This window comes from Massilia sp. LXY-6, from assembly GCF_051233485.1.
GTDB lineage: Bacteria > Pseudomonadota > Gammaproteobacteria > Burkholderiales > Burkholderiaceae_D > Telluria.
The window spans coordinates 55,730-113,400 of sequence record NZ_JBKFGF010000040.1 but is presented as its reverse complement, the minus strand read 5'-3'; the positions used below and the strand labels follow the sequence as shown (position 1 = coordinate 113,400).

Sequence of the window (57,671 nt, the reverse complement as noted above, 5' to 3'; positions counted from 1 at the left end):
GCCAAGGGCCACGACTTCAAGAACCTGACCCTGGTGGGCGTGCTGAATCCGGACACGGCCCTGTTCTCGCAGGATTATCGGGCCAGCGAGCGCCTGTTCGCCCAGTTGATGCAGGTGGCGGGACGGGCTGGGCGCGCCGGACTGGAATCCGAAGTGCTGATCCAGTCGCGCTACTGCCAGCACCCGCTGTACGGCGCGGTGATGCGGCACGACTACGACCGTTTTGCCGGCAGCTTGCTGGAAGAACGCCACCAGGCCGCGCTGCCGCCCTATATGTACCAGGCCCTGTTGCGCGCCGAGGCGCCGGAACTGGCCACTGCCATCGCCTTCCTGGAACAGGCGCGGGACATGGTGCCGACCGCTCAGTTGCAGCCCGATGCGGTCGTCCTCAACGATCCCATTCCCATGACCATGACGCGGGTGCACAATGTCGACCGTGCCCAGCTGCTGGTCGAATCGAATTCACGCCCGGCCCTGCAGGCCTTCCTGACCGTCTGGGTCGATGCCTTGCGCGCGATGAAGTCGCGGGTGCGCTGGTCGCTTGAGGTCGATCCGCTCGATATCTGATACCGAATGACGCTTTACACACCCTCCAACATCCTGTCGTCAGCTGTCCTGGCCTCGCTGCTGGGTTGGTCGGCCGCCGCAGGTGCCGCCACGCCCAATCCGGGCGCCGACGCCGCCAACCTGGTCAAGACCCGCCTTGCCGCCAAAGATTGCGGCGAAGCCGTGACAGAGTTGAAAGCCGGACTGAAGCAGGGATACCGCGAAGTCGTCCTGCTGGCCGCTGCCATGCACGACAGGGGCTTTTGCGTCAAACGCGACTGGAACCGTGCCGCCGATTTTTATGCGCAGGCCTACCAGGCCGGCATGAAGGAAGCAGCCGACTTCCTGGCCGCAGGGTTCGCGGCGCCCGAGAATGGCCCGGACGTGGCGGCCGCCCTGTGGTGGGCCAGCCGCGGCAGGGGCTATGCCGCGAAGGGCTGTACCGTCAGTCCGGCCGCCGCCGACGATCCCGACCGCTTCGTCGCCGAACTCGCGACCTGGCCGCAGTCGCGGCGGGCAGCGTGCAACTATGTTGCCGGCGTGCTGTCTACGATTGTGGCCGAGGTCAAGTATCCTGCGACGGCCCAGAATTATTTGATCGAAGGCGATATTCATCTGCGCTTCCTGCCCGGCGTGCCGCGCATCGACTTGCGGATGGAAAATGTTTCCGAACTTGATCCGCTGGAGCGGAGACCAAACGGCCTGATGCGCGACCGCTCCCTCAAGAAGCTGAGCGCCGACTTCGAGAAAATGATCGATGACATCTCGAAGCGCGCCTTGCAGCGCTATCCGCAGCCGGAAGGCATTCCCGCGGATACCGTGGTCGAGCTCAGTTACCGCTTTCGCTTCGACGCCTGACCGGAGCGAGCTATGCCGGCACCCCGCACCGTCTCCCTCGGCATGCTGCCGGTCTGCGGCCTCGCCGCGCTGCTGTGCCTGCCGTCTCTCGCCGGCGCTGCGGCCACGCCTGGTCTCGAGGCCGTCGCCGCGGTGACGCGCCGGATCGAAGCGAAGGACTGCGCTGGCGCCGTCGACGAATTGAAGGCCGGGCTGAAGCAGAGCCATGCGGAAGTCTCGTTGCTGGCGGGCACCATGTACGAACATGCCGTGTGCGTGCCGCGCGACTGGAACCGTGCCGTGCTGTTCTACGTCCAGGCTTACCAGAGCGGTTTGAAGGAGGCGGCCGACCGCCTGGCCGCCGGCTACGCGGCACCGGAGAACGGTGCGGACGTGGCCGCTGCCCTGTGGTGGGCGGGCAAGGGCCGGATCGAGGCATCGCCGGGCCGGCAAGCCCTGGCGCCGTGCGCCGTCAGTCCCGCGGCGGCCGGCGACATGGACCGTTTCGTCGCCGAGCTGCAGACCTGGCCGCAGTGGCGGCTCGCCATGTGCAATTACGTGGCCGGCGTGATGGCGAGCTTGTCGGCCGAGATCAGGTATCCGGCGCTGGCACAGGCGTATGGCGTGGGCGGAGAAGTCACGCTGCGCTTTATGCCGGCGGTGCCGAAGATCGAACTGAAGAAGGGCGATGCCCGCGAGTACCAGTTGCTCGGGGTCGTCAATGGCGACATCATGCGCGACCGCGAGACGCCGATGGTGACGGGCGGCTTCGAGAAAGCCATCGGCACGGTAGCCGACCGGGCCCTGCGCCGCTATCCGAAGCCCGGCGGCATCCCGGACGAGGCCGTCTTCTTCGTCCGCTATGTCTTCGAACTCAGGTAAGGTCCTGAGCATTTCCCGAAAATAGCGTATCGTCATGTCCGCGAACTACCGGAGATGAAGATGCAGAAACTGAAGGTTGATGTCGCGGTGATCGGCGCCGGCACGGCGGGGCTGGTCGCCTACCGTTCCGCCAGGGCGCAGGGCGCGCGTACCGTCATGATCGAGGGCGGCCCCTACGGCACCACCTGCGCGCGCGTGGGCTGCATGCCCAGCAAGCTCCTGATTGCCGCCGCCGAGGCCGCACACTTCATCGATGCCGCGCCCGGCTTCGGCATCCATGCCACGGGCAAACGCGTCGACGGCGTGGCCGTGATGGAACGCGTGCGGCGCGAGCGCGACCGCTTCGTCGGTTTCGTGCTGGAGGGCGTGGACAACATCCCCGATGACGACAAGCTGCGCGGCTATGCGCGCTTCACCGGTCCGCATACGCTGATGGTCGACGACCATACTGAGGTCGAGGCCGCGCGCATCGTGATCGCCACCGGCTCGACCCCGACCCGCCTGCCCAAGCTGGAGAAGGTCGGCCCCGGCATCGTCAACAGCGACGACGTGTTCTATTGGCAGGATCTGCCGCGTTCGGTGGCCGTGATCGGTACCGGCGTGATCGGACTGGAGCTGGGCCAGGCCCTGACCCGCCTGGGCGTGCGCGTGAGCGTGTTCGCGCGCGGCGGCAGCGTCGCCCAGTTGACCGATCCGGTGGTGCTGCGCAATGCCGGGCGCGTGCTGGCCGAGGAGATCGACCTGCACTTCCAGTCCGAGATCGTGAGTGCGGTGCAGGACGGCATGGATGTCGCATTGACCATCCGCCAGGACGGCGCGGAGCGCGTGCTGCGCTTCCAGTACGTATTGCAGGCGACCGGGCGCACGCCGAACGTGGCCGGCATCGGCATCGAGCACCTGGGCCTGGAACTGGGCGCGAACGGGGTGCCGCTGTTCGACAGCCGCACCATGCAGTGCGGTAGCAGCCACGTATTCATCGCCGGCGACGCCAACAACGAGCGCCCGGTGCTGCCGGAGGCGGCCGACCACGGCAAGATCGCCGGCGATAATGCCGGCCGCTACCCGGACATCCGTCCGGGCCTGCGCCGTGCCTCGCTCACGATTGCCTTCACCGAGCCGAACATCGTGACCCTGGGCGCCGGCTACAAGCAGTTGTGCGCGCCGGGCAAGCCGAAATTCGCGATCGGCCAGGTCTCGTTCGAGAACCAGGGCCGCAGCCGCGTCATGCTGCAGAATAAGGGGATGCTGAGGGTGTATGGGGAATACGGCAGCGGCCGCTTCCTGGGCGCCGAGATGATCGCCCCGCGCGGCGAGCACATCGGCCACCTGCTGGCCTGGGCCGTGCAGTCACGCCTGACGGTCGAGCAGATGCTGGAGATGCCGTTCTACCACCCGGTGGTCGAGGAGGGCGTGCGCACCGCGCTGCGCGACCTGGCGGCCAAGCTCGCGAAGGGCGCCAGCGACCTCGATCCGGACGAGGTCGAGCCCGGCACCTAAGGTGGACACCCCGTGCCCACGCGTGACGTCAATTCAGATAACTTGCATCCAGCTTCCCTTCCGAAGCCAGCTGCCGCAGGATCTTGATCGTATCGATATCGGCCTCCTGGTAGGCCGATTTCTTGAAATCCTCGTACATCTTGCCCATCTCGTCGCTCGCCGAGGCATTGCCGTCGTCGTACAGGAAGCGCACCCACAGCACGCCCTCGGTCGGCGCCTCGATCGTCATGGTCATGCGCGAGGCCGCGATTTCTCCCTGGGCCGGGACTTCGTAGCGCACTTCCTGCAGCGGGGTCAGGTGCACGACGTCGTCGATCACCAGCTTGCCGTAGCGCAGGCGGCGCGCGAAGCTGCCGCTCTCGCGGTCGCCGAGCGTGCATTCGTCCAGGTGCGGCATGAACATCTTCGGGTCTTCGGCGCGCAGCACCAGGCCGCGCCACAGCTGCTCGCGGGTCATGGTGTCCGCCAGCGGGTTGAGCGGGTCGTTAATCTCGATCAGGTGTTCAAATTTCATGTTCTGTTCTCTCGCTTGGCCAGCACTAAAGCGGGTATATGGTGGCGGATGGCGTGCTGACAAGCCACAACACAAGGTGTTTTCCTGAAATGATTTTAGCGTGCGCGGCCGGGCGCCGTTAAAATGCTGAGCTCAATGTTGAGCTCACCCCAGTAGCTGTCCTGCAAGAAAAAATCCCATGTCGACCCCGAATTTCGGACTCAACGGTCCGCAGAGCGAAGCCGTGCTCTACCTCGACGGTCCTTGCCTGGTGCTGGCCGGCGCCGGCTCAGGCAAGACCCGCGTGATCACCCAGAAGATCGCCTACATGATCGAGCACCGCGGCTACGATCCGCGTACGATCGCCGCACTGACCTTCACGAACAAGGCCGCGCTCGAGATGCAGGAGCGGATCGGCAAGCTGCTCAAGCAGCCGAAACAGGCCAAGCAGTTGACGGTGTCGACCTTCCACTCGCTGGGCGTGAAGATCCTGCGCCAGGAGGCGGCCGGGGTCGGGCTGAAGGACAAGTTCTCGATCATGGACAGCGACGACTGCTACACCGTGGTCTCGGATCTTGCCGTCACCACCGACAAGCACGAGATCCGCCGCATCCAGAACGCGATCTCGCTGTGGAAGAACGGCCTGGTCGATCCCGAGGACGCGATCCGCGACGCGCGCGACGAGGAGGAAGCCCAGGCCGGCCGCATCTACCGCAGCTATGTGGCGACCCTGCAGGCCTACCAGGCGGTCGACTTCGACGACTTGATCCGCCTGCCGGTGGAGCTGTTCCGCAACAACGAGCCGATCCGCGACCGCTGGCAGCGCCGCCTGCGCTACCTGCTGATGGACGAGTACCAGGACACCAACACCTGCCAGTACGAGCTGGTGAAGCTGCTGGTGACGGGCCTCGGCAAGAAGCCGATGTTCACGGCGGTGGGCGACGACGACCAGGCGATCTATGCCTGGCGCGGCGCCTCGGTCGAAAACCTGAAAACCCTGCAGACCGACTTCCCGGACCTGCGGGTCATCAAGCTCGAGCAGAACTACCGCTCGACCACCCGCATCCTGCAGGCCGCCAACGCGGTCATCGGCAACAACCCGAAGCTGTTCGAGAAGGCGCTGTGGTCCGAGCACGGCCTGGGCGAGCCGATCAAGGTGCTGGGCATGCCGAACGAAGAAACCGAGGCCGACCAGATCGCGATGATGATCTCGTCCGAGCGCTTCCAGCGCAAGAACAAGTGGGCCGACTTCGCGGTCCTGTACCGCGGCAACCACCAGGCCCGCATCATCGAGCAGGCGCTGCGCAAGGAGCGCATCCCGTACACGATCTCGGGCGGCCAGAGCTTTTTCGACAAGGCCGAGATCAAGGACGTCATCGCCTACCTGCGCCTGATCGCCAACCAGGACGACGACCCGGCCTTCATCCGCGCCATCACGACGCCCAAGCGCGGCGTCGGCATGGCGACCATCGAGGCGCTGGGCGAATTCTCGAAGCAGTGGAACTGCTCGCTGTTCGAGGCTTCGTTCAAGGGCGGCCTCGAAGCCAGGCTGCAGGACCGCCAGCTGATCCCGCTGCGCGAATTCTGCCACTGGATCAACGAACTGGAAGACCGCGCCACCCGTCCGGGCCCGTCCGGCAGCGGTGACAATGCCGCCGAGCTGCTCGACGACATGATGAAAGAGATCAACTACGAGCACTACCTGTACGAGAACTTCGACGACAAGGCCGCCCAGGGCAAGTGGCAGAACGTGCTCGAGTTCACCAACTGGCTGAAGGAGCGCGGCCGGGGCGGGCGCGACCGCGACGGCGAGGAAAAGAACCTGCTCGAACTGACCCAGATGGTGGCCCTGATGTCCATGCTCGAAGGCCAGGACGAGGAGCAAGACGCGGTACGCATGTCGACCCTGCATGCATCGAAGGGCCTGGAATATCCGCACGTCTACCTGGTCGGCGTCGAGGAGGGCATCCTGCCGCACAAGGGCGATCCGGATGATCCGGTCGAGCGCATCGCCGCCCGCATCCAGGAAGAACGGCGCCTGATGTACGTCGGCATTACGCGCGCCCAGCGCACCCTGCACGTCACCTGGTGCAAAAAGCGCAAGCGTGCGGGCGAGCTGATGCACTGCGATCCGTCCCGCTTTATCAAGGAAATGGCGCTCGATGTCGGCGATGCGCCACCAAAAGAAGATGAAGTGCTGAGTCCGAAAGCGCGCCTGGCCAACCTCAAAGCCTTGCTGGCGACCCCAAAAGTCTGACAGGCAATGCCTGGACTTGCCGGAGATTGATGATGAATTAACGGGAGTAGTCTACCGTTGGGTGTTCAATATCATGCATTGCGCATAAGTCTTAATGATGTGACAAGGGTGCGCACGATTGAAATTGGCATTTGACTTCAACTGTTGAGCAGGAAATACTTTCCTGAAGTGACTGTGTCACATTCAACTTTTGAAATTAGTAAATATGGCGACCGTATCCGACCTCACTACTATTCCTTGGGCTAGGCAGCTACTGCATATCAATGCCTTGCTGGATACTGGACCGGACTGGAACTACCTTACCTCTTCTACCCCCAATACGATTTACTACACGTTTTCTGTTGCGTCGGGGAATGAGGATTCAACGTCGGCGCAGAAAAACTTTACCGGTACCCAGCAGGCATTTACTAATGACCAACAAGCATCGGTAGATAAGTTGCTGGAGGCTGGAGGCTACCTCAACCAGGTAACCGGTATTAACTTTGTTAAAACCACCAACGGCAATGACGCGCAGATCCATTTCTGCAATGTTAACCTTATTGGCAGCCTCACAACTGGCCTGTGCAGCTGGCAAAGTTCCTATCAATACGAGTATGGGACGAACAATGTGGTCAGTTACGACGCCGACGCTTACGTGTATCTGGATAACGTCGAGTTCGGCGCAGAAAATGCGGATCTGACTCCAGGGAAAGCTGGATTTGAGACCTTGCTGCACGAGATGGGCCACGCGCTTGGCCTGAAGCATTCGTTCTACGACCCAACATCAGACAATCCGAATCCGATCTACCTGCCCGAATCGCAGGACAACACCAGCAATACCCTGATGTCGTACAAACACTCTGGCGGCCCGCACGCGACCTACAGCCCGTACGACATCGCCGCCCTCAACTGGCTTTATGGTCAGGATGGTCTTGGTGGGAAGCTCGGTATCAATTCTCAGGGCGGGGGCCGGTATATCACGGGCACCGCCGCAAATGACACACTCGAAGGCTATGGAGGCAATGACATGATTGATGGCGGACCTGGTGCCGATACCGTCGTATTTCACGGCGCGCGCAGCAACTACACGTTGGCGACACTGCCGAACGGCGACCTGCAAGTAGCGAGCATCGATGGCATCGACGGAGTCGACACCTTGCGCTCAATCGAGATCCTGAAGTTCTCGGACATGAGCGTGAGCCGTGCCGACGTGGTCGATACCGTGGCGCCGGACAAGCCGACCCTGGTGGTGACCAAGAACGTGAACGGCTACACGACCGGCAACACGCCGCTCGTGACTGGCCGGACCGAAGCGGGCGCCATCGTCAAGATCTTCACCAGCAATAACCAGCAGGTCGGGACGGCCACGGCCGACGCCAACGGCCTCTGGACCACGAAGCTCGCTGCATTCGCGGACGGCCTGAAATACCAGGTCTACGCCACCGCGACTGATGCTGCGGGCAATGTATCGCAGGCCAGCGACTCCGCAAGCTTCGATGTCGATGCCACGCCGCCGGTCAAGCCGACCTACAGCATGGCCTATGTTGCAGGCGACAACCAGGCGACGCTCAACGGCACCGGCGAAGCCGGCACTACCATCGAACTGGTGCGCGCCAACGACCTCCAGACCATTGCCCGCACGACGGTCGGCAGCGACGGCAAGTGGCAAGTGCAAACCTCGCCGCTGCCGAACGGCGACTATTCGGTCAAGGTGATCTCGATCGATTTGGCCGACAACGCCACCAATGCCGATACGCGCGCGATCTGGTCTGTCAACAGCGCGGCGAACCTCACCGGCACCAGCGGCAATGACGTGCTCAAGCCCGGCGCCGGCAACAATGCCGTCGACGGCGGAGCCGGCATCGATACCGCCGTCTACGCGGGCTCGCGCAGCAACTTCACGATTGCCCAGGAAGCCTGGGGATTCGGCGTGACCGACAAGACCGCTCCCAATGGCAGCAACCATGACGCCCTGATCAATGTCGAGCGCGTGCAGTTCGACGACGCCTGGGTGGCGCTGGACATCGACGGCATCGCCGGCCAGATCTTCCGCCTCTATACGGCCGTCCTGGGGCGTCCGGCCGAGGCGGCCGGCATGGGTTACTGGATGTGGCGCATGGAAGGCGGCACCGCCCTGACCACGGTGGCGCGCGAATTCATGAACCAGCCCGAGTTCGATACCCTGTACGGCACCAGCCCCACCGACACGACCTTCGTCACGAAGCTGTACAACAACGTGCTGCACCGCAATCCGGACGCCGCGGGTTTCGATTACTGGCTGGGTTCCCTGAGCCACAACAGCAACCCGGACAAGGCCGCGGTGCGCACCCAGATGCTGATCGACTTCAGCGACAGCCTGGAAAACCAGGCAAACGTGGTCGGCACTTTCCAGCACGGCATCGACTACACGCCTTGGCACCAGGCCTGAGCGGACCATCCGACAAAGCCGGCGCCGACGCGCCGGCCTCGTCCACGACGAGCCGCTGGCATAATGCGGCTCTTTTCATTTCAGGAGCTGCCGTGAGCGACGAAGACCGCATCATCGATATCGAAATCAAGCTGGCCCACCAGGAAAACCTGGTCGAGTCGCTGAACCAGACGATTTACGAGCAGGGCCGCCGCATCGATCAGCTGGAAGCCATGGTCGCCAAGCTGGCCGAGCACATCCGCACCCTGCGCGATGCCGGGCAAGGGCCGGTGAACGAGAAGCCGCCGCATTACTGATCCAGCCGTGTTGCATGAAGCCGCAATTTCATCATTTCTTTAATGAAATTCTAGTTGCCTAAAGAGAGGGAAATCGGTCTATATCGCATGAATTAACAAAATTTAATGTGCAATTAGAAGAAAAATAACCTACGGTAGCTCTACCTCGCGGTATCATTATTTGGATGATGTAAATACAATAGATCCATCATTTTCGATAGATGTATTGGTCCACGCGAGGTCAATGTGAAAGTATCTGTTCGGCATACCGAGCTACTACCCGAACCGGGCTCCTGGACGTCGCCGGGGCTATCGCCGGCGCCGCGTCGCGCCGAGACAGCACAGCAGTTCGAATTCGTCACCGTCACCGGCGACCACGAACGCTCGGATGTGCAAGCGGCATGGCGCCGTCTGCTGGAAGCCCGCCGCAGTCCGGAACAGCTGTACCAGCTGCCGGAATTCTTCCGCTACCTGATGGATACTGCGAAAGCCGGTACGCCGGCGTGCGATCTTTACCTCGTGCGCCGCAGCAGCGATGGGCAGATCGTCGGTATCGTCCCGGGACGCAGGTCGACGCAGACCGTCGGCGTCCGCCTCGGTCCCCTGTCCCTGTTCCAGCGTAAGGTGCTTCTCTACCAGGTGCTCGGCAGCGTACCGCTGCTCGACGACAGCGAGGGCCACCTGTCCGGCTTCGTCTTCAGGAACCTGCTGCAGCGCCACCCCGATTGCCGCGCGCTGCTGATGCAGGCGATGCCGGAAGAACTGGCGGGAACGATCGGCGGCAAAGGACTGTCCTGCCACATCCTGAACGGCTGGCAGAACTGCCATACCATGCCGCTGCCGGAGAATGTCGAGGACTACCTGCAAAAGCTCAGCGCCAAGAAGCGCTATAACCTGTCGCGCCAGGTCCGGCTGCTGGCCAAGGAAGCGGGGGAGGTCAGCCTGGTGCGGGTCGAGGATGCCGGCCAGGTTGCGGCCCTGACGGACGGCATGCGTGCCCTGCTGAGTGCCGAAGATTTGGCCACCCAGCCGTCGCAGATGAAGCTGGAGAGCCTGGCCCGTCATGGCCTGCTGCATTCCTATGTGTTGCAATGCGGCGGCCAGCCGGTGGCCCTGGTGCTGGGTACCCGCACGAACGAGGTGTGGTACGTCCACAAGATCTGCTGCAAGCAGGAATACATGAGCTTCTCGGTCGGCACCAGCATGATCCACCTGGCCCTGCAGGACGCGATCGCGCATTTCGATTTCGACCATGCCGATTTCGGCTATGGCACGCCGAACCAGGAATTCCGCGCCACCCACGTGCTGCAACGGCGCGGCAAACTGTTGCTGTGCCGGCGGCACAGCATGGCCAACCTCCTGTTTCGGCTGCACGGCATCCAGGACCGCATGAACGAAGTCTTGATCAGCCGTATCAAGACAATCCGCAAGCAGCTGAGGCGGCGCAGGCAGACCGTCCGGTAGTTGCATCTCTTGCCGGCCACGCATGGGCGCTGAGCACGAGTTCTACGTTGTCTCGAAGCGCAAGCTGGCGATCCGTTCGCCAGCAAGTTCATCCTGCTGCAGCCTTTCCTGAAGGCGCAGGAGAAAATCAATCTCAGCTGCGGCGACCCGGAAGGACGGGACAATGACCGGCTGTCGAGGGCGAATTGGGCCTGATGCCCGCCGGTGGGGCGGTATGGGTGCTCATCATTGCCGGGGTGGTCATGCCGGGCGATATAGGATCCGCGTGCCTATGCTAGAGTGCATTTCTTGCATCGCCTCTCAATCATCAACCCACGACATCAATCATGAGTAACAACACCCCTGATCCGGAATTCTGGAACCGCGTCAACGCGCTCATCAACCTGGCGAACGACCAGTGCGATACGGCCGATCCAAGCGCAGTCTGCGCGTCGATGATGTACGCCTCGACGCGATTCAATGCCTTCATCGTCGCGCGCAGCACGGGGAACCCGGAGAGCATGAAGCAGGAGAAGGAGCGGGCGCTGGAATATTTCACCGACCAGTTCCGCAAAATGATGGCGGAAAATTTCGATGATTTCGCTGACAACCTCGAGAAATACATCGGGACGGAGCCTAAATAATCGTGCAGCACCGCACAGCGGGGATTTGCGCGCCCTGTTGCCGCTGTGGCCGGTGTTCATGAGCTAGGTGCTAGCTTCATTTACATCGGGATTTATTGGAGCAAGCTCCAGTATGTAAATCACCCAGAGTTTGCCTGTTCAAATGCATTATTTGCTTTGCACTTTTGCAATACTTCCTTATCCTGAACACTTTCCATCAAGTGAAAGCTCAACATGAAAAACGCCAAGCGCTTCTCGCATCGTCCCGCAAGCTTGACCTGCCTGGTTGGCCTGCTTTTCATGGCGACAGCGGCGTTTTCTCATGCGCAGGACTTGCCACAGAATTCGATATCGGCCCAGGCAAGGGCAAAAGCCCAGCCCTTGTCTCCTGCGCAAATCGACGTGTTGGTGGAACGGACCTTGAAAGCCTTCAACGTGCCGGGCATTTCGGTAGCGGTGGTCAAGGATGGCCAAGTCGTCATCGCTAAGGGTTACGGCGTGCGTTCCTTGACCAATGGCCAAAAAATGGACGCACGTACGCTCGTCGGCATTGCGTCGAACTCGAAAGCATTTACCACGGCTGCTTTGGCAATACTGGTTGACGAAGGAAAACTCAAATGGGATGACAGAGTGACCGACTTCATCCCGGAATTCAAACTCTACAACCCGTATGTCACGGAAGAATTCACAGTGCGCGATTTGCTCACGCACCGCAGCGGTCTTGGGCTGGGAGCGGGCGACCTGATGTTTTTCCCGGATGGGAGCGACTTCACGGTGCGAGACGTCATCCACAATTTGCGCTACCTGAAGCAGTCATCCAGCTTCCGCTCCAAATTTGACTACGACAACAATCTCTACATTGTTGCGGGTGAAGTCGTCAAACGTGCCTCGGGCATGTCGTGGGAAGACTTCGTCGAGCAAAAGATGCTGAAGCCCCTCGGAATGACCGACAGCGCCGCTTCGCTGAAACGGGTAAAAAATACGAGCAATGTAGTCACCCCCCATGTGAGTGTGGATGGCCACCTGCAGGCCATCGTCGCCAGACCCAGCGATGTCATCAATGCCGCCGGCGGCATCTACAGCAATGTACAGGACATGGCAAAGTGGGTCAGCATGCTGCTATCGAAGGGAAAATACGGCCCCGCAGGCCAGCAATTGTTCAGTGAAGCAGCGTTAAAAGAAATGTGGGCGCCGCAGACGATCCTACCCATTTCGCCAGGCGCCTACAATTCCCATTTCGGTGCTTATGGCATGGGCTGGTTCCTGAACGACGCAGTGGGTTACAAACAGATTTCGCATACTGGGGGCCTGGTCGGCATGGTGACCCAGGTAACGCTGGTCCCGGAACTTGGTCTTGGCATTGTCGTCCTGACGAATCAGGAGCAGGGTAGCGCATTCAACGCGATCACCAACTCGATCAAGGATGGCTACTTCGGCATCACGTCGATCGATCGGGTCAAGCAAAACATCGACCTCAAGCTGGCCAGGACGACGGACGCGGACAAAGTCACGGCGCCGGTATGGGCCGAGATTGCCGCCAGAAATAGCTCGGGCGAAGCCGCCAAAACCGATCTGCAGGCTTATGTGGGGACCTACCGCGACAATTGGCTGGGCGATGTCGTGATTGCTTTGAAAGACAGGCATCTGACTTTTACTGCGAAACGTTCACCTGGGCTGACGGGCGAAATGTTCCTCTACAGGGGCAATACGTTTGTCGTGAAATGGAACGATCGGACGCTCAATGCGGATGCGTTCGTGAACTTTTCGCTGGATATGAACGGCAAGCCATCCGGGATCACGATGAAAGCGATATCGCCAGCCACCGATTTCAGCTTCGATTTCCACGATCTCGACCTCAAACCCGTGAAGCTGTAAGCTGGTCGTAATCTTCAGCCAGACGATAACGACAGTATGAGGCTTTCAGCGACGGCGATTGGAATAAGCTCCAGTATGCGAATCACCCATCAATTCCACACAGCGCGGGGAAGTCGAGATGCTAAAGAGGATCTTTTCCTTGATCGCACTTTGAGGACGATCCGGAGGGCGTCGCTGGATGGGTTTATCACCTTGATGTGCTCAAGGACTACCGGCATGGAAAAGCGAGGCACTTGGCCGTGATGAGCAACAATACAACGTCAAGGTTTAGCCTGGAAGCCGGAAGGAATACATCGTCTTCGCATCCGAGAATGGCGAAGGTCAGCTTGAGACTGGAAATTACTGCGCTCCATACTCGGAACAAAAAGTCGTGGCATGTCTGCGCAACGAGAAAAATGGTCAACGGAACTGAACCGCATACGAGGTAAGCAATAGATGGGCAAGAATAGGCTGGAAGCCTTCAGCGACGGCGTCATCGCCATCCTCATCACCATCATGGTGCTGGAACTCAAAGTCCCGCACAGCGGGGATTTCCACGCCCTGCTGCCGCTGTGGCCGGTGTTCATGAGCTATGTGCTCAGCTTCATCTACATCGGGATTTATTGGAACAATCACCACCACATGCTGCACGCCGTGAAGGAAGTCAGCGGCGGCGTCCTGTGGGCCAACCTGCATCTGCTGTTCTGGCTGTCCCTGATTCCCTTCGTGACGGCATGGATGGGCGAGAACCATTTCGAGACCGGACCCACCGCCGCGTATGGGTTCGTGCTGTTCATGTGCGCGGCCGCGTATTCGTTGCTGGCGCGCCGGCTGGTCGTCAACCACGAAAAGAATTCGACCCTGGCTGATGCCCTCGGCGATGACCGCAAGGGCAAGATCTCGGTAGTCCTTTATCTGACCGGGGTGGCGCTGTCCTGGTTTGTGGCCTGGCTGGGCTTCCTGGTGTATGCGGGCGTGGCCGTGCTGTGGCTGATTCCGGACCGGCGCATCGAGGAGAAAGTGATCGAGGAAATCGAGGAGGAAGAGGCCGAAGAGGCCCGCAAAAAGGCGTCCTGAATGCCCGCGTCAAGACGATGGATTGCAACACTCCAATATGACGATTGGGCAATAACCCTGCTATGATCTTTCGCGCCCTGCTGCCGGGCCTGCTCCGGAAGCGTCCAATCAGTGTCCGTGAAAGATCGCATGAAACAGCCACACAGCTTTATCGTCGCGGCAAGCATCGCGCTTGCCTACGCTACGACCGCCATCCCCGCCGCCGCCGCTCCCGCCGCTTTTACCGCTCCCGCTCCCGCCGCCGCCCTCGACGCCTCGAATCCCTTCGCCAAGGCCAGCACGCTGCCGTTCCACTATCCGCCCTTCGACAAGATCAAGGACGAGCACTTCAAGCCGGCCTTCGAGGCGGGCATGCGCGAGCACCTGAAGGAAGTCGCGGCGATCGCGAACAACAAGGCCGCGCCGACCTTCGACAATACCATCGTCGCGATGGAGCGTGCGGGCCAGCTGCTGGCGCGCGTGTCGACCACCTTTTCGAATCTGCAGGGCGCGAACACCAACGACAAGCTGGATGCGATCGATCGCGAGATGTCGCCGAAGCTGGCCGCGCACCAGGACGAGATCTACCTGAACGACCAGCTGTGGCAGCGCGTGAAGACCCTGTACGACCATCGCGACGTCTTGCGCCTCGACGCCGAGTCGACGCACCTCTTGGCCCGCTACCACCGCGACTTCGTGCGCGCCGGGGCGAAACTGTCCGCGGCCGACAAGGAGAAGCTGAAGGCGTATAACGGCGAGATCGCCAGCTTGCAGTCGACCTTCGCCCAGAACGTGCTGAAGGAAGCGAATGCGTCGGCCCTGGTGGTCGGCAGCCGCGCCGAGTTGGCCGGCCTCTCTAGCGCCGAGATCGATGCAGCCGCCGCCGAGGCCAGGAAGCGCGGCCTGGACGGCAAGTTCGTGATCGCGCTGGCCAACACCACCGGCCAGCCGCTGCTGGCATCGCTGACCGACCGCGGAACGCGCGAGCGCCTGATGGCGGCATCAACGGCGCGCGGCAGCCGCGGCGGAGAGTTCGACAGCCGCGCCCTGGTACAGCGCCTGACCAGGCTGCGCGCCGAGAAGGCGACCCTGCTGGGTTACCCGAACTACGCTGCCTACTCGCTGGAAGTGGAAACCGCGAAGACGCCGGAAGCCGTCAACAAGCTGCTGGGCGAGCTGGCGCTGCCGGCCGTGAACAACGCGAAGAAGGAAGCAGCCGAGATCCAGAAGGTGATCGATACGGAGAAAGGCGGCTTCCAGGTCGCGGCGCATGACTGGGCCTTCTACACCGACAAGGTGCGCCAGGCCAAGTACGCCTTCGACGAGAGCCAGCTGAAGCCCTACTTCGAACTGAACAACGTGGTGCAGAACGGTGTGTTCTTCGCCGCGAACAAGGAGTTCGGCATCAGCTTCAAGGAGCGCCACGACCTGCCGGTGTACGACCCGGACGTGCGCGTGTTCGACGTGTTCGACGCCAACGGCAAGCAGCTGGCGATCTTCGTCATGGACTACTACGCGCGCCCGAACAAGCAGGGTGGCGCCTGGATGAACGAGTACGTGACGCAGTCCGCGCTGCTGGGCAATCACCCGGTGGTGGCGAATCACCTGAACATCCCGAAGCCGCCCGCCGGCCAGCCGACGCTGCTGACCTACGACGAGGTGCGCACCGCCTTCCACGAGTTCGGCCACGCACTGCACGGCATGTTCTCGAACGTGAAGTACCCTACCTTCGGGGGCGCCAACACGCCGCGCGACTTCGTCGAGTACCCGTCCCAGGTCAACGAGATGTGGGCCACCTGGCCCGAAGTCCTGGCCAACTATGCGAAGCACTACCAGACCGGCGCGCCGATGCCGAAGGAGCTGCTGGACAAGGTGCAGGCGTCGAAGAAGTTCAACATGGGCTACATCACGACGGAATATCTCGCCGCCTCGCTGCTCGACCAGCGCTGGCACCAGCTGACCCCGAGCCAGATCCCGACCGACGTGCCGGGCTTCGAGGCGGCCGCGCTGCGTGACGCCGGCGTCGACTTCGCGCCGGTGCCGCCGCGCTACCGTACGACCTATTTCTCGCACAGCTTCTCGCTCGGTTATTCGGCCGGCTACTACGCCTACCTGTGGAGCGAAAAGCTGGACGCTGATACGGTCGAGTGGTTCAAGGAGAACGGTGGCCTGCTGCGCAAGAACGGCGACCACTTCCGCCAGACCCTGCTGTCGCGCGGCGGATCGCTTGACGCCATGGACCTGTTCCGCAACTTCCGCGGACGCGACGCGAAGATCGAGCCGCTGCTGGAACGCCGTGGCCTGACTGGTAATTGATCACAACAACAATCACATCGGAGAGAGAATGAACCGTTCCCACATCCTGGCCTTCGCCGTCACCGCGGCCGTCGCCACCTTTGCCCAGGCAGCGCCATCCCAGCTGCCGGCCACCAATCCGTTCGCCAAGCCGAGCACCCTGCCGTTCAACTACCCGGCCTTCGACAAGATCAAGAACGAGGACTTCGCGCCGGCGTTCGAGGAAGGCATGCGCCAGCAGTCGGCCGAGATCGACGTCATCGCCAACAACAAGGCTGCGCCGACTTTCGAAAACACCATTGTCGCGATGGAGCGTTCGGGCCAGTTGCTGAACCGCGTCTCGACCGTGTTCTACAACCTGGTCGGCGCCAACACCAACGACACCCTGAACGCGCTGGACAAGGAACTGGCGCCGAAGCTGGCCGCGCACAGCGACAAGATCCGCCTGAACGAAAAACTGTATAAACGGATCCAGACCCTGTACGGCAAACACGACAAGCTGCACCTGGATGCCGAGTCGGCCTATCTGCTGGAGCGCTACCACACCGACTTCGTGCGCGCCGGCGCCAAGCTGTCGGCCGCGGACAAGATCAAGCTGAAGGCCTACAACGCGAAGATCGCCGCCCTGCAGACCCAGTTCAGTCAGAACGTGCTGAAGGAAGCGAATGCCTCGGCCCTGGTGGTCGACAGCCGCGAAGAACTGGCCGGCATGTCGGACAAGGCGATCGACGTCGCCGCCGCGGAAGCGAAGAAGCGCGGCCTGGACGGCAAGTTCGTGATCCCGGTCGTGAACACCACCCAGCAGGCGCCGCTGTCGGTGCTGACCAACCGGGCGACCCGCGAAAAACTGCTGGCGACCTCGCTGGCGCGCGGCAGCCACGGCGGCGAATTCGACAACCGCAATCTGGTGCTGGAACTGGTCAAGGCACGCGCGGAACGTGCCGCGCTGCTGGGCTACCCGAGCCACGCGGCCTACATGCTGGAAGACCAGACCGCGAAGACGACCGGCGCCGTCAACCAGCTGCTGGCCGAATTCGCCAAACCGGCGGTGAACAACGCGAAGAAGGAAGCGGCCGACCTGCAGAAGGTGATCGACGCTGAAGGTGCGAAATTCCAGGCCGCCGCCTACGACTGGAATTACTACAGCGACAAGGTGCGCGCCCAGCGCTACGCCTTCGACGAGAACCAGCTGCGTCCCTACTTCGAGTACAACAACGTGCTGCTGAACGGCGTGTTCTACGCCGCCAACAAGGAATACGGCATCAGCTTCAAGGAGCGCCACGACTTGCCGGTGTACGACCCGGACGTGCGCGTGTTCGACGTGTTCGACACCGACGGCAAGCAGCTGGCGATCTTCCTGCACGACCCCTATGCGCGCGCCAACAAGCGCGGCGGCGCCTGGATGAACGCCTACGTCGGCCAGAACGCGCTGCTGGGCACCCATCCGGTGATCGCTAACCACCTGAACATCCCGAAGCCGGCCGCCGGCGAGCCGACCCTGCTGACCTACGATGAAGTGCGCACCATGTTCCACGAGTTCGGCCATGCGCTGCACGGCATGTTCTCGAACGTGAAGTACCCGCGCTTCTCGGGTACCCGGGTGCCGCGCGACTACGTCGAGTTCCCGTCGCAGGTCAACGAGATGTGGATGGCCTGGCCGGAAGTGCTGGCCAACTACGCCAAGCACTACCAGACCGGCGCGCCGATGCCATCGGCCCTGCTGGACAAGGTGCAGGCGTCCGCCAAGTTCAACGAAGGCTACCGCACCACCGAGTACCTGACCGCCTCGATCCTGGACCAGAGCTGGCACCAGCTGGGCCCGAACCAGATCCCGGCCGACGTGCTGGGCTTCGAAGCCAAGGCCCTGCATGACGCCGGCGTCGACTTCCCGCTGGTCCCGCCGCGCTACCGCACAACCTACTTCTCGCACGTGTTCTCGGGCGGTTACTCGGCCGGCTACTACGGCTACCTGTGGGCCGAGAAGCTGGATGCCGACACCGTCGAGTGGTTCAAGGAAAACGGCGGCCTGCTGCGCAAGAACGGTGACCGCTTCCGACAGATGCTGCTGTCGCGCGGCGGCACCATGGATGCGATGGAGATGTACCGCAACTTCCGCGGACGCGATGCAAAGATCGAACCGCTGCTGGAACGCCGTGGGTTGACCGAACAGTAATCGGCATCGCTGCCTGACTAGCCCGCCTGGCAATCGCCGGGCGGGTTTTTTTTTGCCGCTTTTATGCAACAGGCATCCACCTTAGTTGACGGACTGTACACATTATTGCATTATTGCAAGTTAAATTTTGAACAGCTGAAATCAAGAAGGCGCGTATGGGTTGTGGGAAAGATAAGGTTTATGTACTGCAGGGCCTGTTAATTGCAGGGATACTGGCAGGTTGCGGTGGCGGTGGCGGTGGCGGTGGCGGAGGTGGTGGCGGTGGCGCCAATCCGCCGCCCGTGAGCGTAACGCCCCCGCCGGTCTCGACCACGCCGCCAACGCCAGTACCGGCGCCGCTGGTCGTGAGCGGGATTGCCGCCACAGGTGCGGCCGCCGCCAATTTCGACGTCGCCGTGGTGTGCACGAACGGCAGTGCGGTGACGAAAACGGACAGCAGCGGCGCCTATTCGGTCAGCGGTATCGGCGATGCCCCTTGCCTTGTCACCGCCAGTTCGGCGGCCGGCGTGGTCCCCCATGTCACCCTGCGCGGTATCGCCCTGTCGGCCGGCGCCAATCTCATGCGCGGCAACGTGACGCCGCTCACGGAAGCGATCCTGCAAATCGTCGAAGCACGCGGGCGGCTGGGGAATGCCGATGCCGCACCGCTCGGCGGCGACAATTTCCGCACCCTGCAGGCCGCGCGCCCTGAACTGTCCAATCCGCAAACCTACTTGTCGGCACAGACGGTTCTGGTGCAGTCACTCGGCGCCAACCTTGGCAACACCGGGGTTGCCGTTCCTGCCGGCACGGATTTTCTGACTGCGCCGTTCAAGGCCGCGACCGCCAGCTCGCCCGGCGACAGCGTCGACAAGATCATCGATGGTTTGCGCGCAAGCGGCGTCATCGACGCATCGGGGCCAGTGGCGCCGAACAATACCGTATTGGGGCGTGAAGCCGTGACTGCACTGGCCACGCAAATCACTTACGGGTCGGCAGGGCCGATCCCGCTGCCGGCGCCGACGCCGACGCCAACGCCAACGCCAACGCCAACGCCGACGCCAACGCCAACGCCAACGCCGACGCCGACGCCGACGCCAACGCCGACGCCAACACCGACGCCAACGCCAACACCGATCCCGCCCGTGGCAGCCGAGGTCACGATATCGCTCGACCAGAATCCGGGAACGCCAAGCGCGCCGACTGCCTGGAATGGCGCCGGCATGCGTGCCGCGTTCAGCGACGACATCAATGTGGCGAGCTACGCCGTGATCGCCAATTTCGGCGCCGACGACAGGATCGCGCTGCCGCCGGCCGCGAGAAGCCTGATCGCTGTCGCCAGCCAGGGCGCGAACGTCATCCTGACGATGAACAAGGGTGGCGTCGTCTCGAGCATCGTGCTGGCGAATGTGGTGAGCGCCGGCAGCATCGTCTACGACGTCGCCTCCTTCAATGCGCTGCCGGTCGGCGACATCGGCTTCGATGCCGCCGATGCGGGAGGAACGGCTTCGCTCGACGGGCTGGGCGGGACAGTAGCGGCCCCGGCGTCGATCGACACGGACAGTGGCGCATTCGTCCTCGCCGACGATGCTCTGCTGTCAAGCAATGTACGGATCAGTAATTTTGGCGCCGACGACGTCCTGCAGTGGAAGAACGTCGCCGCCAGCGGCGTTGCGGTCTCCACGAAAGGCCGGGACGTAACGTTCACCGTCAACAAGAACGGTACGGTGTCCAGCGTCACGCTGGTCAATGCCGTCGCGTCGGGAACCCTGGTTTTCGACATCAATTCCTTTAATGCACTCAACCTTGGCCGAGTCCAGTTCCTTTAACGGAGAAACCGCAGCATGACGACAAACTTCATCGGTGTCCTGCTCCCGAACAGCCCGAATTACACGGTCAACACGGGCTTTTCAACCGAACTCTACGACGCTGAGGGCGGGCAGACCATCACCGTCGAGACCGGTGCTTCGCTGGTGCTGATCGGCGCGCTCGGCGCCAACACGATCCGCCTGGCGGGAAGCTCGCAGGACTGGAAAGTGTACCGGGATGGCTCGACGGCCATCGCCGTGCGCACTGACGGCAGCCACGTGGAACTGCCGGCCAACACGACGGCGCAGACCCTGGTCTTCAGCGACGGCTCATTCGACCTGCGCGTGGCCGTCAGCGGTTCGACGGCAACGGTCATGCTCGGCGCCCAGGTGCTGGGGACGGCGCCGGCACCGATTGGCGATGCGCCCCTCGCGGGCAGCGTGGAAAAGAGCGCCTGGACATTGGTGATGACGGGCAGCCGCGGCATCTACTCCAGCGACGGCACGGCCGCGGGAAGCAAATATTTGCTCACGTCGAGCACGTATTTTGGCGGCAGCACCGTGATCGCGAACGGCGATGGCACGGCCGCCGTCGTTCTTGCAGACAAACTCTATGGCACCGATGGCACGGCAGCGGGCACGTCGGTATTGGCCAGCACAAACAGTTTCAACAGTTACTTCAACCCTCCTTACTACCGCTTCGGCAACAAGATCGTGGTTGCGGATGGCGGACAAAGCGGCGTCAATGCCTTCGTGACCGACGGCACCGCCGCGGGCACCCAGATCGTGGCCGACATACCGCGCGACCTGGTCGATACCGGCAACCAGGCGCTCTGGGGCGCGATTACCACCGGGCCGTATGGCAGGGAATTATTCAGGACCACGATCACCGACCGTGGCGCGGAAACCGTCATGGTCAAGGATATCGCGTCCGGCTCGGCAAACGGGGTGCCCTATTCCCCGATCGCTTCGCTACCAGACGGACGGGTCGTATTCGCAGGCAATGACGGGACCAGCGGCACCGAGCCCTGGGTCAGCGACGGCACGGCCGACGGCACCTACCGGCTTGTCGATCTGGCGCCGGGGCTGGCGGAAAGCAATCCCTATTTCATGGCGTCGCTGGGCGGCAAGGTGGTGATCGCCGCGAACAACGTCGTCGTGAATGGCGACAACGGCAGCGCCCGGCTTATTTCCACCGATGGAACGCCAGCGGGGACGAAGATCCTCGACACCAGCTTCCCGCGCTATTCTCAGCCTGAAATCCTAGGCCAGGTGGGCGATCGCCTGTTTTTCAAGGCGATGTCGAGCCAGGCCGGCACATCGACGGTGTCGATCTATTCGACGGATGGCGCCGCGATCCAGAAGGTGGCCGATGTCGGGTCGAATGCAAACATGCTGGCCTGGAACAACGAGAAAGCATTCTTCAAGGTGTCCGACAGCGCCCATGGCGATGAGTTGTGGGTAGCGAACTTTGCAGACGGCAAGTTCAGCCTGGTAAAGGATATCCTGCCCGGCAGCGGCTCGGCGCTTGCCGAAGTGTATTCCGGCAACGTACTCATGGCTGGCGGCAAGCTTGCCTTTACTGCCTATACGTCCGCCGCCACCGTCGGATTCTTCCTGAGCGATGGCACCGAGCAGGGCACCTGGCAGGTCGGCAACCAGCGCCCGTCCCAGATTGTCGTGACCACGAATACCATGGTGTTCGCCGACAGCGAAGGGCTGCACGCAGTCAATCTGACCGGCGCCAAGGCAACCCCCGTCCAACTGCCGGGCCCGCTGGGCACGCAGGCGATACAGTCGGATGCCGATCAGATCTACTACGTCTCCTCGAGCGGCGCCCTGTATTCCTGGAATGGGGTGGACGCACCGCTGGCGCTGGCCAGCAAGGTCAGCCAGTTCAAGGTCGTCGCGGAAAATGCAATCTACTTTACGGCCACGACAGGCAGTGGCTCGGCAAGCGGTCTATGGTTCAGCGACGGCACCGCCGCGGGGACGCATTACGTCAGCGCGCTCCCGCAGGATAGCTTCGACCTCAGCAAGGCCGCGGCCTTGCATACCCAGGGCGTCGCCTTCCCTGTCGAGAACAAAGCGCCGGTGTTTGCCTCGGCGGCCGTGAACGGCGCCACGCTGACGCTCAGCTTCAGCGACGACAGCCCGCTCGACGCGAGCCATCTGCCCGCGGTGGGCGCATTCAAGATCGAGGGGTCGACGGCCACCGTCACGGCTGTCTCGGTCGACGCCAATGCCCATAAGGTGATCCTGACCCTGTCCGAGGCGGTGAAGAGTGCCGACGTACTAAAGCTCAGCTATGCCGACCCAACCGCCGGCAACGACGTCGCGGCGCTGCAGGACATGCATGGCAACGATGCCGCCAGCTTCACCGGCAAGCCGGTACAGAACCTGACCGCCGACAAGGAAGGACCGGTCCTGGTGTCGGCCGCCGTCGACGGTGCCACGCTGACGCTGACCTATAACGATGCGAACCGCCTGGACGCCGCCCACCTCCCCGGCACCGACGCTTTCAAGCTGGAGGGCAGCACGGCAACGATCAGCGGCGTGTCGCTGGACAGCGCCGGCAAGAAACTCATTCTTTCGCTCTCCAAGGCGGTGTCGTCCGGCGACGTCCTGAAGATCAGCTATACCGACCCGACCAGCGGCAACGACGTTGCCGCGATCCAGGATACGCTCGGCAATGATGCGGCCAGCCTGGCCGGCCAGGCCGTGGAGAACAAGACCGCGCCGCCCCAGGCCAAGGCGCCCTGGACGCTGCTGGTCGCGTCGAATGCCGGCCTGTTCGCCAGCGACGGCACGACCGCGGGAACGCAATACGTGGCCGGGCAGGGGGCGAACTGGTATTCCAGGCAGCTGAGCGTGAACGCCGATCACTCGGGGGCGGTATTCGCGGCCGAGTTTTATAACTATGCGAGCGGGAAAACGGAACGTGCGGTGCTGGGCTTCGACGGCAGCGGCAATGCGCCTGCCAGCCTGTCGAGCAGCGTGCCTCTGTACAACACGCCGATCGTGCTCGGCAAATACCTGGTCTTCCCGGACGGCGGCTCGCAGTCCCCGGGACTGGTCACGGACGGCACGGCAGCCGGCACCCATACCGTGCCGACCCTGAAGAGCGGGATCGTGGACACCGCCCACCAGGTCATCTGGAGCAGCACGTATTCCGATCCGTATGGCGCTGAACTGGCGATCACCCGCGTCACCGACAGCGGAGCGGCGACGACCATGGTCAAGGATATCTGGCCGGGCTCGTCGAGCGGATACCTCAGCTTTAACGAGGGTATCCTGCTCGACAGCGGCAAACTGCTGTTCAGTGGCAACGATGGTGTGAGCGGCAATGAACCATGGATCAGCGACGGTACCGAAGCGGGGACGGTCCGGCTGGCGGATCTGCAGGCTGGCGCCTACGGTTCCATGCCGGGTTCGTTTTCCGCGTTCGGGCATCTGGCGGCGTTTTCGGCCGACCTGTCGCTGTCGGCTGGACGTGAACTCGTCGTCACCGATGGCACGACCGCGGGAACGAAGAGCTTCGATATCAACCCCGGCTGGGCCAGTTCCAATCCGCAGATGCTCGGCCACGTCGGCGATACACTCTACTTCAGTGCAAGCGTCACGGTCGACACCACTACCACGCGGGCGCTGTTCTCGACCGACGGAAGCACGGTCACGCGCCTGGTCGACATCAATGCCGGCTCGGCCCTGCTCGGCTCGACCGGCACCAAGACCTTCTTCTCCATCTCCGATGCTCCCCACGGCGCCGAATTGTGGATGGCCGATGCCGCCAAGGGGACCATCGGCCTGGTCAAGGACATCCTTCCCGGCACCGGCTCGGGCTTGTCCGGCGACCTTCATGCGGTCACGGTCGCCGGCAAGCTGGTGTTCCAGGCATATACCTCGGCCTCGAACCAGGCCCTGTTCATCACCGACGGCAGTGCGGACGGCACGATCCAGCTGGGCGGCACGCTGTCGGCAAACAAAACCTTCGGCAATATGCTGGTCTACGCAGACGGCGCGAAAGTCTACGGCCTGGACGCCTCGGCAGCGGCGCCGGCCAAGGTCGAGCTGACGGGCGGCACGTCCGCGCTCGCCAGCCTGCAGGCCGACGCCGACCAGGCCTTCTTCTCGCTGGCCAACGGCGACCTGTACGCAACGAATGGCACCGCGAGCGGTACCATTGCGTTGGCACATGGAGTAAAGGCGTTCAAGGTCGTCGCCGAGAATGCCCTGTACATCGTCGAGCAGGTCACGGGCGGCACCGGCTACGGCTTGAGCTACAGCGACGGCACGGCAGCGGGCACGTATTTCGTTGGCTATGTCGACGCCGAGCTGGCAAACAACCTGGATAATTCGGTTGTCATCAAGACCATCGGCGTGCCTCCGGCGCACTGATTGTCGGATGGGCGCCTTCGCGCGCCCATCCTTCCCCATCGGATATAAACTTTCGCATAACGCCCCACAATGATATTGGCTCTGCAATGAGTGTTCAGGCATTACACGGTATTACCTTAGAATCGGTGCTAACCCGCCTGGTCGAGCACTACGGCTGGGACGGGCTCGGCCGCCGCATCGCGATCAATTGCTTTATCAAAGACCCCAGCATCAAGTCGAGCCTGAAGTTCCTGCGCAAGACGCCCTGGGCCCGGGAACAGGTCGAGAAGCTGTACCTGGAGACCAAGTTCACCACATGAGGGACGACATGTTGAACGACAACGAAGACACCTTGAAAGCGCACCTCAAGACCCTACACCGCCACCTCGAGGAAACGGGGGAGGTCGACGACGAACTGGAGATGCTGCTGCGCCAGCTCGACGGCGACATCAAGCATGTGCTCGAGCGCCGTGCCGACGATCCGGACGCCAACACCTACGGCCTGGCCTCGCGCAGCCAGGAGCTCACGGCCCGCTTCGCGGCGCGCCACCCGACCCTGGAGCCGGCCCTGCGCCAGCTCGGCAACATCCTGTCGAATATGGGGATCTGACGCAACATCCAGCCTCAACGGATGAGCCAAGTCGTTGAAAGTTAAGCCATTTTTGGAAGGGGAGGGAGCTGGCCGAACACTTTTACTGTAAAATATCGGCCAATGAACTCCCCTTCGAATCTTTTCGCGAGCGTCCCCAAGCGCTCCAGCCGTGCTCCCGCCGCCCCCTTCCTGCCCATGTCCCGCGCCGAGATGGAGAAGTTGGGCTGGGATTCGTGCGACATCATCCTGATCACGGGCGACGCCTACATCGACCACCCGAGCTTCGGGATGGCGCTGGTCGGCCGCCTGCTGGAAGCGCAGGGTTATCGGGTCGGCATCATCAGCCAGCCGGACTGGACCTCCGTGGAACCCTTCCGCGCGCTCGGCAAGCCCAACCTGTACTGGGGCATCACGGCCGGCAACATGGACTCGATGGTCAACCGCTACACGGCCGACCGCAAGATCCGCTCGGACGATGCGTACACGCCGAACGCCGAGCCGAACAAGCGCCCCGACCGCGCCGTGACGGTGTACTGCCAGCGCGCCCGCGAAGCCTTCCCGGGCGTGCCGGTCATCGCCGGCAGCATCGAGGCCTCGCTGCGCCGCATCGCGCACTACGATTACTGGTCGGACAAGGTGCGCCGTTCGGTGCTGTTCGAATCGAAGGCCGACCTGCTCATCTTCGGCAATGCCGAGCGCGCGCTGGTCGACGTCACCCGCCGCATCGCGGCCGGCGAGAGCATCAAGAGCATCCGCGACCTGCGCGGCACCGCCTTCCTGGTGCCGCACGGCTGGCTGCCGGACGAGGAGTGGAGCGTGCATAACTCCACCCGCGTGGACGTGCCGGGCCGTGTCGATCCGCACCCGAATCCGTACGCGATGGCGCAGGAAGACACGAAGGCTTGCGCCACCGAGAACGCGCAACCCGAGCCGGTGGTGAAACCGATCGTCATCATGACGCGCGAAGAGCGGCAAGCCGCCGCCCGCGCAAAGGCCCAGAAGACTGTGGTGCGCCTGCCGGGTTTCGAAACCGTCAGCGAAGACCCGGTGATGTACGCGCATGCCTCGCGCGTGTTCCACCTGGAGTCGAATCCGGGCAATGCGCGCGCGCTGGTGCAGCAGCACGGCGATCGTGACGTCTGGCTGAACGCGCCGCCGCTGCCGCTCGCGATGGACGAGATGGACGGCGTCTACGACCTGCCGTACGCGCGCGCGCCGCACCCGAGCTACGGCAAGGCGCACATCCCGGCCTGGGAGATGATCCGCTACTCCGTGAACATCATGCGCGGCTGCTTCGGCGGCTGCACCTTCTGCTCGATCACCGAGCACGAGGGCCGCATCATCCAGAGCCGTTCGGAGCCGTCGATCCTGCGCGAGATCGAACTGATCCGCGACACCACCAAGAACTTCGCCGGCACCATCACCGACCTGGGCGGCCCGACCGCCAACATGTACCGCCTGGCCTGCAAGGACAAGAAGGTCGAGGAAACCTGCCGTAGGCTGTCCTGCGTGTACCCGACCATTTGCTCCAACCTGGGCACCGACCACACCAAGCTGATCTCGCTGTACCGCAAGGCGCGCGCGATCCCCGGCATCAAGAAGATCCTGATCGGCTCCGGCCTGCGCTACGACCTGGCCGTGCGCTCGCCCGAGTACGTGAAGGAGCTGGTGACGCACCACGTCGGGGGCCTGCTGAAGATCGCGCCGGAGCACACGGAAGAGGGCACGCTGTCGAAGATGATGAAGCCGGGTATCGGCAGCTACGACGAGTTCAAGGCCCTGTTCGACAAGTACTCGAAGGAGGCGGGCAAGAAGCAGTACCTGATTCCCTACTTCATCGCGGCCCACCCCGGCTCGACCGACGAGGACATGCTGAACCTGGCCCTATGGCTGAAGAAGAACAACTTCCACCTCGACCAGGTGCAGACCTTCACGCCGACCCCGATGGCGATGGCGACCACCATGTACCACACGGGTAAAAACCCGCTGGCCAAGGTGACCGAGGATTCCGAAGTCGTCGAGACCGCGAAAAGCGGCAAGACGCGCAAGCTGCACAAGGCATTCCTGCGCTACTACGACCCGGAAAACTGGCCGGTGCTGCGCGAAGGCCTGAAGCGCATGGGCCGCGGCGACCTGATCGGCAACGGCGAGCGCCACCTGGTGCCGCCCGCCGGCAGCGAACAGGAAATGACGCCGCGTAGCGAGCGCAAGGCCATGCCGCTGGTGGCCGAGGCCCGCAGCGCAGCGCCGAAGGGCCGCGTGATCGAAGTCGCGACCCGCAAGAACGGACGTGGCAACGGCCGCAGCGAGCCGGCGCCGTTGGTGGCGCCGCCGGGAAAGGCCAAGCCGGGCATCCTGTCGACCATCAAGGCCAAGCCCAAGCAAAAGGCGGCGGGGCGGAAATAGTCCTCTTTCGTCGTTCCCGCGCAGGCGGGAACCCAAGTTCTGCACGCGTTTCGCCTGCTCGTCCAACTTGGATCCCCGCCTGCGCGGGGATGACGGATCAGCGCGTGGTGGCTAGATGGTCAAATCCCCGCTCGCCTGCTTCTCCCGCAACTGCCTGGCATACCGGTGCCGCGCCCGCAGCCGCGGATTGGTCACCAGCCGGCCCAGCGTCTCGCCGATCACCATCACCACGCCCAGCAGCGGCAGTACCAGCATCAGGCCGGCCACGCCCGACAGCGCGCCGCCGATGAAGATCATCAGCACCGTGATCAAGGGGTGGATGCGCAGGCTGCGCCCGAGCGTGATCGGCATGAACACGAAATCGTCCAGCAGGCGCGCCAGGATGAAGACCACGATCGCGCCGTAGGCCACCAGCGGATTGCCGGGAGCGTCGGTGGCGGCCACGATCACCACCATCACGCAGCCGACCACCGAGCCGACGAAGGGCACCCAGGCCAGCAGCGCCGAGATAAAACCCAGCAGCAGCGGCGACGAGACGCCGATCACCCACAGGCCGAAGCCCAGCACGATGGTGTCGAGCACGGTCAGCTTGAGCAGGCCTTCGAAATAGCGGCGCGCGGTCTGGTCGACCTGGTGCAGCAGGAACAGGGTGCGTTCGAAGTAGGCGTTCGGCACCGCGCGTGCCAGGAATTTCTTGAAGCGCAAGCCGTCGCGCAGGAAGAAGAAGGCGAGGAAGGGCGCCAGCAGCAACGAGGGCAGCCAGCCGGCCGCCGTGACCAGGATGGTGGCCAGATAGCGCTGGGCGAAGTTGTCGGTGAAGGCTTTGAAACGCTTGTTGACCAGCGAGCTCAGGTGCATCTCCGCCAGCAGCGGAAACTTTACTTCCAGCAGTGCCATCGTGTTGCGCACGAAGGCCACCCCGCCGTTCGCGTACAGCGCCAGCGTATCGTGCCAGGAAGCGCTGTCGTCTGCCGGCCCGACGCTCCACGACAGCGCGGCCACCACGGCCAGCGCGGCCAGTCCGAAGAACACGGCGCACACCAGCATCGACGAGGCGCTGCGCGAAAAGCCCAGGCGCAGCAGGCGCCGCATCGGCCCGAGCAGCGTGTAGTACATCACGGTACCGAAGATAAAGGGCAGCACCAGCCACAGCATGTGCTCGAGCAGTACCAGCAGCAGGCAGGTGACGCCGACGATCGCGGTCCAGACCACCGGCCCGGCGCGCTCCTCGCGGACCGTGGACCCGCCGATCATAGGGCTTCCAGCTGGGGATGGCCGTTGAGCCGGTCGCGCAGGCGATGGCCGATGTGGCGTGCCAGCGCCAGCGAGATCTTGTAGCCGATGACGGCATCGGTATCCATCAGCGCCAGGAAGTCGTCGCGGAAGAACACCGCCAGCTCGCAGTGGTCGATGGCGCGCGCACGGGCGCTGCGCGGCGAGTTGTCGAGCAGGGCGAGGTCGCCGAAGAAGCTGCCCGGCCCCAGCTCGCTCACCAGCTGGCGGCTGCCCTCGCGCATGCGGCTGATCTCGACCCGGCCCGCCATCACCAGGTAGAGCGCCTGGCCTTCCTCGTTCTCGTCGAACACGATCTCTTCCGGCAGGTAGCGGCGCTCGTGCATCAGGCCATCCACGAACTTGACCTCGAGCGGCTTGAGCGAACCGAACAGCGGCGCGTTCTGCAGCCTGCGCTGGCGCGGGGACAAGGTCTGGGATTTAAGGAAACCAAAGATCACGGAGACTCCAGGAAAGCGGCGGTCAATCGATCGATCACCTACTTGTCAATTATGCACGATGTGTATGCATTTATCAGACAACAAACTAAGTTCTTGAACGAATTGTGCGTACGCTAAATATGAAACCGTGTAATATAATTCTTTCGGGAAACAACTGTTGTAATACTTATATGGACTTCTGCGGTAATCCCTGAGGACCACGAGTGATCGATATTCAGACTTTCATGCTGGCTTTAGGAGTCGGCAATATCGCGTTTGCGCTGCTGATGGCAGGCTATATGCGCGGTGCGGAAAACAGTCCCGCCCTCGGTTACTGGATGTGGGGTCGTCTGGCGATCGGCTTGGCCCAGCTCTGCTGGTGGATCGCGCCACAGTTCGAAATGCGCCTGGTCGAGGGGCTGTCCGCCTGCGTGTGGCTGGGTGGGGTAGCGCTGGAAGTGGGCGCCAACTGCCTGTTTTTCGGTTTTACGCGCTGGCGCCGCTCGCTCTACCTGCTTACGCTGCCCGGCTGGGTGACGGTCGGCTATGCGGTGGCCACCGGCGCTTCGCGGCTGCAGCTCACGGAACTGATCTCCTTCATCATTGCCCTGTCCGTGTTCGGCGCGGCCGTGGTCCTGCTGCGTCCGCGCGAGGCGCCGCTGCTGCAGCGGATCATCGGCGTCAACAACATCCTGTTCGCGCTGGCGATCTGGGCCTGGCTGGGCTTCGAAGGCGGCAGTCCAGGTCCGGGCCTGACGTCCATGATCGCCCTGGCCTACCTGGCCAGCTACCTTCTGATGATCGTGAACGGTTTCGGCTTCCTCCTGCTGTGCAAGCAAAAGGACGATGAGCTGATGCGCCGCCTGGCCACCATCGACGGCCTCACCGGCATGCTCAACCGCCGCGCCTTCTTCGAGCGCGCGGAAGGCGCACGCATGCTGGCGCTGCGCCTGCGCAAGCCGATCGCCCTGCTGATGCTCGACATCGACCACTTCAAGCAGCTCAACGACAGCTTCGGCCACGCCTGCGGCGACGAGGCGTTGCGTGTATTCGCCGGCGTCGCGCGCGGCGTGCTGCGCGAGCATGACGTGATCGGCCGCCTCGGCGGCGAGGAATTTGCGCTGGCCCTGCCCGGCACCACGCTCGATGGCGCGCTCGACGCGGCCGAGCGCCTGCGCCTGGCGGTGACCGCCTTGCCGGTGATCGGCGATGCCCCTGGCTACCGCATGACGGTCAGTATCGGTGTCGTGGTGATCGGCGGCGGGGAAGAGCTGACGGCGGCGCTGGCGCGCGCCGACCATGCGCTGTACGCGGCCAAGACCAGCGGACGCAATCGGGTCGAGGCCGGCGCGCCCATGCTCAAGCGCGCCTGATTCTGGCGGAGCGGACGGGGCTCGCCCACATCCCGCGGGCCGCGGAATCGCTTGCAAGCGATTCCCTTCGAGCCCGAAATCGGATCTCCCGCAGGGGAGATCCTTCCTGTACCTGAAAAGCAAAAAGGCCCGACAAGTCGGACCTTTTTGCTTGATTCTGGCGGAGCGGACGGGGCTCGAACCCGCGACCCCCGGCGTGACAGGCCGGTATTCTAACCAACTGAACTACCGCTCCGTTTCTACTGATCGGTTCTTCGCTTTTTCGACATCGCCAGGAAAATCTGGTGGGCGCTGAGAGGCTCGAACTCCCGACCTAATCCTTGTAAGGGATCCGCTCTACCAACTGAGCTAAGCGCCCGCATACCGCTTCTGCGATGTCTTCCGACGTTTGTCATCACGTCCGAAGAGGCCCGCATCATAGCGTATCCCTTCCGCAGCACGCAAGAGTTTTACTGAAAAAAGTGAAAAGCCCGCTTGCCGGTTTCCCTTGCCAGTGTTGTATGGCAGCCCATGCTTCGCTTATTTCTTGCATTCGCCAAACCACATGCCTGACAATTGCGCGCTTACCGGCCGGGCAATACGAAGACATCGATAACGATGCGCGGAGACACGCGGCAGTTTTTTTCACTCTTCTAGGAAACGTAATGATCAAGATGTCCAAGATGCACAAGCGCGTCATCGCCACCCACGGTGCGATGCTGGCGCTGTCCGCCTTGCCGGCCGCCTCGGCCTTGGCACAGGCCCAAGCCACATCGACCAACGAGCTGCAGACCGTCACCGTGACGGCGCAGCGCCGCACCGAAAACATCAAGGAGGTGCCGGTTTCCGTCAGCGCCATCAAGGGTGAAAAACTGGACGTCATCGTCTCCGGTGGCGAAGACATTCGCGTGCTGGCCGGCAAAGTACCGAGCCTGAACATCGAATCGTCGAACGGCCGCACCTTCCCGCGCTTCTACATCCGCGGCTACGGCAACACCGACTTCTCGCTGTTCGCCTCGCAGCCAGTGTCGCTGATCTATGACGACATCGTGCAGGAAAACCCGATCCTGAAGGGCTTCCCGATCTTCGACGTGGCCGGCGTGGAAGTGCTGCGCGGCCCGCAGGGCACCCTGTTCGGCCGCAATACCCCGGCCGGCGTGGTCAAGCTTGAATCCGAAAAGCCAAACCTGAAGAAGGTCGAGGGCTATTACAACGCCTCGTGGGGCACCCATAACACCGTCAACCTGGAAGGTGCCGTCAACGTGCCGCTGTCGGACAAGTGGGCGATGCGCGTCTCGACCCTGCGCCAGCACCGCGACGACTACGTCAACAACTACAGCGACGTCGCCAAAACCAACAAGACCGGCGAACTGGACGGCTACAACGAGCACGCCGAGCGCGTGCAGTTCCTGTACGCCCCGGACGCGAGCTTCAGCGCGCTGTTCAACGTGCACCAGCGCACTACCAACGGCAGCGCCCGCCTGTTCCGCGCGAACCTGATCAAGAAGGGTACGGCCGACATCGTCGACGGCTACGACCTGAACAGCATCGTTACCAACGCCCTGAATTACCAGGACCTGAAAACCAATGGCGCCAACCTGCGCCTGAGCTGGGACCTGGGCGCCGTCAAGCTGTACTCGATCACCGGCTATGAATCCGTCGGCCACTACAACAGCCGCGGCGACATCGACGGCGGCACCCCGGCCGGCCCTGGCTTCATTCCCTTCCAGGTGCAGACCGCCAGCCGCCTGACCGACCTGAGCCAGTATTCTCAGGAATTCCGCGTCGAGTCGAAGAACGCGGGCCCGCTGAACTGGCAGGCCGGCCTGTACTACTTCGATGAAGACGCGACCGGCGGCAGCGACAACTTCGACAGCGTGACCCAGGCGCAAACCTCGCGCGTGGTCTCGAACCAGAAGAACAAGGCATGGGCCGCCTTCGGTTCCGTCACCTACGCCGTCAACGATGCCTTCACCCTGCGCGGCGGCCTGCGCTACACCGACGACAAGAAGGATTTCAACACCCTCGAACATACCAATGTGACCCTGATCGGCCCGTCGGGCATCAGCGAAAGCAAGAGCAAGGTCAACTGGGACCTGTCGGGCACCTACAAGCTGAACCGCGAGGTCAACCTGTACGCCCGCCTGGCAACCGGCTTCCGCGCACCGAGTATCGCCGCCGCCTCGGCATCGGTGCCGGTGACCGTGGCCGACGCCGAGACCGTCACCTCGGTCGAAGGCGGCATCAAGGCCGACCTGTTCGAGCGCCGCGCCCGTGTCAACTTCTCGCTGTACGACTTCGAGGTGAAGAACCAGCAGCTGACCGTGGTCGGCGGCAACTCGAACGTCACCAAGCTGATCAACGCCAAGAAGACCAAGGCCCAGGGCGCCGAATTCGACATCGAAGGCATCGTCAGCCCGTCGCTGCGCGTGACCGCCGGCGCCAGCTACAACTTCACCGAGATCCGCGATCCGAGCCTGTCCGTCAACAAGTGCGCGCAGTGCACGATCACCGATCCGATCAATGCCGCCGGCCGCGTCGAGATCAACGGCAACCCGCTGCCGCAGGCGCCGAAGTGGACCCTCAACGCGACCGCGCGCTACGGCGTCCCGGTGGGCGATGGCGAATTCTTCGTCTATACCGACTGGTCCTACCGTACGAAGATCAACTTCTTCCTGTACGAAGCGGCCGAATTCACCGGCAAGCCGCTCACCGAGGGTGGCCTGCGCGTCGGCTACAACTGGGCAGGCGGCAAGTATGAGGTGGCAGCCTTCGGCCGCAACATCCTCGACCAGCGCCGCATCACCGGTGCCATCGACTTCAACAACCTGACCGGCTTTACCAACGAGCCGCGTACCTGGGGCGTTCAGTTCAAGGGTAATTTCTAAGTCTCGAATCAGTCCCTGGATGACGAAAAGGCCGCGAGCGATCGCGGCCTTTTTTCATTTAGTCGACATATGCATATTGGTAAAATTTTTTCAGTGATATCTGATATCAGTAAAAACGATGTGTTAAATATCGTGGTTGACCAATAATGATGAGATCGTCACTTTCTTGTCGTTTTTAAAAGGATATTATTCAGCTCAGCTGTTTTCCTGCCAAATAAAGTAGGTTTTTGCTACGGGAATTAATTTTCCGTTGTAAATATGCCGAAATCAATTGTGAAGTATCTACACCGTTTCTTCCTTCGCGCTACTCTTCCGTTTCCCGCTTTCAGACGGGAAATCGATGCGCAACATTGGCGTCGATAAAACTAGATCTCAGGCACGCAGTTCTACTGAGGTGCTTGCGGAAAATCAAACTTTTGTGTTTTTCTATAAAAAGGAAGAAACATGAAGTCTCAGAAATCGATGTACCCGGCAGTCTTGACACTGTGCGCAGCGGCCGTCCTCGGCCTCGGCGCAGGCACCGCGTTCGCCGGCGTGCCCGCCGCAGCACCCGCATCCGCCGTCCAGGGTGCGGGCGTGTCCGACCAGACCGACCGCCTGATCGTGAAGTACAAGGACGAAGCCGCGCCGGGCGCCAAGGGCCGCTCGCGGGCCGCCGCCTCGCCGATGGCCGCCTCGCGCAAGGCCGTGGTCGACCAGGCCGGCCGCAAGCTCGGCCTGACGATCCAGGAACTGCACACGATCGGTACCGGTGCCCATGTGCTCAAGCTGAACCGCAAGGTCTCGGTGGCCGACGCCGCCAGGCTTGCCGCCGACCTGGCGGCCAGCGACTCCTCGGTCGAGTACGCCGAGCCGGACCGCATCATGCAGGCGATGTTCACGCCGAACGACCCGCTGTTTGCCCAGCAGTGGGACTACACCGATGTCACCGGCGGCATGCGCCTGCCGGCGGCCTGGGACAAATCGACCGGCACCGGCATCCGCGTGGCCGTGATCGATACCGGCTACCGTCCGCACGTCGACCTGCAGGGCCAGATCCTGGCCGGCTATGACTTCATCAACGACACCGCGGTCGCCAACGACGGCACCGGCCGCGACAGCGATCCCAGCGATCCGGGCGACTGGACCGCCGCCGGCGAATGCGGCACCGGCTCGGCAGCCTCGAACTCGAGCTGGCACGGCACCCACGTGGCCGGCACCATCGCCGCCCTCACCAACAACGGCATCGGCGTGGCCGGCGTCGCCTACAACGCCAAGGTCGTGCCGGTGCGCGTGCTGGGCAAGTGCGGCGGCTACACCTCCGACATCGCCGACGGCATCATCTGGGCCTCCGGCGGCACCGTCTCGGGCGTGACCAACATCGCGGCTAGAGCCCAGGTGATCAACATGTCGCTGGGCGGCAGCGGCGCTTGCGACACCACCACCCAGACCGCGATCAACGGCGCCCGTTCGCGCGGCACCGTGGTCGTGGTCGCGGCCGGCAACTCGAACGTCAACGTATCCAACGCTTCCCCGGCCAACTGCTCCGGCGTGATCGCGGTGGCGGCAACCAACAAATCCGGCGGCAAGGCCTCGTACTCGAACTACGGCACCCTGGTCAGCGTGGCGGCACCGGGCGGCGACAGCGGCGCGGCGATCCTGTCGACCCTGAACGCCGGCACCACCACCCCGGGCGCCGACAACTACGTCGGCTACATGGGCACCTCGATGGCTACCCCGCACGTGGCCGGCGTGGTCGCGCTGATGCTGGCGGCGAACCCGAACCTGACCCCGGACGACGTCGCGGCCAAACTGAAGTCGAGCGCCCGCGCCTTCCCGGCGGCGTGCAGCGGCTGCGGCGCCGGCATCGTCGACGCCTCGGCGGCAGTCGATGCCGCCCTCGGCGCCGTCAGCACCGGTACGACGATCTCGGAAACCGAGTCGAACAACACGATCTCCACCGCCAATGCGGTGTCGACCTCCGGTACCACGGTCAACGGCACCATGGCCAGCACCACGGACACGGACTACTTCGTGGTCCAGCTCCCGGCCGGCAAGACCCTGACCTCGACCCTGACGCCGAACTCGAGCTCCGACTACGACCTGTACATCTACAACAGCGCCGGCACCCAGGTGACCTCGAGCACCAACGGTGCGGGTTCGGTGGATTCGACAAGCGTGATCAATAACGGCACCACCACCGTGGCCGCTTACGTGCGCGTGGTGTACTACAGCGGCGGCACCGGCTCGACCAGTGGCAAGTACACGCTGAAGCTGAGCTGGTAATTGTATGTAAAGGAAAACAATTTCCTTTATCAATCAATTACTTATCAAAAATTTTTCTGTGGTGAAAACCCCGAAAGCGGCCCCAAGCGGGCCGCTTTTCGTTACGCTCTTCTGTTCGGTTAAACGGAAGAGGAAGCAAGCATGACGCACCGCAAGATGTATCCCGTGTTAAAAATCTGCGCCGCAGCCCTCGTCGCTGTCGGGTCGTTGGCCGCGCACGCCGCGCCGCCCGATACGGCACAAACCAAGATCATTACCCAGACCGACCGCCTGATCGTCAAGTACAAGGACGCGGTCGACAATTCCAAGGGCGCCAAGCCGGCCCACGCCATGTCGGCCGCACGCCAAGCCCTGCTGGCCCGCGCCGGCCAGCAGCTCGGCGCCACCATGCGCGCGCTGCACGCGACCGCCACCGGCGCCAATGTGCTGCAGCTCAGCCGCACGATGTCGCTGGACGAAGCCCGCGCCCTGGCCGCCGAACTGAAGGCACGCGATCCGGACGTCGAATACGCCGAGCCCGACCGCATCATGGTGCCGCTGTTCGTGCCGACCGATCCGATGTACAGCCAGCAGTGGGATCTATATGAAGCCGCGGGTGGCCTGAACCTGCCGGCCGCCTGGGACAAGTCGACCGGCGCCGGCATCAACGTGGCCGTGATCGACACCGGCTACCGTCCGCACGCCGACCTGTCGGGCCAGATCCTGCCGGGCTATGACTTCATCACCAGCGCCGCCATCGCCGCCGACGGCGACGGCCGCGACAGCGACGCCAGCGATCCGGGCGACAACACCTATGCGGGCCAGTGCGGTACCGGCATGCCGGCCCAGGACCAGGCCTCGAGCTGGCACGGCACCCACGTGGCCGGCACCATCGCCGCCAAGGCCAACAACGGCGTCGGCGTGGCCGGCGTCGCCTTCGGCGCCAAGGTCTTGCCGGTGCGCGTGCTGGGCAAGTGCGGCGGCTATACGTCCGACATCGCCGACGCCATCGTCTGGGCGTCCGGCGGCGCCGTCACCGGCGCACCGGCCAACCCGAACAAGGCGCGTGTGCTGAACCTGTCGCTGGGCGGCAGCGGCGCCTGCGACACCACCACCCAGAACGCGATCAACAGCGCGCGTTCGCGCGGCGCCGTGGTCGTGGTCGCGGCCGGCAACTCCAACGTCAATGCGTCGAACGCCAATCCAGCCAACTGCGCCGGCGTGATCGCGGTGGCGGCGGTGGGCCGTAGCGGCGGCAAGGCGTCGTATTCGAACTACGGGGCGAATGTCGACGTGGCGGCACCGGGCGGCGACAGCGGCGCCGGCATCCTGTCGACCTGGAATGCGGGCACCAGCACCCCGGCGGGCGATAGCTACGCCTACATGATGGGCACCTCGATGGCGACCCCGCACGTGGCCGGGGTGGCCGCCTTGATGCTGTCGAAAAACCCGAACCTGACCCCGGACGAAGTCGAATCCAAGCTGAAAGCCAGCGCGCGCGCCTTCCCGGCGGCCTGCTCGGGCTGCGGCGCCGGCATCGTCGACGCGGCAGCGGCCGTGAACGCGGCGGCCGCCACCGTGGCAGTCGCGGCGCCGACCCAGAACGAAGTGGAATCGAACAACTACATCTCGACCGCCAATGCGGTGGCCACCTCGGGCACCGTGCTCAGCGGTAGCCTGTCGAGCACGACCGACACCGACTACTTCGTGGTCCAGGTTCCGGCCGGCAAGACCCTGAGCGCCACCCTGACCCCGGGTGCGAGCACGCTGGACTACGACCTGTATGCCTATGACAGTGCAGGTAACCAGCTGGCGCTGAGCACCAACGGCGCCGGTGCGAGCGATGCGGTGTCGGTGGCCAACACGGCGACCACGACCCAGGCGCGCTACATCCGTGTGCGCTACTATTCGGGCGGTGCCGGCCAGTACACGCTGAAGTTCACCTGGTAAGCAGGCGGCAGGCAGTGAAGCAAAGGGCGCGCGACCTGGGTTGCGTGCCCTTTTTCATTGCACTCTTGCATCATCGCGCCATTCCGCAGATACTGTATGCAATTACAGTATGAACACCCCGACCCGCAAGATCATCCACTGCGATTGCGACTGTTTCTACGCATCCGTCGAGATGCGGGATGACCCGTCGCTGCGCGGCCGGCCGCTGGCGGTCGGGGGACGGGCGGACCAGCGCGGCGTGATCGCGACCTGCAACTACGAGGCGCGCCGCTTCGGCATCCATTCGGCGATGGCCACCGCCCAGGCGATGAAACTGTGCCCGGAGCTGCTCCTGATCCCGCCGAACATGGAAAAGTACCGGATCGCCTCGCGCCAGATCATGGAAATCTACCGCGACTACACGGAACTGGTGGAGCCGCTGTCGCTGGACGAGGCCTACCTGGACGTGACGGAGTCAAGGCACTGCAAGGGCAGCGCGACCCTGATCGCGCAGGAGATCCGCCGGCGCATTTTCGACACCGTCGGCATCACGGCCTCGGCCGGCGTGGCGCCGAACAAGTTCGTGGCCAAGATCGCCAGCGACTGGAACAAGCCGGATGGCCTGTTCCTGGTGCGTCCGGAGGAAATCGACGCCTTCGTGGCCGCGCTGCCGGTGAAGAAGCTGCATGGCGTCGGCAAGGTCACGGCAGCCAAGATGAACGGGCTGGGCGTGCAGACCTGTGCCGATCTGCGCAGCTGGAGCATGGCGAAACTGCAAGAGCATTTCGGTTCCTTCGGCGCCCGCCTGCACGACCTGTGCCGCGGCATCGACCACCGCGACGTCAATCCGGTGCGGGAGAGGAAATCGATCAGCACCGAGGAAACCTACACGCCGGACGTGCCGGACCTGCCGGCCTGCCTGGCCCTGCTGCCGGAACTGATGGCGCAGCTGCAGGGACGTATTAAACGCAACCATGCCGAAAGATTCATCAACAAGCTGTTCGTGAAAATCAAATTCAACGACTTCCAGCAAACCACGGTCGAATGCGTCGCTTATGCGCCGAACCTGGCGATCTACGCGCACCTGATGGAGGCGGGCTGGCTGCGGGCCAGCCGTCCGGTGCGCCTGCTGGGCGTCGGCGTGCGGCTGGCCGACACCGAACAAGTCGAGCAGCTCAGTCTGTTTGACGAACGCGCAACACATTAAAAAAGCCTACCCTGTCGGGTGAAAATTGCCACCTAGCAGCGTGTAGAATGTCGTTCCCCTGGAAATGAGAGATAACTGAGAGTATGTGGTTCAAGAATCTTCAGATTTACCGCCTGCCCGCACCGTGGGCATTTACCGCCGAACAAATGGAAGCAGCGCTGCAGCCGCAGGCGTTCACGCCCGCCAGCAGCAATGAACTGCTGCGCCAGGGCTGGGATTCCCCGCGCGGCAACGGCAAGCTGGTCCATGAAGTGAACAAGCAGATGCTGATGATGCTCGGCACCGAAAAGAAACTGCTGCCGGGCTCGGTCATCAACCAGGTGGCCAAGGCCAGGGCCGCCGAGCTGGAAGAGCAGCAGGGTTTTCCGCCGGGTAAGAAGGCGATGAAGGAACTGAAGGAACGCGTGGCCGACGAGCTGCTGCCGCGCGCATTCTCGATCCGCAGCAACGTCTGGACCTGGATCGACCCGGTCAATGGCTGGATGGTGATCGACGCCGCCAGCCCGTCCAAGGCCGACGAGGTAATCAAGCTGCTGCTGAAGGCGGTCGACAAGATGCCGCTGGAATCGCTGCGCGTGCAGAGCTCGCCGGTGGCCGTGATGACCGGCTGGCTGGAATCGGACGAGGCGCCGTACAACTTCACGATCGACCAGGACACCGAGCTGCGCGCCACCGGCGAGAGCAAGGCCGCGGTGCGCTACGTGAAGCACTCGCTGGACCCGGAAGACATCCGCCGCCATATCGCCGCCGGCAAGCAGTGCACCCGCCTGGCCATGACCTGGAACAGCCGCGTGTCCTTCGTGCTGACCGAATCGCTGGCGATCAAGGGCGTCAAGCCGCTGGACGTGATCAAGGAAAACGAAACCATCACCTACAGCGATGATGAGCGTTTCGACAACGACATGATGTTGATGACGGGTGAGCTGTCGAAGATGATGGCGGACATGGTCGAGGCGCTAGGCGGGGAAGCCAAAGCGTAAGGCGTGGGGCACGGTGTACCTACGCCGGCCGCGCCCACCCTACGAAAAAACGGCCCTGGCATGTTGCCCGGGCCGTTTGCTTTTGTAACCCGCTACCTTATTTCGCCGCCACTTCCTCCGTGGTCGACGGCTCCTTTTCCCCGCCCGGGTGCTCCGGTACGCCACCGGCATAAGTCGCCCCTTCGCGGTTCTGGTGCGGCGCCGGCTTGCCCGGCAGCGGTGGCAGGGCCTTGGCCTTCTCGAGGTCGATGCCGGCCACTTGCGCGACCCGGCGGCCATAGTCCTCGTCGCAGTGCCACAGGTGCCAGACCATGCGTAGCTGGATGACTTCCGGGCACTTCTTGAGGTCGCCGCCGACATTGTTTACCAGGTCGTCGCGTTCCCAGTCCTGGAAGCTGCGGTAGCGATCGCCGGCCTGCTTGTAGTCGGACGCGGTGCTCGTGGTCTGGTAGCGGCCCAGGTGGCCCTGCACGTACGGGTGATAGTCCTTCTGCGGCTGCGGCGCTTCTTGCATGCCGCCCATCAGGCTCGGTTCGTAGTTGATGTGCTTGTCTTCGCCGCCGTCATCGACGTAGTACGTCATCTGGCCGTCGCGCTGGTTGGTGCGGGCGCGTGCGCCTTCTTGCGGTGCGTTGATCGGCAGTTGCAGGTAGTTGGGGCCGACGCGGTAGCGCTGAGTGTCCGAGTAGGAGAGGGTACGGCCCTGCAACATCTTGTCGTCCGAGAAGTCGATGCCGTCGACCAGCACGCCGGTGCCGAAGGCCGACTGCTCGGTTTCGGCGAATACATTGTCCGGATTCTTGTTGAGCACCATGCGGCCGACCGGCAGCAGCGGGAACTGGTCTTCCGGCCAGCGCTTGGTGTCATCCAGCGGGTCGAAGTCGAGCTCGGGATGCTCGCCGTCGCTCATGACCTGCACGCAGAATTCCCACTCCGGAAATTCGCCGCGCTCGATGGCGTCGTACAGGTCGCGGGTGGCATGGCTGGTGTCGTGGGCCTGGATCTCGGCGGCCTGTTGGGACGTCAGATTGCGTACGCCCTGCTTCGGCTGCCAGTGGAATTTCACCAGGTGGGCCACGCCGTGGTCGTTCACCAGTTTATAGGTGTTCACGCCCGAGCCTTCCATCTCGCGGTAGTTGGCCGGGATGCCCCATGGGCTCTTGACCCAGGTAACCATGTGCAGGGCTTCCGGGTGGCTGCAGATGAAGTCGTAGAAGCGCCACGGCTCCTGCTGGTTGGTGACGGGATCGGGTTTGAACGCGTGGATCATGTCCGGGAACTTGATCGCGTCGCGGATGAAAAACACCTTCAGGTTGTTGCCGACCAGGTCCCAGTTGCCGTCCAGGGTCTTGAGCTTGACGGCGAAGCCGCGCGGATCGCGTGCCGTCTCCGGGGATTCCTTGGCGCCGATCACGGTCGAGAAACGCACGAAGACCGGAGTCTGCACGCCGGTTTCGTTAAGGACGCGGGCGCGGGTGAATTTGCTGGCCGGCTCCTTACCGATCTTACCGTAGGCTTCGAAATAGCCGTGGGCGCCGGTGCCGCGCGCGTGCACCACGCGCTCGGGGATGCGCTCGCGGTCGAAGTGGGTGATCTTCTCGATGAACTGGTAGTTTTCCAGCGTAGCGGGGCCGCGCTCGCCAACCGAGCGCAGGGACTGGTTGTCGCGGACGGGATGGCCCTGGCGGGTGGTCAGGGTCGGGCGTTGCTCGTTCATTGCTTCCTCCTGCGTTCATGGAGGAAGCATTGTAGAAATTGACGAAAATGCGCAGCGCCCGATAGCCGTCCAGAAACCCTGCCGGGTCAGCGCTGCTGGAATACGCCGGCGGCGCGGTTCTTGGTCACGTTATCCCAGGTAAAAATGGTCCCGTTCATCGCCACGTACACGCCCGGCGGCAGGGTCTGGGCCACGCCGCAGGCGAAGCCGAAGTTGAACAGCGCATCCGAATGTGCGATCTCGTAGGGAATCATGGCGCCGGTGAAGACGATGGTCTTGTCCTTGACGGCCGCGCCCAGCACTTCCGCCGTTTCACGCATGGTGTCGGTGCCGTGCACGATCACGATCGCCTTCTCGGCGGCGGCCTGGCAGGCGGCCAGCACCTTCTGGCGGTCGGCATCCTGCATGTCGAGCGAATCGAGCAGGGCGACGACCTCGAGCGCGGCCGGGATGGTGATGCGCGAGCGCTTGATAACCTCAGGCAAGTGGCTGTCCGCAAAGCCCAGAACACCGTTGAGTTCGTTGTAGTGTTTGTCGAAGGTGCCACCGGTGGCGATGATCCGCAAAGTCATGATGATGGTTTGGAAACGCAGAAAAATAAGGTAGATAATGATAGCCGCAAATCGGTGTGTATCCGTATGTGACTGCGCTAGAATCGTCCGGATCGGATGAGTACACTGATCACATGAAACCCGTCGCTCCAGGCACCGTTATCTTCCACCGCCATCGCGGCTATGGCGTGATTACCCATGTCAACCTGTTGACTGGCTGGATCTCCGCGCGCTTCGGCAACGAAGCGCGTACCCTCGACCTCAACCTCTCCACCGACGAAGTACAGCACGCCGATGGCGAGGCCATCCTGTTCCGCCGCTCGCCGCCGGACCGCATGCCGCACGCGCGCCTGATGGCGATGGTGCGCGAGCTGCACAAGGCCGGCTACGAAAAGCTGTACCTGCATTCCTGGCCCAAGCCCTCCGGCCTGCACTGGCGCTGGCACCTGTTCGCCGGCCAGCGCGACTGGATGCAGCGGCCCTGGCGCGAAGGCTGGTACGGCTCGGGCGATGTGTACAACGGCAATCCGGTGATGGGCTGGGGCGACGCGCCCGGCGCCCGCACGGACGAGCTGATCCATGCGCTGGCGAAGTTCGACCCCGAAGGCCTGGCGCGCGCGCTGGGCCGCGACGAAGACCACACGGCCTGGTTCGCCGGCGTCTGCGATGCCTTGCTGCCGGGTTACATGTACAGCTTCGACATGGCGCCGCCGCCCAAGAACGGCGGCCTGGTCGAGATGCCGCCGGTGCCCGTGGTGCCGGTGCGTGCCGGCCTGCCGGCCTATGCCGGACCGGCAATCGAATGGCCGCCGGGCTGGGCCGGGCTGTGGACGCGCCGGCATGAGATGCCCAGCGTTAAGCCCAACTTCACCGGCGAACCCGAGCTTCGGTAGGGTGGGCGCGGCCGGCGTAGGCATACCATGCCCACGCGGACGTATGCGGCACGCGAATGTCACGCGTGGGCTCGGAGAGCCCACCCTACGATTTCAGCACGTCGGGATTCAGGATGTTGGTCGGCTGGCCATTGGCGAAATTGACCACGTTCTCGAACGCAACCCGGAAATACAGCTCGTAGCTGTCCTTCTCGACATACCCCAGGTGCGGCGTCGCCAGCACGGTCGGGATCTTCAATAGCGGAGACTCCGCCGGCAGCGGCTCGTCGGTGAACACGTCGAGCGCCGCATAGCCCGGGCGTCCGCGGTGCAGGGCTGCCTCCAGGGCGTTCTCCGCCACCAGTTCGGCCCGGCTGGTATTCACGAATAGCGCGTCCGGTTTCATGCGCGCCAGGTCATCAAAGGCGACGATGCCGCGCGTCGCATCGTTCAGACGCAGGTGCAGGCTCAGCACGTCGGCCTGCTCGAAGAAGGCTTCGCGCGACGGCGCCGCCTGGAAGCCGTCGACCACCGCCGCCGCGCGGCTGGTCTCGCTGCCCCACACCATCACCTGCATCCCGAAAGCCTTGCCGTAGCCGGCCACCATGCGGCCGATCTTGCCGTAGCCCCAGATCGCCAGCATGCGTCCCTTCAAGGTCCGGCCCAGGCCGTTCAGCTCCGGATTGATCGAGGCGGTCTGCCATAGACCCTGTTTGAGATTGTTCGCGTACGGCACGATCTTCCGGCTCGCGGCCATGATCAGCGCCCAGGTCAGCTCGGCGGGGGCGACTGGCGAACCGACGCCTTCCGCGATCGTGATGCCATGTTCGGTGGCGGCGGCGACGTCGACGTGGCCGGCCAGCTTGCCGGTCTGCGAGATCAGCTTCAGATTCGGCAGCTTGGCCACCAGCGCGCGCGGAAAGGCGGTGCGCTCGCGGATCAGGATCAGGGCGTCGAACGGCGCCAGGCGGATGGCCAGCTGGCCCAGGCCGCGTGTCGAACTGGTAAACACTTTGACCTCGTGCCCATCCAACAGCCGAAAGCAGTCGAGCCGGCGTATCGCGTCTTGATAATCGTCAAGAATGGCTATTTTCATAATGTTTTCTGTAAATTTTATACGGGTAAGTAATGAAATAACGCAGATTCAAAAGATGCCGAATAACCTACTACATAAGTCAACCAAATTTCCTACATTTTTGTTGTGAAATCATTTGAAACGCATTTGTGCAGGTGTAGAATCGACCAGAAATAAACAACGACGATGTCTGATTAGCATCTTTTGAGAGATTAATCGAGGCCAGCAGCCGAAACGACCGCCGCATCACGTTACCTTGGCGCCGATCCATTGCCAAATGGATTCCAGAGCGCGGACCCGGTTCCGGGTCCATGAGATGACGATCTGCGGGGCGGAAAAGATCAAGACGGACCCTCGATAAAACCGTTGCCAGCCGCGGCCCTGCGACGCGAAGCCGGTTTTCCGAGGCCCCAGGAATTCTTAATTGGCATTTGGAGGTATCTATGAATCAGCCCGTGATGGGCGGCGTCGCCGCATTGAACGCCCCAGCTTACATCAAGCACAACAAACTCATCAATTGGGTGGCCGACATCGCGGCCCTCACGAAGCCCGACGCCATCTACTGGTGCGACGGCTCGCAGGAAGAGTATGACCGCCTGTGCGCGCTGATGGTCGAGGCCGGCACGATGAAGCGCCTGAATCCGGAAAAGCGCCCGAATTCCTACCTGGCCTGCTCGGACCCGAGCGACGTCGCGCGCGTCGAAGACCGCACCTTCATCTGCTCGGCAACCAAGGAGCAGGCCGGCCCGACCAACAACTGGACCGACCCGAACGAGATGCGCCAGACCCTGAACGGCCTGTTCGACGGCTGCATGGCCGGCCGCACCATGTACGTGGTGCCGTTCTCCATGGGGCCGCTGGGCTCGCCGATCGCCCACATCGGCGTCGAGCTGTCCGACTCGCCCTACGTTGCCGTCAACATGCGCATCATGACCCGCATGGGCAAGGCCGTGTACGACGTGCTGGGCGAAACCGGCGACTTCGTGCCTTGCGTGCACAGCGTCGGCATGCCTCTGCAGGCCGGGCAGCAGGACGTGCGCTGGCCGTGCAACGCCACCAAGTACATCGTCCACTACCCGGAAACCCGCGAGATCTGGTCCTTCGGTTCGGGCTACGGCGGCAATGCGCTGCTGGGCAAGAAGTGCTTCGCGCTGCGCATCGCTTCCAACATGGGTTACCAGGAAGCCCAGCAGGGCGGCACCGGCTGGCTGGCCGAGCACATGCTGATCCTGGGCGTGGAATCGCCCGAAGGCGTAAAGAAATACGTCGCCGCCGCCTTCCCGTCGGCCTGCGGCAAGACCAACTTCGCGATGCTGATCCCGCCCGCCGGTTTCGAAGGCTGGAAGGTCACCACCATCGGCGACGACATCGCCTGGATCAAGCCGGGTGCGGACGGCAAGCTGGTCGCGATCAACCCGGAAGCCGGCTACTTCGGCGTGGCCCCGGGCACCAACGACAAGACCAACCCCAACTGCATGGCCTCGCTGCGCGAGAACGTCATCTTCACCAACGTGGCGTTGACCGATGACGGCGACGTCTGGTGGGAAGGCATGACCAAGGAAGCGCCGGCACACCTGATCGACTGGCAGGGCAAGGACTGGACCCCGGCCTCCGGCACCAAGGCCGCGCACGCGAATGCGCGCTTCACCGTGGCCGCGACCCAGAACCCGGTCATCGACCCGGCCTGGGACGATCCGGCCGGCGTGCCGATCTCGGCCTTCATCTTCGGCGGCCGCCGCTCGACCACGGTGCCGCTGGTGACCGAGGCGCGCAACTGGACCGAGGGCGTGTACATGGCCGCGACCATGGGCTCGGAAACCACCGCCGCCGCAGCCGGCCAGATGGGCGTGGTGCGCCGCGATCCGTACGCGATGCTGCCCTTCATCGGCTACAACATGAGCGACTACTTCCAGCACTGGCTGGACCTCGGAAAGAAGATTTCCGTACAGCCGAAGATCTTCTGCGTCAACTGGTTCCGTACGGACGAAGCCGGCAACTTCGTGTGGCCGGGCTATGGCGACAACATGCGCGTGCTGAAGTGGATCCTCGAGCGCACCGAAGGCAAGCAGGGCGGCGTCGAGCACATGTTCGGCACGACCCCGTCGTACGGCGACCTGAACTGGACCGGCATCGACTTTACCGAAGAGCAGTTCAAGCAGATCACCTCGATCGACAAGGACGCCTGGCGCGAGGAACTGAAACTGCACACCGAACTGTTCGATAAGCTGGCCTACCGCCTGCCGCAGGAACTGGTGGCGACCAAGCAACAGCTGGAGCAGCGCCTGGGCGCGTAAAGCGTTGAGTTAAGTGGCTAGACGACGGCCGGTTCACGCAAACCGGCCGCAAGGAACGAAGAAGGGGACAGGCGCTTGCCTGTCCCCTTTTTTTACGGATAGCGCCGCATCGCTAGGCCTGCCGATGCTGCCTGCGGTAGCGCGCAGGCTGGGGCGCCCTTTGGTGTGCTTACTGCTTCAGCAGCGGCTTGAGGTACTTGCCCGTCACGCTGGCCTTGTTCGCGGCCACTTCTTCCGGCGTGCCGGTGGCGACGATGGTGCCGCCGCCGGCGCCGCCTTCCGGACCGAGGTCGACGATCCAATCCGCGGTCTTGATGACGTCCAGGTTGTGCTCGATGATGGCGAGCGTGTTGCCCTGGTCGCGCAGGCGGTGGATCACCTTCAGCAGCAGGTCGATGTCGGCGAAGTGCAGGCCGGTGGTCGGCTCGTCGAGGATGTACAGCGTGCGTCCGGTGTCGCGCTTGGACAGCTCCAGCGACAATTTGACGCGCTGCGCCTCGCCGCCCGACAGCGTGGTCGCGCTCTGGCCCAGCTTGATGTAGCCAAGGCCCACGTCCAGCAGCGTCTGCAGCTTGCGGGCGATGACCGGCACCGGCTTGAAGAAGACGTGCGCGTCCTCGACCGTCATCTCCAGCACCTGGGTGATGTTCTTGCCCTTGTACTCGACTTCCAGCGTCTCGCGGTTGTAGCGCTTGCCGTGGCAGACGTCGCAGGGCACGTACACGTCCGGCAGGAAGTGCATCTCGACCTTGATCACGCCGTCGCCCTGGCAGGCTTCGCAGCGGCCGCCCTTCACGTTGAACGAGAAGCGGCCGGCCGAATAACCACGCTCTTTCGCGGTCGGCACCGTCGAGAACAGGTCGCGGATCGGGGTGAACACGCCGGTGTAGGTGGCCGGGTTCGAACGCGGGGTGCGGCCAATCGGCGCCTGGTCGACCGAGATCACCTTGTCGAAGTGTTCCAGGCCGTGGATCGTGGCGTGCGGCGCCGGTTCGGACTGCGAGCCGTACAGGTGGCGCGACAGGGCCGGGAACAGGGTGTCGTTCACCAGCGTCGACTTGCCCGAGCCGGACACGCCGGTCACGCAGGTCAGCAGGCCCACCGGCAGCTCCAGGCTGACGTTCTTGAGGTTGTTGCCGGTCGCGCCGGTGATCGTCAGCATGCGCTCCGGATCGGCTTCGGTGCGCTTCTTCGGCACCTCGATCTTCTTCCGGCCGCTCAGGTAAGCCGCGGTCAAGGACTCCTTGTTCTTCATGATGTCCTTGATCGTGCCCTCGGCGATCACGGCGCCGCCATGCACGCCCGCGCCCGGACCCATGTCGACGATGTAGTCGGCGGTGCGGATCGCATCCTCGTCGTGCTCGACCACCAGCACGGAGTTGCCGATGTCGCGCAAATGTTTGAGCGTCGCGATCAGGCGGTCGTTGTCGCGCTGGTGCAGGCCGATCGACGGCTCGTCGAGCACGTACATCACGCCGGTCAGGCCGGAACCGATCTGCGAGGCCAGGCGGATGCGCTGGGCTTCGCCGCCCGACAGGGTGTCGGCGCTGCGGTCCAGCGACAGGTAGTCCAGGCCGACGTCGTTCAGGAATTTCAGGCGCGCGACGATCTCCTTGATCACGCGCTCGGCGATGTCCTTCTTGGCGCCGGTCAGTTGCAAGCTGTCGAAGTAGCTCAGGCAGTCGCGCAGCGGGGTCCTGGCGACCTCGTAGATCGCGCGCTGCTGCTCGCCGTTGCCGATCTTGACGTAACGCGCTTCGGTGCGCAGGCGCGCGCCGCCGCAGGTCGGGCATTCCTTCTCGTTGATGAACTTGGCCAGTTCTTCCTTCACCGCCATCGAATCGGTTTCGCGGTAGCGGCGCTGCAGGTTGTTGACCACGCCTTCGAAGGTGTGCTCGCGGATCACGGTGCGACCGCGCTCGTTCACGTAGGCGAACGGCACCGTGTTCTTGCCGGAGCCGAACAGTACCGCGTCCTGGGCGGTCTTCGGCAGCTGCTCGAAGGGCTGGTCGAGGTCGAAGCCGTAGTGCTGCGCCAGGCTGCTCAGCATCTGGAAGTAGAACTGGTTGCGGCGGTCCCAGCCCTTCACGGCGCCGGACGCCAGCGACAGGTTCGGGAAGGCGACGATGCGCTTCGGATCGAAGAACTCGATGTGGCCCAGGCCATCGCATTCCTGGCAGGCGCCCATCGGGTTGTTGAAGGAGAACAGGCGCGGCTCCAGCTCCTGCAGCGAATACCCGCAGACGTTGCAGGCGAACTTGTTCGAGAAGATATGTTCCTTGGCCGTGTCCATCTCGTAGGCCACGGCGCGGCCGTCGGCGATGCGCAGCGCGGTCTCGAAGCTCTCGGCCAGGCGCTGCTTGATCTCGGCGTTGACCTTGATGCGGTCGATCACGACGTCGATCGTGTGCTTTTCGGTCTTCTTCAGCTTCGGCAGGTCGTCGACGTCATAGATCTTCGCATCGGCGGTGCCGCTCTGGATGCGGAAGCGCACGAAGCCCTGCGCCTGCATCGAAGCGAACAGGTCGCCGTGCTCGCCCTTGCGGTTGGCGACCACGGGCGCCAGGATCATCAGCTTGGTTCCTTCCGGCATGGCCAGCACGGCGTCGACCATCTGCGAGACGGTCTGCGCGGCCAGCGGCTCTTCCGAGTGATCAGGGCAGTAGGGCGTGCCGACGCGCGCGTACAGCAGGCGCAGATAGTCGTGGATCTCGGTGACGGTGCCGACGGTCGAGCGCGGATTGTGCGAGGTCGCTTTCTGCTCGATCGAGATGGCCGGCGACAAGCCCTCGATCAGGTCGACGTCCGGCTTTTCCATCAGCTGCAGGAACTGGCGCGCGTAGGCCGACAGCGACTCGACGTAGCGGCGCTGGCCCTCGGCATACAGGGTGTCGAAGGCGAGCGAGGACTTGCCGGAACCCGACAGGCCGGTGATCACGATCAGCTTGTTGCGCGGCAGGTCGAGGTTGATGTTCTTGAGGTTGTGCGTGCGGGCGCCGCGGATACGGATTTCTTCCATCAGGTTTGGCTGGCTTTCGAAGGTTGAGGGCCGGACGAGGAGAACTCCCTAGTTTACCTGTTTTTATTCACAGTGGTATACGGGCCGTGAATTAACTGTGGCCGTGATATCACTCTGGAATGTTTGGTCTCTCATGTATGTGGGCTGTTTCATGGGCTGTTCAATGACAAAGCGATCAGAAGCTCGAAATAAATTCTGGTGCATGGTGGCGCTTTATTAAAAGTACCAAGTACGCAATTACTTTTGGTATCAAGGCGGGTGGAATTGAGAGGTCGCGCGAACGCTGAAATACTCTCTGGATTTCCACGCGTCACTTTCACGGGCGATCATGAAAACCATTCTGCGCACGCTCCCCCTCCTGACGCTTGCCATGGCAGTGGCAAGCTGCGGCAGTGGCCGTGCAAGCGGCGGCAAACCGGTGGCCGCCGTGCAAGCGAGCGCTTCCTCCAGTGCGCTGTCGCGATCGGCAGCACCGGCCGGCCTGACGGCGCTCTCCGCGATTGCCGGTGTGCCAGCCTGGTCGACAACGGGCGGCAATGCCGGCCACGCGAACTATGTGCCCGCCAGCTTCGACCCGGCAAGATTCTCGCGCCGTTTCGCCTGGGCCTTGCCTGGCGGCGCATCGGTGTCCCAGGCGCAGCTTGCGCTCGATCAGGGATTGGCCTTTGCCGTCGTACAGGACGCCACGGGGCAGTGGAGCCTGCGCGCGATCGATGAAGCGACGGGCAAGGAAAGCTGGCATACCGCGCTCGGCAAGTTCGATATCGTGGACCCTCCGGCGACGCATGAGGGCAAGGTGGTGCTGAGCACCCAGGCCGGTACCGATGGCGATGCGCTCATGTTCTTCGACCAGCGCACCGGCGCGCTGCTCGACAAGCGGACCATCCCGAGCCGGCGCACGCCCGGCCATTCGACGGCCGACATGAGGATGGCGCCCGTCATTGCAGGCGGCGGCATTTACGTGAACGACCGCGGCGCCGGCAAGCTGATTGCGAAGTTCGACGCCGCGACCCATGAGCTGCTGTGGGAAAGCGACTGGACGGGAGCGCCGAATCACGCGCTCGCGCCGGCAATCGAGCGGGACCGGGTCTATGTGTCCTTGTCCGATGGCGGCCTGGCCGGCTTCGATGCCGCGAGCGGCAAGCAGCTGGTGGATCATCACCGGCAATTCACCGATAGCCCGATGGACGGCATGGTTGCGGACGGCGCCGCGTATGCCCTCTCTCGGAACGGCCTGGTAGCGACCAGCCTCGGGCAGGGCAGCTTCAGGTGGCAAGGCCCGGTGCTGTTGTCGATGGCCGCGCCGCCGGGCGCCGTGCTGTATGGCGTCGCCAACGGTGCCATACAGGCGATCGACCGCGCCACCGGGAAGATCCTGTGGAGCATGGCGTCGCCGGCGCCGACCTCGGTGTCGAACCCGGTGCTGGCAACCAAGAATTTGCTGTTCGTTAGCAGCTACCCGCAAAACAGCATGGGCACCTATGCAATCGACATCTCCGCCCGAAAAGTCGTGTGGTCCTGCCAGGAAGGCGGCTGGCTGTCGATCTCGCCGAACGGCGTGCTGTACATCACGCCGCCCAGCGGAGAGATCACGGCGGTCAACCTTAAATAAGCTCAAATAAGCTTAAATAGGCGCAGGCAAGAGCGGTGATTAGCGCATTGTTAGCTGAAGAATTTTGATGGATATCTCTTCCAAATGAGGCACTTCGCCCCCATTTTTCTTGTCTGAGCGGATGTCGGAAACCGAGGCGTCCGCCAGCTTGCAGAGCCTTGAAAAACTTGCCTGCAAGGCCAGCCAAACAGGCATAATAACGGACGCATATCAACAGTTTCCCCGGCACTTAGTCAACACGCAGAGCCGGGGATCAAACATAGGAGTTTCATCATGGCATCAGTCAACAAGGTCATCATCGTCGGCAACCTCGGCCGCGATCCGGAAATCCGCTACATGCCGAGCGGCGACGCAATCGCCAACATCGCCGTGGCGACCTCGTACAAATCCAAGGACCGTAACACGGGCGAACAGAAAGAACTGACCGAATGGCATCGGATCTCCTTCTTTGGCCGCCTGGCCGAGATCGTCGGCCAATACCTGAAGAAGGGCTCGTCGGTCTATGTGGAAGGCCGCCTGCAGACCCGCAAGTACACGGATAAGGACGGCATCGAGCGCTACGCCACCGACATCATCGCCGAGAACATGCAGATGCTGGGCGGCCGCCAGGGCGCGGGCGGCGACAGCTTCGGTGGTGGCGACAGCTACGGCGGCGGCGAGAGCTACGACGCTCCGCCGAGCCGCCCGGCACCGCGCCAGGCACCGCCGGCACCGGCCGCCCGTCCGCAGCCGAAACCGGCCCCGAACTTCTCGGACATGGATGACGACATCCCGTTCTAAGCAAAAAAGTTGTTGTTGTTAATTGAAGCCGGTCCCTGTGGGCCGGCTTTTTCTTTGACTTGTCTTAAATCCTGATCCCGATGGAGCAAGGCATCGCCCGCCTCGACACGGGGAGCCGTCGTCCAGCCGCCGAAAGCGGTGTCGTTCAAGGCGGATGACTGCGGCATCACCGCCATGCTGAGCGGCGAAGGTGAATACGGTGGCGGCAGCAGCGCCTCCGAGCATTTCGCGGGTACGGCCTACAGCGGTGAACTGCAGCTCGAGCGCTCAGGCAAGGTTTCCGGTTTCGTGATGACCCACCCGATCAAGGTAGGCACCCGCTTGTCCGATTTTAAATCCTGGAGGATGGCCAGACCTGCTCGGAGACGATCAACGGCAACATCATGATCTTCAAAAAGTATTCGGCGACGCTCGCGCAGTGAATACAGGCGTGTGCCGGGGCAAGCGTGCGAGTCGTCGATGAGCAAGGCCGTACACTGCCAGCTTCTTATAAAAGAAAGGAGTGGCCATGCCTACCATCCGCACGTCCGGCGCCAACCCGACCGAGCTCTACTATTATGAACAAGGGCAGGGCAAGCCCGTGGTGCTGATCCACGGCTGGCCGCTCAGCCATCGCATGTGGGAATCGCAGATCACGGCGCTGTCCGAAGCGGGCTACCGCGTCATCGCCTACGACCGCCGGGGCTTCGGCCAATCGGGCCGACCGACCGCGGGCTACGACTACGATAGCTTTGCCGCCGATCTCAAGGACCTCATCAGCCAGCTGGACCTGCGCGACGCGGCGCTGGCCGGCTTCTCGATGGGAGGCGGCGAGGTGGCGCGCTATATCGGCCGCTACGGCACGGAGCGCCTGTCGAAGGCCATGCTGCTGGGTGCCGTGCCACCCTTCCTGCTGAAGACGGACGACAACCCGCAGGGCGTCGACAAGTCCGTGTTCGACGGCATGCTGGAGGGGGTTCGGCGTGATCGCATCGCCTTCCTGCAGAGTTTCTTTCCAAGTTTCTACAACCTGGACAAGAACGCCGAGCAGGGGCAGGATCTGCTGGCTTTCAGCAAGTGGCAGGCCTGGGCCGCGTCGCCCCTGGCGACCGAGCAATGCATCGTCGCGTTCGGCGAGACCGACTTTCGCGCCGACCTGGCGAAGTTCGACATCCCGACCCTGGTCGCGCACGGCGACGCCGACCAGATCGTGCCGATCGGCGTTTCCGGCCAGCGCTCGCACGAGATGATCCAGGGCAGCCGGCTCGAAGTGGTGAAAGGTGCGCCGCATGGCTTCGCCGCCACCCATGCCCAGCAGCTCAACGGCTTGATGCTGGATTTCCTGAAGTCCTGATCAAGTCGCGGACAAGGCTGCCAGTGAATTTGTGACACTGGCAGCGCCTTTATGTTGCATTCGGTTACAAAGCCCAACCCGCCTGGGGCCTGGGTGGCAGTGTTTGCGTCACGTTCTGTTCCACTTCATTCCGCACTGCGATATTCGCCGTCGCGTCTTTGCTTTCTTGTCAAAAAACAGTGCTAAATCAGCTTGATTCGGCTGTTATCATTCATCCGAATGGCTGATATCACGCGTCTTTTTCACGCATTTATCACTGAACGTCTCCTTATTTTCAAATTTCGAAAAAAATTTCCTTGTCAATTCCCCCATTCTGTCTATATCGCGCAACGCTTCGATAAATGCTTACAAATGGAAAGAATTTTTTTCCGTGTGGCAAAGCAAAACGGATCGAAGGGGCGTAGAATCTACTCCATCAGTTTCCGCACGCCAACTACTTATGGTTGGCGTTTTGCTTTCAACCAAAGAACATCAACGCAGAATGCCAACTCCGTCTCGCCCCACCAGCACCACCCGAGCCATCGCGCGCACCCGGTCGACCGCGCAGGCACAACAATATGCACTGCCCGTCTTGTTCGCGCTGTTCGGCGTGATCATGGGTTCCTGGGCCGGCCGTATCCCGGCGATGGCCGAACGCGTGCACGTCTCGCACTCGGCGCTGTCGATGGTACTGCTGTGCGGCGGCCTCGGCGCCGTCCTGTCCTACCCGATCTCGTCGCGCATGATGGGTTCGCTCGGCGCGCGCAAGACCCTGCTGTTCTCGGGCCTGGCCCTGCTGTGCGTGCTGATCGCCATCGGCGTCGCGCCGACCGTGCCACTGCTGATGATGGCCGTACTGAGTCTGGGCATTACCGCCAGCACTTTCGACGTCGCCATCAACTCGGCTGCGACCGCCCGCGAAAAGGCCAGCGGCAAGTCGGAACTGTCGAAGCTGCATGGCCTCGGCTGCGCCGGCGGTCTGGCGGGCGCGACCCTGGGTAGCCTGATGGCCAGCCTGCACATCGCCCCGGCCACCCACTTCCTGATGCTGGCCGCGCCGCTGGCCATCATCCTGTATTTCGCTTTTACCCTGCTGGATGCGGACGACGTCGGCGCCACCGTCGAAAAGAAATCGTTCTCGTTGCCGCGCGGCCCGCTCCTGATGCTGGGCGTGCTGGGCTTCCTGGGTTCGATGGCCGAAGGCAGCATCGCCGACTGGAGCGGCGTGTTCCTGAAAGAGCATTTCGGCGCGTCGGACGGCCTGGCGCCGCTGGCCCTGTCCTGCTTCTCGGTGATGATGCTGCTGGCCCGCCTGGTCGGCGACAAGCTGAAGCTTCGCTATGGCGCCCGTTCCCTGGTCACCAGCGGCTCGATGCTGGGCGCGGCCGGCCTGTTCTTCGCGGTGCTGTCGCCGAACGCCTACTTCGCCCTGTTCGGCTTCGCCGTCGCCGGCATGGGCATGGCCCTGGTGTTCCCCTTCGTGTTCAGCGCCGCCGGCGCACAAGGCCCGGCAGCCCTGGCCGGCGTGGCCAGCATGGCCTACAGCGGCAGCCTGATGGGTCCGCCGGTGATCGGCGCCATCGCCCAAGGCATGGGCATGCAGATCGCCATCGCCTACGTCGGCGGCCTGGCAGCGCTGATCGCTTACGTGGCCAGCCGCGCACGCATGCTGAAGTAATCCGTTTTACTCCTCTTCCTTTTGTCGGGGCGGTTGCCGGAAGGCGCCGCCCTTTTTCATGCCCTCGCCATTCAGGCGGGCAGGACGGTATCCTCGCGCTCGCGCAGCCACTGGCGCGGCGACATCCCGACGTTCTCGGTGAAGGCGCGCGTGAAGGCGGGCTGGCTGCCATAGCCGACCTGGGCACTGACGACCTTGACCGGCAAGCCCTTGCGCAGCAGCTGGCAGGCCAGGCTGATGCGCCAGCGGGTAAGGTACTCGATCGGCGGCATCCCGAGCACGTTCCTGAAATGTTCGGTAAAGGCGGTGCGCGACATGCAGGCCAGGCTGGCCAGCGACTGCACTTGCCAGGATGCGTGCGGACGGGCATGCATGGCATCGAGCACGCGTGCCAGCTGCTGGTCGGCCAGCCCGGCCAGCATGCCGGCATTCAGCTGCCCAGTGTCGAACTGGTGCCGTATCACCTGAATCATCAGGACATCGCACAGCCGGTCCAGCACGAACTCGTGGCCCTGCCGCGCCCGGGACGCCTCGGCGAACAGCAGGTCGAGCGTATGCCGCACGGGCTCCAGTTCCCGCAGCGGCAGATACATATAGTCCGGGAATACGCGCATCAGCGGATTGGCGCTGCCATCCTCGAAGGCGATCGTCGCACACAACAGGGTGGCGCTGGCGCCGGCCGGCACTTCCAGGCGGTGGCTCATTCCGCGCGGATAAAACATCATCGCCGGTTCTTCGATCCGCACCACTTCTCCATGTGCGTGGGCGAACACGACCGGTCCCTTGCGCACCAGGTGCAAGTGGCCGGTCCGGCCGTCCTCATGGAACTGGCTGGCAGCGCAGAAGTCGCCGTTAAAGAAGACGCGCGCACCGAAGGTGTAGCGTCCTAGCAAGCTTGAGAGTTTGTCCACGGGTGAGGCTGAATCAACACTTAATCATCAATTCTGGACGATGTGCAATTTTTCCGCACGGCAAAACTATGCAATTCAGGCGACAATACAACGTTTTCATCAAATTTGTACTGACAAATTTGTTGCAGTAGAGATCGCACTCCTCATCACCGGCACCTGTTCTTCACATCGTGCGCCGGTTCTTTCCCAGTCAATGAAACGAACATGAGACACCTCAGTATCAAAACCCTGATTGCGTCTGTTATCACCCTGCTCATCATCATCACGCTGGCGGTCGGTGCGCTGGGCTATTTCATGACCCAGCACGCCGTCGCCCTGCTGGAAGGCGTATCGCTGCGCGACGCGCGCCAGCAAGCCATGATTGCCAACCTGACGCTGCGCATGGAGACCAACCGCAGCCAGCTCCTCCAGGCCTTGCAGCACAACCCGGCGACGGACTACGCGAAAATGCATGACCATCCGCTGTCGGTGCACTTCAAGCTCATCGCCGACAACACGCGTGCGCTGGAACAGGCCCGCGACGAGTTCACGGCGTCGCTGCGCACGCCCCAGGCCAAGGAGCTGGTGCGCCAGTGGTACGAGCAGAGCGGCGGCCTGGGGATCGGCGACGTGAGCGCCGCCGCCAAGGCCATCGAAGCCGGACAGTGGGACGAAGCCGAGCGCATCCTGATCAAGCAGGTCAACCCGACCTATAAAAAGGCCCAGCCCGCCTACGAGGCCCTGCAGGACCTGCTCGGCAAGCGCGGCCACGCCAATGCCGAGATGGCGCATGCCGAGACCGTCACCCGGGAGATCTGGATGCTCGCCGCCGTCGTCACGGGTTGCCTGGTCGGCATCGCCGCCGCGGTCTTCCTGACGCGCAGCATCGGTGCGCCGCTGCAGCAGGCCGTCGCCATCGCACGCCGCGTCGCCCAGGGCGACCTGAGCGGCAATATCGAGACCGGTTCGCGCAACGAATTCGGCCAACTGCTGGCAGCGCTGGGCGACATGAACGCCGGTTTGGCGACCATCGTCGGCGAAGTGCGCACCGGCGCCGACACGATCGCCGAGGCATCGACGCAGATCAGCGCCGGCAACATGGACCTGTCCTCGCGCACCGAACAGCAGGCCAGCACGCTCGAAGAGACCGCGGCCTCGGTCGAAGAGCTGAGCTCGACCGTGAAGCAGAATGCCGAGAATGCCGAGCAGGCGAACAGGCTGGCGGCCTCGGCTTCCGACATCGCGGCCAGGGGCGGCAGGGTGGTGGCCGAGGTGGTGCAGACCATGGGTGCGATCGACGGCTCCGCCCGCAAGATCGTCGACATCATTGCCGTGATCGACGGTATCGCTTTCCAGACCAATATCCTGGCGCTGAACGCAGCCGTCGAGGCGGCGCGCGCCGGCGAACAGGGCCGCGGGTTTGCCGTGGTGGCGGGCGAGGTGCGTTCGCTGGCGCAGCGTTCGGCCGCGGCGGCCAGGGAAATCAAGGAGTTGATCACCGACTCGGTGGCGAAGGTCGACAGCGGTGGACAGCTGGTGGAACAGGCCGGCGCCACGATGCAGGAAGTCGTCACCAGCATCCGTCGTGTTGCCGACATCATGGGGGAAATCACCACTGCCAGCCAGGAACAGAAGCTCGGCATCGAGCAGATCCACCAGGCGATCAGCCAGATGGACCAGGTCACCCAGCAGAATGCCGGCATGGTCGAGGAAGCGGCGGGCGCCGCCCAGTCGCTGCAGGAGCGCGCCACCGGCCTGG

The 57,671-nt window shown here is 63.1% G+C and carries 40 protein-coding genes and 2 tRNA genes (2 of these 42 running past the window's edge); 32 read left to right on the top strand and 10 right to left on the bottom strand.

Translation table 11 applies throughout. From position 1 onward, the window contains the following. The 4 genes in view from ACI48D_RS18340 to ACI48D_RS18325 are tightly spaced (at most 60 nt apart) and all read left to right on the top strand, a layout consistent with a single transcriptional unit that may run on beyond the window. A protein-coding gene (locus ACI48D_RS18340) for a primosomal protein N' (protein WP_435572679.1) crosses the window boundary here: on the top strand, positions 1-567 show its end. Its footprint begins 1,455 nt before the window's first position; only the last 567 of its 2,022 coding nucleotides appear in the window; its start codon lies off the left edge, out of view; it ends in the stop codon at positions 565-567. 6 nt (positions 568-573) lie between these two features. Continuing rightward, positions 574-1,404 (top strand): hypothetical protein, encoded by an 831-nt coding sequence (locus ACI48D_RS18335; RefSeq protein ID WP_435572678.1) that lies wholly within the window; start codon positions 574-576, stop codon positions 1,402-1,404. A gap of 12 nt (positions 1,405-1,416) precedes the next feature. Next, the gene (locus ACI48D_RS18330) at positions 1,417-2,265 is read left to right on the top strand and encodes a hypothetical protein (RefSeq protein ID WP_435572677.1); all 849 of its coding nucleotides are present in this window, start codon (positions 1,417-1,419) and stop codon (positions 2,263-2,265) included. A 60-nt stretch (positions 2,266-2,325) separates the two neighbouring features. After that, positions 2,326-3,762 (top strand): dihydrolipoyl dehydrogenase, encoded by a 1,437-nt coding sequence (locus ACI48D_RS18325; RefSeq protein WP_435572676.1) that lies wholly within the window; start codon positions 2,326-2,328, stop codon positions 3,760-3,762. Positions 3,763-3,790: 28 nt separating this feature from the next. On the opposite strand, the gene ACI48D_RS18320 is transcribed toward ACI48D_RS18325, so the two are convergent. Continuing rightward, complete coding sequence (locus ACI48D_RS18320; RefSeq protein WP_435572675.1) at positions 3,791-4,276, bottom strand: SRPBCC family protein; 486 nt, start codon at positions 4,274-4,276, stop codon at positions 3,791-3,793. A 178-nt stretch (positions 4,277-4,454) separates the two neighbouring features. On the opposite strand from ACI48D_RS18320, the gene ACI48D_RS18315 reads away from it, so the two are divergent. From ACI48D_RS18315 to ACI48D_RS18250, 14 genes are all read left to right on the top strand, one after another. Then, positions 4,455-6,512 (top strand): UvrD-helicase domain-containing protein, encoded by a 2,058-nt coding sequence (locus ACI48D_RS18315; protein WP_435572674.1) that lies wholly within the window; start codon positions 4,455-4,457, stop codon positions 6,510-6,512. A gap of 205 nt (positions 6,513-6,717) precedes the next feature. Then, positions 6,718-8,919, top strand: a complete 2,202-nt coding sequence (locus ACI48D_RS18310) for a DUF4214 domain-containing protein (protein WP_435572673.1) — start codon at positions 6,718-6,720, stop codon at positions 8,917-8,919. 92 nt (positions 8,920-9,011) lie between these two features. Next, positions 9,012-9,215 carry a SlyX family protein gene (locus ACI48D_RS18305; protein ID WP_435572672.1) on the top strand — a complete coding sequence of 68 codons (204 nt, stop codon included), beginning with the start codon at positions 9,012-9,014 and terminating at the stop codon, positions 9,213-9,215. 225 nt (positions 9,216-9,440) lie between these two features. Continuing rightward, the gene (locus ACI48D_RS18300; protein ID WP_435572671.1) at positions 9,441-10,658 is read left to right on the top strand and encodes a GNAT family N-acetyltransferase; all 1,218 of its coding nucleotides are present in this window, start codon (positions 9,441-9,443) and stop codon (positions 10,656-10,658) included. Between the two features lie 326 nt (positions 10,659-10,984). Then, complete coding sequence (locus ACI48D_RS18295; RefSeq protein ID WP_435572670.1) at positions 10,985-11,281, top strand: DUF3144 domain-containing protein; 297 nt, start codon at positions 10,985-10,987, stop codon at positions 11,279-11,281. 213 nt (positions 11,282-11,494) lie between these two features. After that, positions 11,495-13,135, top strand: coding sequence for a serine hydrolase (locus tag ACI48D_RS18290; RefSeq protein ID WP_435572669.1), 1,641 nt, complete (start codon positions 11,495-11,497; stop codon positions 13,133-13,135). Positions 13,136-13,570: 435 nt separating this feature from the next. Further along, on the top strand, positions 13,571-14,191 hold the full coding sequence (locus tag ACI48D_RS18285; RefSeq protein WP_435572668.1) for a TMEM175 family protein: 621 nt from the start codon (positions 13,571-13,573) through the stop codon (positions 14,189-14,191). A 129-nt stretch (positions 14,192-14,320) separates the two neighbouring features. Further along, positions 14,321-16,486 carry a M3 family metallopeptidase gene (locus ACI48D_RS18280; protein WP_435572667.1) on the top strand — a complete coding sequence of 722 codons (2,166 nt, stop codon included), beginning with the start codon at positions 14,321-14,323 and terminating at the stop codon, positions 16,484-16,486. 28 nt (positions 16,487-16,514) lie between these two features. Then, a complete protein-coding gene (locus tag ACI48D_RS18275) occupies positions 16,515-18,638 on the top strand; it encodes a M3 family metallopeptidase (RefSeq protein WP_435572666.1) in 2,124 nt (707 codons plus the stop codon). A gap of 344 nt (positions 18,639-18,982) precedes the next feature. After that, entirely contained in the window at positions 18,983-20,446 is a 1,464-nt protein-coding gene (locus ACI48D_RS18270) for a hypothetical protein (protein ID WP_435572665.1), read from the top strand. Between the two features lie 15 nt (positions 20,447-20,461). Beyond that, the gene (locus ACI48D_RS18265; RefSeq protein WP_435572664.1) at positions 20,462-24,823 is read left to right on the top strand and encodes a SwmB domain-containing protein; all 4,362 of its coding nucleotides are present in this window, start codon (positions 20,462-20,464) and stop codon (positions 24,821-24,823) included. Between the two features lie 86 nt (positions 24,824-24,909). Then, the gene (locus ACI48D_RS18260; RefSeq protein WP_435572663.1) at positions 24,910-25,122 is read left to right on the top strand and encodes a VF530 family DNA-binding protein; all 213 of its coding nucleotides are present in this window, start codon (positions 24,910-24,912) and stop codon (positions 25,120-25,122) included. 8 nt (positions 25,123-25,130) lie between these two features. Further along, positions 25,131-25,412: a DUF4404 family protein gene (locus ACI48D_RS18255; RefSeq protein ID WP_435572662.1), complete on the top strand. Its 282-nt coding sequence runs from the start codon at positions 25,131-25,133 to the stop codon at positions 25,410-25,412. A gap of 177 nt (positions 25,413-25,589) precedes the next feature. Next, positions 25,590-27,800, top strand: a complete 2,211-nt coding sequence (locus ACI48D_RS18250; RefSeq protein WP_435572749.1) for a YgiQ family radical SAM protein — start codon at positions 25,590-25,592, stop codon at positions 27,798-27,800. Positions 27,801-27,911: 111 nt separating this feature from the next. Here the strand turns inward: ACI48D_RS18250 and ACI48D_RS18245 are convergent, their stop codons facing one another. Together ACI48D_RS18245 and ACI48D_RS18240 are read right to left on the bottom strand one after the other, a co-directional pair. Beyond that, entirely contained in the window at positions 27,912-29,054 is a 1,143-nt protein-coding gene (locus ACI48D_RS18245) for an AI-2E family transporter (protein WP_435572661.1), read from the bottom strand. Then, positions 29,051-29,533, bottom strand: a complete 483-nt coding sequence (locus tag ACI48D_RS18240; RefSeq protein ID WP_435572660.1) for a cyclic nucleotide-binding domain-containing protein — start codon at positions 29,531-29,533, stop codon at positions 29,051-29,053. Before ACI48D_RS18240 ends, ACI48D_RS18245 begins: the two co-directional genes overlap by 4 nt. Positions 29,534-29,757: 224 nt before the next feature. On the opposite strand from ACI48D_RS18240, the gene ACI48D_RS18235 reads away from it, so the two are divergent. After that, positions 29,758-30,885 carry a GGDEF domain-containing protein gene (locus tag ACI48D_RS18235; protein ID WP_435572659.1) on the top strand — a complete coding sequence of 376 codons (1,128 nt, stop codon included), beginning with the start codon at positions 29,758-29,760 and terminating at the stop codon, positions 30,883-30,885. Between the two features lie 158 nt (positions 30,886-31,043). Here ACI48D_RS18235 and ACI48D_RS18230 read toward each other — a convergent pair. Next, positions 31,044-31,120 (bottom strand) — tRNA-Asp (locus ACI48D_RS18230). A 47-nt stretch (positions 31,121-31,167) separates the two neighbouring features. Next, a tRNA-Val gene (locus ACI48D_RS18225) sits at positions 31,168-31,243 on the bottom strand. A 286-nt stretch (positions 31,244-31,529) separates the two neighbouring features. On the opposite strand from ACI48D_RS18225, the gene ACI48D_RS18220 reads away from it, so the two are divergent. The 5 genes from ACI48D_RS18220 (at position 31,530) to ACI48D_RS18200 (ending at position 40,112) form a co-directional block, all read left to right on the top strand. Further along, the gene (locus tag ACI48D_RS18220; RefSeq protein WP_435572658.1) at positions 31,530-33,752 is read left to right on the top strand and encodes a TonB-dependent receptor; all 2,223 of its coding nucleotides are present in this window, start codon (positions 31,530-31,532) and stop codon (positions 33,750-33,752) included. A gap of 444 nt (positions 33,753-34,196) precedes the next feature. Continuing rightward, positions 34,197-36,017, top strand: a complete 1,821-nt coding sequence (locus ACI48D_RS18215; RefSeq protein ID WP_435572657.1) for a S8 family peptidase — start codon at positions 34,197-34,199, stop codon at positions 36,015-36,017. Positions 36,018-36,158: 141 nt separating this feature from the next. Next, positions 36,159-37,946, top strand: a complete 1,788-nt coding sequence (locus tag ACI48D_RS18210; protein WP_435572656.1) for a S8 family peptidase — start codon at positions 36,159-36,161, stop codon at positions 37,944-37,946. A gap of 109 nt (positions 37,947-38,055) precedes the next feature. After that, positions 38,056-39,132 (top strand): DNA polymerase IV, encoded by a 1,077-nt coding sequence (dinB, locus tag ACI48D_RS18205; RefSeq protein WP_435572655.1) that lies wholly within the window; start codon positions 38,056-38,058, stop codon positions 39,130-39,132. An 83-nt stretch (positions 39,133-39,215) separates the two neighbouring features. Next, complete coding sequence (locus ACI48D_RS18200) at positions 39,216-40,112, top strand: recombination-associated protein RdgC (protein ID WP_435572654.1); 897 nt, start codon at positions 39,216-39,218, stop codon at positions 40,110-40,112. A 97-nt stretch (positions 40,113-40,209) separates the two neighbouring features. On the opposite strand, the gene ACI48D_RS18195 is transcribed toward ACI48D_RS18200, so the two are convergent. After that, positions 40,210-41,829, bottom strand: a complete 1,620-nt coding sequence (locus ACI48D_RS18195) for a catalase (protein WP_435572653.1) — start codon at positions 41,827-41,829, stop codon at positions 40,210-40,212. Positions 41,830-41,915: 86 nt separating this feature from the next. Beyond that, positions 41,916-42,401, bottom strand: a complete 486-nt coding sequence (locus ACI48D_RS18190; protein ID WP_435572652.1) for an asparaginase domain-containing protein — start codon at positions 42,399-42,401, stop codon at positions 41,916-41,918. Positions 42,402-42,514: 113 nt separating this feature from the next. Here ACI48D_RS18190 and ACI48D_RS18185 point away from each other — a divergent pair, with 113 nt between their 5' ends. Further along, complete coding sequence (locus ACI48D_RS18185) at positions 42,515-43,273, top strand: L-asparaginase (protein WP_435572651.1); 759 nt, start codon at positions 42,515-42,517, stop codon at positions 43,271-43,273. 85 nt (positions 43,274-43,358) lie between these two features. Here the strand turns inward: ACI48D_RS18185 and ACI48D_RS18180 are convergent, their stop codons facing one another. Further along, positions 43,359-44,348, bottom strand: coding sequence for a D-2-hydroxyacid dehydrogenase family protein (locus ACI48D_RS18180; protein WP_435572650.1), 990 nt, complete (start codon positions 44,346-44,348; stop codon positions 43,359-43,361). Between the two features lie 422 nt (positions 44,349-44,770). Between ACI48D_RS18180 and ACI48D_RS18175 the strand changes: the two genes are divergently transcribed. Beyond that, on the top strand, positions 44,771-46,621 hold the full coding sequence (locus ACI48D_RS18175; RefSeq protein WP_435572649.1) for a phosphoenolpyruvate carboxykinase (GTP): 1,851 nt from the start codon (positions 44,771-44,773) through the stop codon (positions 46,619-46,621). A 169-nt stretch (positions 46,622-46,790) separates the two neighbouring features. Here ACI48D_RS18175 and uvrA read toward each other — a convergent pair whose 3' ends face one another. Beyond that, positions 46,791-49,640, bottom strand: a complete 2,850-nt coding sequence (gene uvrA, locus ACI48D_RS18170) for an excinuclease ABC subunit UvrA (RefSeq protein ID WP_435572648.1) — start codon at positions 49,638-49,640, stop codon at positions 46,791-46,793. A gap of 328 nt (positions 49,641-49,968) precedes the next feature. Here uvrA and ACI48D_RS18165 point away from each other — a divergent pair, with 328 nt between their 5' ends. The 5 genes from ACI48D_RS18165 to ACI48D_RS18145 all read left to right on the top strand — a co-directional run bounded on the left by ACI48D_RS18165 (position 49,969) and on the right by ACI48D_RS18145 (position 55,022). Beyond that, complete coding sequence (locus ACI48D_RS18165; RefSeq protein ID WP_435572647.1) at positions 49,969-51,252, top strand: PQQ-binding-like beta-propeller repeat protein; 1,284 nt, start codon at positions 49,969-49,971, stop codon at positions 51,250-51,252. Positions 51,253-51,525: 273 nt separating this feature from the next. Further along, positions 51,526-52,032, top strand: coding sequence for a single-stranded DNA-binding protein (gene ssb / locus ACI48D_RS18160; RefSeq protein ID WP_435572646.1), 507 nt, complete (start codon positions 51,526-51,528; stop codon positions 52,030-52,032). Positions 52,033-52,170: 138 nt separating this feature from the next. Next, positions 52,171-52,419, top strand: coding sequence for a hypothetical protein (locus ACI48D_RS18155; RefSeq protein ID WP_435572645.1), 249 nt, complete (start codon positions 52,171-52,173; stop codon positions 52,417-52,419). A 121-nt stretch (positions 52,420-52,540) separates the two neighbouring features. Next, on the top strand, positions 52,541-53,365 hold the full coding sequence (locus ACI48D_RS18150) for an alpha/beta fold hydrolase (RefSeq protein ID WP_435572644.1): 825 nt from the start codon (positions 52,541-52,543) through the stop codon (positions 53,363-53,365). A 481-nt stretch (positions 53,366-53,846) separates the two neighbouring features. Further along, entirely contained in the window at positions 53,847-55,022 is a 1,176-nt protein-coding gene (locus ACI48D_RS18145) for an MFS transporter (protein WP_435572643.1), read from the top strand. A 71-nt stretch (positions 55,023-55,093) separates the two neighbouring features. Here the strand turns inward: ACI48D_RS18145 and ACI48D_RS18140 are convergent, their stop codons facing one another. Beyond that, entirely contained in the window at positions 55,094-55,933 is an 840-nt protein-coding gene (locus tag ACI48D_RS18140) for an AraC family transcriptional regulator (protein WP_435572642.1), read from the bottom strand. A 204-nt stretch (positions 55,934-56,137) separates the two neighbouring features. Here ACI48D_RS18140 and ACI48D_RS18135 point away from each other — a divergent pair, with 204 nt between their 5' ends. Then, on the top strand, positions 56,138-57,671 hold the 5' portion of the coding sequence (locus tag ACI48D_RS18135) for a methyl-accepting chemotaxis protein (protein WP_435572641.1). The gene runs 56 nt beyond the window's last position; 1,534 of the gene's 1,590 nt are visible here — the first part of the coding sequence; it begins with the start codon at positions 56,138-56,140; its stop codon lies beyond the right edge, outside the window.

Excerpts from the sequence above, each read along its gene's own strand:
- ACI48D_RS18315 (WP_435572674.1), top strand. The coding sequence starts at position 4,455 with ATGTCGACCCCGAATTTCGGACTCAACGGTCCGCAGAGCGAAGCCGTG.
- ACI48D_RS18190 (WP_435572652.1), bottom strand. The coding sequence starts at position 42,401 with ATGACTTTGCGGATCATCGCCACCGGTGGCACCTTCGACAAACACTAC.
- ACI48D_RS18290 (WP_435572669.1), top strand. The coding sequence starts at position 11,495 with ATGAAAAACGCCAAGCGCTTCTCGCATCGTCCCGCAAGCTTGACCTGC.
- ACI48D_RS18195 (WP_435572653.1), bottom strand. The coding sequence starts at position 41,829 with ATGAACGAGCAACGCCCGACCCTGACCACCCGCCAGGGCCATCCCGTC.
- ACI48D_RS18210 (WP_435572656.1), top strand. The coding sequence starts at position 36,159 with ATGACGCACCGCAAGATGTATCCCGTGTTAAAAATCTGCGCCGCAGCC.
- ACI48D_RS18235 (WP_435572659.1), top strand. The coding sequence starts at position 29,758 with ATGCTGGCTTTAGGAGTCGGCAATATCGCGTTTGCGCTGCTGATGGCA.
- ACI48D_RS18255 (WP_435572662.1), top strand. The coding sequence starts at position 25,131 with ATGTTGAACGACAACGAAGACACCTTGAAAGCGCACCTCAAGACCCTA.
- ACI48D_RS18245 (WP_435572661.1), bottom strand. The coding sequence starts at position 29,054 with ATGATCGGCGGGTCCACGGTCCGCGAGGAGCGCGCCGGGCCGGTGGTC.
- ACI48D_RS18280 (WP_435572667.1), top strand. The coding sequence starts at position 14,321 with ATGAAACAGCCACACAGCTTTATCGTCGCGGCAAGCATCGCGCTTGCC.
- ACI48D_RS18275 (WP_435572666.1), top strand. The coding sequence starts at position 16,515 with ATGAACCGTTCCCACATCCTGGCCTTCGCCGTCACCGCGGCCGTCGCC.
- ACI48D_RS18185 (WP_435572651.1), top strand. The coding sequence starts at position 42,515 with ATGAAACCCGTCGCTCCAGGCACCGTTATCTTCCACCGCCATCGCGGC.
- ACI48D_RS18295 (WP_435572670.1), top strand. The coding sequence starts at position 10,985 with ATGAGTAACAACACCCCTGATCCGGAATTCTGGAACCGCGTCAACGCG.
- ACI48D_RS18150 (WP_435572644.1), top strand. The coding sequence starts at position 52,541 with ATGCCTACCATCCGCACGTCCGGCGCCAACCCGACCGAGCTCTACTAT.
- ACI48D_RS18145 (WP_435572643.1), top strand. The coding sequence starts at position 53,847 with ATGCCAACTCCGTCTCGCCCCACCAGCACCACCCGAGCCATCGCGCGC.
- ACI48D_RS18250 (WP_435572749.1), top strand. The coding sequence starts at position 25,590 with ATGTCCCGCGCCGAGATGGAGAAGTTGGGCTGGGATTCGTGCGACATC.
- ACI48D_RS18310 (WP_435572673.1), top strand. The coding sequence starts at position 6,718 with ATGGCGACCGTATCCGACCTCACTACTATTCCTTGGGCTAGGCAGCTA.
- ssb (WP_435572646.1), top strand. The coding sequence starts at position 51,526 with ATGGCATCAGTCAACAAGGTCATCATCGTCGGCAACCTCGGCCGCGAT.
- ACI48D_RS18165 (WP_435572647.1), top strand. The coding sequence starts at position 49,969 with ATGAAAACCATTCTGCGCACGCTCCCCCTCCTGACGCTTGCCATGGCA.
- ACI48D_RS18260 (WP_435572663.1), top strand. The coding sequence starts at position 24,910 with ATGAGTGTTCAGGCATTACACGGTATTACCTTAGAATCGGTGCTAACC.
- ACI48D_RS18335 (WP_435572678.1), top strand. The coding sequence starts at position 574 with ATGACGCTTTACACACCCTCCAACATCCTGTCGTCAGCTGTCCTGGCC.
- ACI48D_RS18200 (WP_435572654.1), top strand. The coding sequence starts at position 39,216 with ATGTGGTTCAAGAATCTTCAGATTTACCGCCTGCCCGCACCGTGGGCA.
- ACI48D_RS18320 (WP_435572675.1), bottom strand. The coding sequence starts at position 4,276 with ATGAAATTTGAACACCTGATCGAGATTAACGACCCGCTCAACCCGCTG.
- ACI48D_RS18180 (WP_435572650.1), bottom strand. The coding sequence starts at position 44,348 with ATGAAAATAGCCATTCTTGACGATTATCAAGACGCGATACGCCGGCTC.
- dinB (WP_435572655.1), top strand. The coding sequence starts at position 38,056 with ATGAACACCCCGACCCGCAAGATCATCCACTGCGATTGCGACTGTTTC.
- ACI48D_RS18285 (WP_435572668.1), top strand. The coding sequence starts at position 13,571 with ATGGGCAAGAATAGGCTGGAAGCCTTCAGCGACGGCGTCATCGCCATC.
- ACI48D_RS18175 (WP_435572649.1), top strand. The coding sequence starts at position 44,771 with ATGAATCAGCCCGTGATGGGCGGCGTCGCCGCATTGAACGCCCCAGCT.
- ACI48D_RS18215 (WP_435572657.1), top strand. The coding sequence starts at position 34,197 with ATGAAGTCTCAGAAATCGATGTACCCGGCAGTCTTGACACTGTGCGCA.
- ACI48D_RS18325 (WP_435572676.1), top strand. The coding sequence starts at position 2,326 with ATGCAGAAACTGAAGGTTGATGTCGCGGTGATCGGCGCCGGCACGGCG.
- ACI48D_RS18220 (WP_435572658.1), top strand. The coding sequence starts at position 31,530 with ATGATCAAGATGTCCAAGATGCACAAGCGCGTCATCGCCACCCACGGT.
- ACI48D_RS18265 (WP_435572664.1), top strand. The coding sequence starts at position 20,462 with ATGACGACAAACTTCATCGGTGTCCTGCTCCCGAACAGCCCGAATTAC.
- uvrA (WP_435572648.1), bottom strand. The coding sequence starts at position 49,640 with ATGGAAGAAATCCGTATCCGCGGCGCCCGCACGCACAACCTCAAGAAC.
- ACI48D_RS18330 (WP_435572677.1), top strand. The coding sequence starts at position 1,417 with ATGCCGGCACCCCGCACCGTCTCCCTCGGCATGCTGCCGGTCTGCGGC.